The organism is Chryseobacterium lacus (assembly GCF_003336205.1).
GTDB lineage: Bacteria > Bacteroidota > Bacteroidia > Flavobacteriales > Weeksellaceae > Chryseobacterium_A > Chryseobacterium_A lacus.
Genome location: NZ_QPIE01000001.1, coordinates 286,423 through 344,093 on the forward strand (window position 1 = coordinate 286,423; position 57,671 = coordinate 344,093).

The following is a 57,671-nucleotide window of genomic DNA, read 5'->3' on the forward strand; positions in this document are numbered from 1 at the left end:
CGGAGGACATTTTGAAACCATAATGATTTGTGCTCTTTTTGAGTTTCTTCTGCTTTCCCGAAGATCGCCTGCGGGCAAAACAAAATCTTTGAAATACGGATCATTATAATCAGTCATCAGAATATTCAGTCCAGCTCTTATGGCACGATGCTGATACGCGTCATCCAATACCAGAACATCCAGCTCCATATCTTCGATGATTTTTCTGGCACCGGGAACTCTCTCTTCCGAAACTCCGATGACGAAACGGTTTTTGTATCGCTCAAAAAGCTGCATCGCCTCGTCGCCAACTATTTTGTAATGACTGTCATAATTAACAATTCCGTAGCCTTTTGTAACTCTTCCATAACCGCGGGAAAGCACACCAGTGCGATAATTTTTTGAAAGAAAATCGGCCAGATACATTACCATAGGCGATTTTCCACTGCCTCCTACAGAAAGATTTCCGACATTGATAATCGGTGTTCTGAACTTTGTGCTTTTAAAAATTCCAAGATTATAAAAGATATTCCGGAAAGTGGTGATCAAATTATAAACTAAGGAAAACGGGTAGAGATACCATCTTTTCATTACGAATGCAAAAGTAATGATTTTCATGTTTTCTAAAAATTAATCTAAACTGAGTTTTCAACAAAAGCGGACTTTAACTGATGAAATTAAATTATTTTTGCAGCATAAAAATCATAAGGTTTACTGTTTTGCGTTATTTTATTGAATTTTCATACCACGGCAAAAATTATTTTGGCTATCAGATTCAACCCAGGGAAGTATCTGTACAAGAAGAATTGGAAAAAGCACTATCCACAATTTTGAGAGAAAACATCAAAATTACAGGAGCCGGAAGAACCGATACAGGCGTTCATGCCCGGAAAATGTTTGCGCATTTCGATACATCACTTCTGCTTTCTGAAAAATTGCCATCTCAACTCAACAGTTTTTTGCCGCCGGATATTGCCGTCAAAAAAATTTTTAATGTAAAAGCGGATTTACACGCGAGATTTGATGCAACTTACCGAACATATGAGTATTATATTTCTCTGGAAAAAAACCCTTTCACACAGGATTCCGCATGGCAACACTGGAAAAGGAATATTGACATGGATCGAATGAACGAGGCTTGCAAAATACTTTTTGAATATGACGATTTCGAAAGTTTTGCTAAAACCGGTGGCGACAATACAACCCATCTTTGCAAAATATACAAAGCGTATTGGGAAAAAAATGAAGCTGAATTGAAATTCACCATTTCAGCCAATCGGTTTCTCCGGAATATGGTGCGCTCGATAGTGGGAACTATGGTAGAAATTGGAACAGGAAAAACAGAACCTGAGGAACTTAGAAAAATTATAGAAAGTAAAAACAGAAGCAATGCAGGCACTTCAGCTCCCGCACACGGGCTTTTTCTGGCCGATGTAGGTTACGATTTTTGACTTTTACAGAAATTATTTCCCGATCCGCTTCCGTCTAAATTGCTTATTTTTGCGCTACCTTTTTAGATACTCGGCTTTTTATAGCTATTCCCGGTTTTAAAAATGAAAAAACAAAGTACCTGGCAAATCATCAAAAGACTCTTTACGATTGGGATGAAATTCCGTTCGTGGTTCATCATCGCATTGCTGATTTCAGTGGTTTTATCCATCGTTTCCACGTACAGACCCTATCTTACGATGCAAATTGTAGATACCGACATCATTCAACTTCGCGACAAATCGCTGATGATGAAACACATCTACTGGCTCATCGGACTGGTAGTATTAGAGACTTTTTTGAATTTTTTCCTGGTTTGGTTTTCCAATTTTATTTCTCAAAATGTTATTCGAGATATCCGGGAACGGTTGTATCATAAACTCATCTATTTTAAAACTTCTTTTTTTGATAAAACACCAATCGGACAATTGGTAACGCGGGCTGTAGGTGACGTAGAGACCATTGCCACAGTATATACCGACGGTTTCCTGATGGTTTTCGGAGATATTCTCAGGATTTTATTTGTATTGGTCATGATGTATCAAACCAATGAAAACCTTACGTACATTTCCCTGATTATTCTTCCGCTCATGGTATTCAGTACCCGATTTTTTCAAAAACGGCTGAAAAAAGCTTTCGGTGATGAACGAACCTGGACTGCGCATCAGAATTCATTCGTACAGGAACGTTTGACGGGAATGCAGATTATTCAGGTATTTAACCGTGAAGAGCAGGAATTTAAAAAATTTGAGGAAATTAATAAAACTCTGAAGTCGGCATTGCTAAGAACCGTCTTTATTTTCTCGCTGTTTTTTCCGGTAGTAGAACTTATTTCATCGGTTTTCATCGGCTTTATTCTGTTTTATGGCGGTTATATCACCATTAGCGCAGGAGTTGTGATTGCATTTATTCAGTATATTTCAATGTTGATTCGCCCGTTGCGGCAGATTGCTGACCGTTTTAACAATATCCAGCGAGGTATTGTAGGTGCAGAAAGAGTGTTGGGATTAATAGATGAAGATTTTGCGCTTCCAAATAATGGAACAGTAACCAAAAATCATTTCGAAGGGAAAATAGAATTTAAAAACGTCCATTTTTCTTATGATGAAAAACAGGAAGTACTGAAGGGAATTAGTTTTACTGTAAATCCTGGGGAAAACGTAGCGATCGTTGGTGCAACCGGTGCGGGAAAATCAACCATTATCAGCCTGATTACCAGATTATATGACATTAATTCCGGAAAAATTCTGATTGACAATGTTGATCTGAAAGATTATGAACTCTATAACCTTCGGAGCCATATTGGCGTGGTGCTTCAGGATGTATTTTTGTTTCACGGAAGTATTGCTGAAAATCTTGCTTTTGGCGACGATACCATTAGTTTAGACAAAATAAAAAAAGCAGCGGAAGAAATTGAGGTAGATGAATTTATTCAACAACTTCCCGGCGGTTATGATTATGTAGTAAGCGAACGCGGAAGCTCCATTTCACTTGGACAAAGGCAACTCCTCTCCTTTTTACGAGCGTATCTTTCTGATCCTAAGATTCTTATTTTAGATGAAGCCACTTCTTCTGTAGATCTGGAAAGTGAAAAATTAATCCAAAAAGCGACGGAAAAAATCACGAAAGACCGAACGTCCATTATCATTGCGCACCGCCTTTCTACGATCGAGAAGGCAGATAAAATCATTGTGATGGATCAGGGAATTATTGTGGAAGAAGGACCACACACTGAACTTTTGCAAAAAAACGGATATTATGCCGCTTTATACAGCGCACAGTTGAGGACAGCTTCTGCTGAGAATCAGGAACAGTAAAATAACCTCCTGCTTTTACACAAGACTTATTTTATATCGTCGTTAATCTCAAAGTATTGGTTTTGCCGCTGTCTTCTACCGGAGTAGCATTTAAATTAATCACAAAATCACCTTCCTCAACGAAGCCCAAATCTCTGACCATCTGATTCACCTGAATAATGGTTTCATCGGTAGATTTTGTTCCGTCGTAATAATAAGCGTGAACACCCCAAAGCAGGTTGAGCATTGTGGTGACCCTTTTGTTGGAACTGAAGACAATAATGTGGGAATTCGGGCGGTGTGCAGCAATTTGAAACGCAGTATATCCTGAATGGGTTAAAGTGATGATGGCTTCCACATCGGTAGTTTTGGCAATTCTTACCGCAGCAAGACAAATTCTGTTGGTGATGAAGCGGCTGTCAATGCAATTGAATTCTTTCTCGATGGGCGCGTTTTTCTGAACATAGAAACTGGTGCTTTCGATATTCTTCACAATTTTGGCCATATTTCTCACTACTTCTACGGGATATCTTCCGACAGAGGTTTCTCCGGAAAGCATGACTGCATCAGCGCCATCCAGAACGGAATTGGCTACATCATTCACCTCGGCTCGCGTGGGCGTAAGGCTTTTGATCATCGTTTCCATCATTTGTGTGGCAATAATAACCGGCTTGGAATGGTGTCGGGCTTTTTCTACCAAAATTTTCTGAATAGCCGGAACTTCTTCCATAGGAACTTCCACTCCAAGATCGCCTCTGGCCACCATCAGTCCGTCACATTCCATCAATATTTCATCAATATTTTTGACACCTTCAGGTTTTTCAATTTTAGCGATGATGGGTGTTCTCTGTTGATTAGGATGCTTTTCAATCAGTTTTTTGAGATCAATAATATCCTGCGCATGGCGAACAAATGACAAAGCAATCCAATCGATTTCTAGATCAAGCATCAGTTGAACATCCTGAATATCTTTTTCGGTAAGTGCTGGAAGTGAAACATTGGTATTGGGTAAATTAACTCCTTTTTTAGAGCTCAAAGGGCCTCCCTGAATGGTCACTGCTTTTACGGTATCCAATTCGTTGGTTTCTGTGACCTGCAATACCAGCTTTCCGTCGTCAATCAGAATTCTTTCGCCTGCTTTTACGTCTCTGGGAAATTCCGTATACGTCATATATACTTTGGTGGAATCGCCTTCTATTTTCTCATTGGTAAAAGTTAGGATGTCGCCCGGATTCAGATAGGAACCTTCTTCCACTACCCCAACCCGGAGTTTGGGGCCTTGCAGATCGCCCAATATCGCTACCGAAGTTCCCAATTCCTGATTGAGTTGGCGGATCATGTTTACATTCGCATGAACTATCTCGTAATCGGCATGTGAAAAATTGATTCTGAAAATATCAACTCCGGACTTAATGAGCTCTGTCATCATTTCTTTTGATGAAGAAGCCGGGCCCAGGGTTGCTATTATTTTTGTTCTTTTTAAATATTTATTCATAATACTGAAGGATATGATAAAGCTCCTCGTCAGATGTCAAAAGAATTTCCTGAATCTGAAAAGTAAGATTTTCAGGCAGCAAAATTACGGAAAATTCATTTAAGCTGTCTGAGCTGCTGATAATATAATCTGTATCGTGAAAATTATTTAATAAATACTTAACATTCTGTTCCTCAATAAAAAGCTCATTGATTTCTTTTTTCTGAAAACTTTCGGAAGATTTATTGGAAATAAAACGGTAGCAAGTTTGGGTTTCTTTACTATATCCTTCAAAGACTGGAAAGAAATACCGGAAGTAATCGCCTTCTACAATAACATCATTAATCCTTTGAAAAGAAAAAGTATTGATTTTGTTGACATGAAAAAAAAACTCAAAATCTGGCATCTCTTTGGCCATCCTCACCAGAGCTATTGTGACTTCTTCTGTATCCGTATCATCCAGAATGATTCTTTGAATTTCCAATGATATTTTCTTTTTTATTTAAAACATAAAATGCTCTCTGTGCCGCTTTTTCTTCAGCTTTCTTTTTGGAAGTTTCTGTTGCGTTGGCTGTTTTTTCATCGGCAATCCAAACCGTACAGCGAAAGACCGTATTTTTACTTGGACGGGATTCTTCGCAAGTTTCATACTGAATGCTGACTTTATTTTTCTGTGCCCATTCCAAAAGCAACCCTTTGTAACTGACAATTTTATTTTCCAGCTTGGTCATTTCCGAGGGTGTAAGAAGTCGTTCCAACACAATTCTTTCACAAGCACTATAGCCAAGATCGAGATAAACGGCACCTATAAGTGATTCAAAAAGGTTTCCTGAAATATTCTCGCTGAGTGTACAGGTGTTTCCTGTTTGGATGTATTTTGTGATTTTAAGATCGTCGCCGACTTTATTGAGGTTTTTCCGGTTGACAATTTTAGATTTCATCTGAGTCAGATACCCTTCATTAGCTTCCGGATAAGTAGTGAAAAGATGACAGGAAATAATAGAACCCAAAATGGAATCGCCTAAAAACTCCAAACGTTCATAATTATTGAATTCCTGATCTTTCTGAGGAGATTTCAAAGAGAAAGCTTCGCGGTAGAGACTGATATTCTGAATTTCACAACCAATGATTCTACCGATTTCAGAACTCAGATAATAATCCTTCTCCGATAATACTTTTTTTCTTTGTTTCAGGAATTTAGGAAAGTACTTCTGCAACTCCATCGTACTGATTTACAGTTTTTTAAACAGAACACATGCATTATGGCCACCAAAACCAAAGGTGTTGCTCATCGCCACATTTACTTCTTTTTTTACAGCTTCATTAAAGGTAAAATTCAAACGGCTGTCAATATTTTCATCATCTGTAAAATGATTGATCGTAGGCGGCACGATTCCGTGGATAATGGTACCCAGCGCGGCAATGGCTTCTATGACACCAGCTGCGCCTAATAAGTGGCCCGTCATGGATTTTGTGGAATTGATCTGAATATCAAACGCATGTTCTCCCAACAATTTGGAAATGGCATTTGATTCTGCAATATCGCCTAACGGAGTAGAAGTACCGTGCATATTAATATGATCTACCTCGTCGGCAGTAACTTCTGCATCATCCAGACAGTTTTTCATCACCATATACGCACCCAATCCTTCGGGATGAGGAGCGGTCATATGATAAGCATCTGCACTCATACCTCCTCCTTTCAGTTCTGCATAGATGGTAGCACCCCTTTTTTTGGCATGTTCATACTCTTCTAAAATGATACTTCCCGCTCCTTCGCCCAGTACAAAACCATCCCGGTCCTTATCAAAAGGCCTGGAAGCTGTTTGAGGATCATCATTTCGGGTTGAAAGTGCCATCATGGCATTGAATCCTCCTACACCACTTGCTGCAACAGCTGCTTCTGATCCACCACAAACAATGACATCAGCTTTGCCCAGTTGGATGAGCATTTTCGCATCAATAATAGCGTTGGCAGATGAGGCACAGGCAGAAACGGTGGTATAATTGGGTCCGTGAAAGCCGTATTCCATGGAGATATGTCCTGGAGTAATATCAGCAATCATTTTCGGAATAAAAAAAGGATTGAATCTCGGCATTCCTTCTGAAGCAGCAAAACCAAGAACTTCTTGTTCAAAAGTTGCAAGGCCGCCAATTCCGGATCCCCAGATAACGCCTACCCGGTTTTTGTCTACATTGTCTTCCATAATACGGGAGTGGGAAACAGCTTCCTTAGCAGCTACCATTCCCAACTGGGTATTACGGTCCATTTTTTTTGATTCTTTCTTATCAAAATGGTTTAACGGATCGAAACCTTTTACTTCGCAGGCGAATTTTGTTTTAAAATTTGAGGCATCGAAAAGAGTAATAGGAGCGGCTCCGCTCTTGCCTTTCACAAGGTTTTCCCAGTATTCTTTTGTGTTGTTGCCAATAGGCGTTACAGCACCAAACCCGGTAACTACTACTCTTTTCAATTCCATAAATTATTGTTTTCTGTTAAAGAAATATTACTTGTTTACTACTTCTTCGATGTAAGCGATAGCGTGACCTACAGTAGTAATTTTTTCTGCCTGATCATCAGGGATCTGGATGTTGAATTCTTTTTCAAACTCCATAATTAGTTCTACAGTATCCAAAGAATCTGCTCCTAAATCGTTGGTGAAGCTCGCTTCTGGAGTCACTTCTGTTTCTTCAACGTCAAGCTTATCAGCGATGATAGCTTTTACTCTTGATGCAATGTCTGACATAGTAATTTATATTTTTAATTGTTGATAATTGCTGCAAATATATAAAATTCTTTAAGAATTCATGTTTTTTTATTCTGATTTAAGGAAATATTGAGGAGTGTTATTAGTTCCAAAGCCGGATTTTTCACGTTATGAATGAGATAAGAAAGTGAATTTAATTATTCTTCTCTGCGATCGAAAATATTTTGCTTTTCTGTTGTCTTCCTTATAAAAAAAGAAGCCCTCCAAGAAGAGGGCCTCAAACAATTAAAGTTTAAAACTGTTATTCTTTAATGAATTTCCGCTGAGCAGATTGACCATTTTTAGCTTCAATATTGATGATAAAAATACCATTAATTAATCTGCTAACATCAATCTTGTTGCTGAAAATACCTCCAGATTGAACCAACTGGCCAATGGCACTGTAAATGGTATATTTAGAACCATCTTCAACTCTGGTAATATTCAGAACATTTTTCACAGGGTTTGGATAAATTTGAATTTGAGTCAGATCCAGAATATTGGTAGCTAATGGTTTTACAATTCTTACGTTGTAGTCTTCCACTTCTCCAAATTCAAACACGGAACACATTTCTGGCGAGCTGGTTCTGCTCATCGCTACTCTCATCACAACAAATTTATCTAATGTGAGGCTGGCGTAGGCGCTTGCAGGGACACTAAAGGTTCCGGATACATTCGCTTCTGTATTTGGCGGCGTCATCAATATTCTTTCGTCATTGGTAAATAATCCATCTCTGTTAAAATCAATCCAGACAGTTACTGCGGCATTTCGCGGTGTTCCATTCCATGATTTCGTTATAGAAATCTGATTATTATTAGATCCTTGTAGTAAAACGATAGATCTGGTTATATCTCCTACATAAGAAGTATAATTGGATGCACCCGAGTTACTGTTCATTTCTGCATTTCCAAAAGGTTTAACATTAACATTGGAAATATGTTCCGCTGAACTGTCGGTGGAGCCCATTCCACAATAGTTTAATCCTGGAGTAGTGAATACATAAGGATCTGTAAAGATCTGAGTTCCTCCATTACACACATTCGCAATCTGGACTTCATATTGGGTTTCTTCTGTTAATCCGGTGATGATGTAATTATTAACCGACACAGGAGCAGAAGTCCATCCTGCGGAAGATCCTACTTTTCTCCATCTGACAATGTAAGTAGCACCGGGAACTGCATTCCAGTTTACCTGAGCCTGAGTCATGGTAAGATTGGTAATGGATAATCCGACCGGAGCCATTTCACAAGTGGAAAGCGTTGTAAATACTTTCGGGGTTGTATAAATATTATAGGTAATGGAACAAGCAGAAGCTATTCTCACTTCATAATTCGTATACGGCAATAGCCCTGAAATCGTATAAGAGTTTGTATTTACATTGACAACTGTCCATGTGGTTCCACCTACTTCTCTGTACTCTAATGTGTAGGTAAAAGGAATCATCGGATCCCAGGTTACAAGCGCTGAAGATGAAGTAATATTATTAACTGTTAATCCACTTGGCGGGACAGGGTTACATTCTGTGGTAAACTCAATATGCGCATACGTTCCTTCTACTCCCTGACATACTGCAGCAACTTCAACCTCATACAATTGAGATGAAATAAGGTTACTCAAATCAATGGAATTAGTAGTTGCCGGCCACGGTGCAGCAGGAACCGGAATAACAGAAACCCAACCTGTTGTTCCTACAGGACGGTATCTTACTACATAAGAAGCGCCGCCAATATCCTGAGGCCAGGTAATAGTAGCCGTGTTATGCGTAATAGCAGAAGCAACCGGTAATGGTGCTGTATTATTACAAATTACAATCATCACATTATCTACAGCCGCTGGAGGATTAGTTCCTGCGGAAGCATTATTTCTCCATTCAAAAACAACCCGCATAGTTTCTCCAGCAAAACTGCTTACGTCTAATGCCGGATCTTCATATGTCTGCCAGGTATTCTGCAGTTGGAAATTACCGGCAATAGGAATTCTTCCCGGTGCAGCAGCAGTTTGTGTTCCGGCAACCGGCATATAATCAATCGGCACCAGCCATACTCTCATATAATCATTATTGTTTTCTCCATCTGACTTCCAGTCGAATTTAAAAGTAACGGTAGTAGTTCCTGGAGGTATGATAATATCTCTGTACGCCTGTACTACACTTGGTGCAGTGATGGTATACTCATTAGCTGCTCCGTTATTATTGGAGATATAGATCGCATTGGCAGGATTTCCCGTTGCTGAACCGTATGCCCATTTATTTGGCTGCGACCCGTTAATAAAACCAAAATCATTAGGTCCCGTAAAATTCTGAATATACGGAATAGTAGCCGGAATCTGGTCTGTTGTAAAATATCCTCCCGAGACCCAGAAACTCGTATCGCCCGGACCACAATTGGAACGCACCCACCAGTAATAAGTGGTGTTAGGAGTAAGCCCAGTGACGTTGTGTGGCGAACTTGCCGCAGAACCTGTAGGAGCGGTAGTTGGCGTAGGCGGAATATTAGATGGTGATAGATAGTAATGATAACCTTGAGCAGGTGCAGGTACTGCTGCCGTCCATGATAGTGTTGCTGAAGTGGAGGTTATATTTGAAGATGCTAAGTTGGATGGTGGCACTCTACAGGCATTTACCGAAAAATTAATATTATCGATCGCCGCAGGAGGCTGGGTTCCAGTTGTTGCATTATTTCTCCATTCAAAGACCAAACGCATGACACCAGTAGTAGTTGCAAAGCTGAAAACAGGCACGTTAGTATTCAGATAGGTCTGCCAGGTATCTTCCAATTGGAAATTTCCTCCAATTTGAATTTTACCACCCCCCGCTGTCAATGCTGCACCTGGAACAATAGTATGAGAAACCGGCACCATCCATACCTTGAAATAATCCTGTCCGCTCTGTCCTTCAGATTTCCAGTCGAACATCAGTGAGCCAAGGGTAGATCCGGTAGGAATTATAATATCACGGTAAGCATGCGCATAACTTGTGGAAGTAATCGTATAAGCATTGGATACTCCATCGTCATTTGAAATATAAATTGAGTTTGGCGGATTTCCTTCTGCGGCACCGTACGCCCATTTATTTACTTGATTCCCAACAAAAGTAAAATCGTTAGGACCTGTAAAGCTTTGATGATAAGGCACAGGAGCCGGTATCTGTCCGGTAGTAAAACTTGGTCCCGGTATCCAGATGCTTCTGTTTGTTGTGCTACATGCTGCGCGAACCCACCAATAATAAGTTGTATTTGGTGTTAAACCAGACACTGCGGCAGGTGAAGACGGAGAAGTACCTGAAGGAACCGTGGCTGCAGTTGGCGGCACATTGGAAGTTGAAATATAATATTGGAATCCGTTGGCCGGTGCTGGACTTGGTCCGCTCCATGGCAAACTAACAGAGTTCGCAGTAATAGCAGTTGGAGATGAAGTAGTCGGTGCCAAACAAGTATGCACTAAGAAATTAATATTATCAATAGCTGCTGGTGGATCGTTAAAAACCGAAGTATCATTTCTCCACTCAAATACCAAACGGACAATACTTCCTGCAAACGAACTGAGATTGACTGATTGGTTAATATAGGTTTGCCAGTTCGCCTGTTGATTAAAATTAGAACCTATTTGAGTTCTGCCTGTGCCGGAAGTTATCTGGGTGCCTGCAGTTGGTGTAAATGTGGTTGGTACCAACCATACTCTAAAATAATCATAGGTACTTTCTCCTACAGCTTTCCAATCAAACATCAACGTAGCAAGATTAGTTCCTGCAGGGACGGCAATATCTCTATACGCCTGTACAACTGATGTCGTATTGGAATACGTGTTAGTCAATCCATCATTATCCGAGATATAAATAGAGTTGGCCGGATTACCAGCTGCTGATCCATAAGCCCATTTATTGGGTTGTGTTCCGTTTATAAAACCAAAATCGTTAGATCCGGTAAAAGACTGCACATACGGCATAGTAGCAGGAATCTGGCTGGTACTAAAACTGTCACCTTGTATCCAAGCAGTTTTATCTGTTGCTGAACACACAGAACGCACCCACCAGAAATATGTGGTACTGGGCGCTAACGCCAGCACTGCTGAGGTAGCCGTTGTGGCTGTTCCTGCTGTAGTTGGCAATGGAGGTGTATTGGTAGTAGTAAAATAATACTCATAACCCTGGGCCGGAGCAATCGCTGGTGCGTTCCAACTGATTGTCGCAGCAGTAGCAGTTATATTGGTAGGAGTCTGAGGAGTGGGAACAAAACAAGTAGGCGCTTGCAAAACCTGAACTTCATCCAATAAAACATTATCATAAAAATACCCATTACCTGCAACATCTTTGTCAACCGTAAACCTTAATTGAATCGTTGATCCAACATAGGACGCAGCTAAAGGTATTCCTACCGTTCTCCATTCATTTGAGTTGGTACTATTGGCCCATATCTGTACCCATCCACTACCGTCATTCACATGAACTTTCAATTCATTATTATCATAGCTCGGAGGTGTTGTACCTGTTGATGACGAAAGATGATTTTTAAACCATTCAAACTGAACATAAGGTACAGTTAAGCCCGTCAAATTTATTTGGGGAGAAACAAGTTCAACATTGTGAATATTAGCGTAAGGTGAAGAAGCATCTACCCAAGCATATGTTCCTGCTGGTTTGCCATTGTTCGTAGTACCATAATCGGGAGCTCCTGAAAACCTCCATAACGCATAAGTAGATGTAGAAACGGGATTCTGGTTCGTCCAGCATGGAGGCAAAACTCCCGTACTAAAGGACTGTTGAAACGGCACCGTAACAGGAGGGCAAGCTTGTCCTGATACGTGAGCCATGAATCCCATAAATAGCATTAATAAAAATTTCTTCATAATAACTTTTTTTAAGTTGACACTAAAGATTAACGTATTACACCAGTACTGAACGATTTCCTGAATACAATAAGTCCATACTAGATACTTTATCCTACAAATCTAAATAATTTTTATGATTAACTGAATAATAATGAATAAAAAATTAAAGTATTCAACAATGATTAGGAAATGGATAAAAAAAATCCTCTGATCAAATCAAAGGATTTCAATAGTGTGTAACATTAAAAATTTATTTCTTTACAAACTTGAGTGATTTAATAAACTCACCCTTCATATAGGCTCGTACATAATAAACTCCCGCTGGTAATTCACTTACTTCTATTTTTGTAGTTTCATCTTTTCTCAGAGATTTTTTCACTAAACGTCCTTCGGAATTAAAAATATGAAGTTCATCGATCTTCACCTGTCCTGAAACTGAAATATATTGTGTAGTAGGATTCGGAAAAACAATCACGCTGTTCATCATCTCCACATCGCTTACCGACAAAACAGTACAGGCATTACTATTGAGTAAACTTGCCCTTGGCCCCATAAGCGCATTTCGAGTAATTGTTTTTTGATTATTGGTAAACATGGCCATTGCTCTGTCATCTACATAATCCATATAATTCATGAACATGGCTCCATGTGCAGTGGGAGTACACATATAAGTATTATTCGGATACGTGGGTGCCCCGTAATAAGGATTAAACGTTGCTGGAGTATCGGCACAATAATCAGTATTTGCCGGACTTCCACAGGTAGAGTTATCATCGCCCCAGATATGATCCAGTCCAAAATAATGGCCAATCTCATGGGTAGCTGTTCTTCCCTTATTATAAGGATATTGTGCTGTACCTGTGGTTCCGAAACAAAAATATCCAATGGCTAAACCGTCAAATGGATATCCTGCAGCACCGGGCTGATATGCCCAACCCAAAAGGCCTCCCGTAACATTTCCCACCCAGATATTCAGATAACGCGTTGGATCCCAAGCGGCAAGTCCTGAAGCAGTGTAATAATTATTATTGAAGTTGAAACTAGCGGCTACAGATTTCCTTTGTACCCCTGTGGTCGGGTTCCCATTAGGATCTACCGTTGCCAAACAAAAAACCAGTTCCATATCGGATGCAAATGATTGGAAATAAGGAGGAACTGCTGTGGAGAAATCAGTATTTAATTTTCGGAAATCAGCATTCAGGACCGCCAATTGTGAATCAATCTGAGCCTGTGAAATATTCATCGTTGTATTGGAATACAAAACATGTACAACTACTGGAATGGTAACAACCGTTTTCTTGGCCTGGAATTGATGCTCTGTATTCAAAAAGTTCCTGAGATCCTGACGCTTAGCCTTTTCTGTGGGGTTTGCATTATAAAATTCTTCCATTTTTTGCGGAGTTACACATACTCTCTGCGCCGCTACCGACACCACTAAGGTAGAAAACAAACCAATTAATATTTTCTTCATAAATTTTTTTTCAAAGATAAATTTTTCTTCTTTCAGTTTATAATATTCTTCGATTTTTAAGCCTATCATATTTTTAAAATAAAATATCACAAAGAAACACATTTGAAAAAAATAGCTATTCCTGTCTAAATTCATCCCTTTTATACTTACTTTTATAGCTTGATAAATGAAGAAAACATGAGAAAGCTATTTGTAACACTACTGCTTTTTGGGCTGGCATTCAGTTCCTGTAATTCTCAAAAAAATGAAAAAAACGCCCAGCAGTATTCTAAAAACACACCTGCAATTGTGAAAATTGAACTATCGGAGCGTACCAGAGGACACTCACGATCCATTTCCGTCACTCCAGAGATGACGAAAATAACAGTCAATCGTCAGGAAAATAACAGCCGTCAGGATAAAGAATTATGGGACAAAATAACAGCCGAAACCCAAAAAATTGACGTGAAAAACATTGCGAGTTTCCCTGCGCCTTCGGAAAAGCGCCGTGTGGATGCTGCCTTAGCGTCATGGATTGTCATCACCACCAAAAATGAAACGTATTCATCAGTTTCGTTTGATTCCGGAAACCCTCCTTTAGAACTGAAAGCATTGTATAAAATACTGTCCGCCCAATTCAGTTCAAACGAAAAGGAATAACATTACATTCAAAAATCACTGATCAAAAAAGCCGCTCCACAATCGTGAAACGGCTTTTATCTTAAAGATTAATTCTTATTTTTTAATAAACTTCACACTTCCATTGAAGTCTTTATCCGCAATGGTAATAATATAATTACCTACAGTAAGCCTGGAAACATTCACTTTATTATCTTTCACTGTGCCGGTATCCACGATCTGGCCTATGGCATTATGAATCTGATAAACCGCTTTATCGGACACTTTGGTAATATTCAAAATATCAGAAACAGGGTTCGGATAAACTCTGAAATCATCTTTTCCAACTTCCTGTGTGGACAAACCTGTGGTAACCATCACAGTATAATCTTCTACTTCTCCATAAGCACCTAGTGCCGAAGTCATACAAGGATAAAGCTGATAAGTGGCACCCGCCTGACCGTAAAAAGAAATCACTCTCATTCGGTAAGGGATATTCTCTACAGCAATTGTAGGAACAGAGAATGTTACCGAGGCAACCCCTGTACTGGATGGGCTATTCATAATAACTTCCTCAGGAATATCTCCGAAAGTACCATTAGCATTATAATCAATATAAGCCTGCACTGCATTCGGATAAGGTGTTCCGCCCAGCCATCCTTTGGTTACAGCTAAGGTGTATTGCTGGCCAGCTCCTTTCACAAGATTAATTTGTAATGCAGGATCATTAGTGTAATTAGAATAGGTACTGGCACCAGAACTGTTATTAACGTTAGCCAATGTTACATTTGCAATATGATCATCTGTTGCATTTGCTGAAGAAGCACTACAGTATACAAGAGTTTTAAACGTCTTTGGCGTTGAGTATGCTCCTGTAACTCCGGAGCAAATGGCTGCAACTTCAACTTCATACATGGTATTATTGGTCAGTGCAGATAAAGTAACCGGTGAATTACTAAAAGAGCCTGTTTGCCAAGCTGTTTGTCCCACCACCCTGTATCGCACAATATACGTAGCACCTAACATTGGATTCCAAGAAACCGTTGCTTCAGAACCTGTAACACCTGAAATCATCACGTTCTGAGGAGCAGAACCATCACAGTTAGAATAGGTCACAACGTTCACGGATTGCACAGCATAGAACACATTATTAATTGCTGAAATTCTTAATTTAATAGTTTGCCCATTTAGAGACGCTGGGAAAGATAATGCCTCTGAACCATCATTTGGAGTAGATGCCGCCAAAACTGTCCAGGTAGCACCATTATCCGTCGTATAATCTATTTTCACATTGGCAACATTGTAAGGAGCCACATTGGTTCCTACCACATCCCATGAAATCACCGTCGGCGCATTGGTGTTTGCATTTTGGGTGTTTATTTTAAAGGGGCCGTTATTTCCAACATTAATAATCTGCTCCGCACTGTTAGTCTGCTGTTGTGCGGGATTAGGATGATTGTCTCTTACCGTAACAACAAAATTAAGAGTTCTGGCTACATTGGATACCGTTTCCCAATTCGCTTGAGAAGTTAAGTTTCCATTCAGCACTTCACTCAGTCTCGGGAAATACCTTGTAGGAGATGTGGAAGGCAAAACAGATCTGAAAATAGGTTTTGTGGTACTGGTTGGATCAACATTCGTGGATGGAGATGTGGCGCTGTTAAACTGTTCCCATGTATAGGTTAACGGATTATTTTCCGGATCTGTAGCTACAGCCGTCAGCGCAAACGCAGTCCCTTTAGGAATCGTGTAGGTAGGCAATGCTTGAATACTTGGAGGATTGTTTGCTATCGGTGTTTCTACATCGCAAGCTTTGGCATTCAGATTCTGCTGAACCTGTATGATACTTGCCACGTGAAAATATGCATCTGCATGGTTCTGTACATTCGAAGTAGTAATTCCGGCATAACTCATAATGGTTGAACCAGAACCTGGCTCCATATTAGTACCCGTACCTTCCAAATTCATGGAAAAAGTGTGGGTTGCTCCCAACTGATGTCCCATTTCGTGGGCAACATAATCAATATCAAATGCATCTCCTTGAGGCACAGTACTGCTGGTAAAAGCCGAACCTTTAGCTGTAGAATTGGCATTTGCAGGATTAACACAAATACATCCAATACATCCTGCATTCCCGTTTCCTCCAGATTGCCCGAATAAATGTCCAATGTCATAATTTGCATTACCTACCACGTTGGTCAGGGTTTGCTGCAGCTGTACATTCCAGTTATTTTGGCTGGTATAAGGATCCGTACCGGGATTCAAATAAATGATCGCAGGGAAATTCTGCAGATTAAGATGCAATGCGAAATCTTTTTCAAAAATCCCGTTCACGCGTGTTAACGTAGCATTGATTGCAGATAAAGCACCTGCAACGGTTCCGCCATGATACTGCGTATATTCTCCTGTAACGGATACCGCCAGCCTCAGCGTTCTGTATTTTTTATCGGAGCTTTTTGCAAAATCGGTCGGATTATGAGAAAAAGTACTTCCATTCTGATATAAAGCATTCATTTGAGCCTGAGCAGCTGAACCTTCTTCGGTAGAACACACGAAGCTGCCTTTTTCCGGATCTATCGTTTTGTAATGCACTCCATAAACAGTTTTATCAGCGTTCATCGGAGAAATAAATTCATACTTGCCGTTTTTGATAATCATCGACTGAAAATCTACCGGGGAAGTGCTGAATCTGATATATTTGGAAGGATCATCCAACCCCACTCCTACATAAGATCCTAAATCATACTGAACCGCAAGTTCTTTGTCAACAACAGGGAAACTGTATACGGTGAAACGCTCCACTTTGCCGTCCATTGTAGGTATAGAAACCTGTACGCCTATCGATCCTCTGCCCATTTCGGGAGCATTTTGAAGTTGCGATTTCAGCGTATTCATGTCTAATGTGTAAAATTGCCGTACATTAGAGTCTTCGATTTTAGTTTTTTCTCTGTGATTGGTTTTTGTCCATTGTGCATTGGTAAGTCCAAAACTTAATGCCATAAACAAAAATGCAAACCTTTTTTTCATTTTTTTATTTTAATGGGTAATTTTGCAAATATATATAAATTTACAGAATGGAATAAATTTGATGATGTTTATATTTTTGATTTAATTTTGCTCCATAATTATTAAAGTTTCTATTCTATGTATATAAAATCTTTTTTTCTTGCGTTTTTTACGCTGCTGCTGTTGCATTGTAATGCACAAAAAAATAATGATTCATCAAATGCAATAACTGAAAAATCATCGGATCGCCCTTTTCAAAAAATAGAACTGGAAGAAATGACCCGCGGATCGAGAAGGATGATTGTGATAACACCAAACTTTAAAGAGGTTGAAATTAACCGGAAAATTACCACTCTTAAAACAACGGAAACGGAATGGAAAAACCTTCAAAAGTTAATTACCCAACTGAATCCGGATAAAATAGAATCCTTTACTCCTCCCACCAACAAAAGGTTTTATGACGGAGCGATGGCTGCAACTATAAGGGTAAACATTGATGGTACAGTTTATTCTTCACAAACTTTCGATGCCGGAAATCCTCCCGAACAACTGGCCACTTTATATCGCAAATTGGTTTCGTCTTTTAAAGAATAAGTTAGAAATGATACGCCAGATTCCACATAAATCCGAAGTTGAATTTCCCTGAGCTCTGCCCAAAACCCGGAACCACCATAGGCTGGATATCCTCCTGCTTCGTAGAGAATATCAGGTATTTCGGCTGCACATTCACATCGATGTAGAAATTGCTGGAAAAAAGTTGTACCCTTCCACCAATTACCGCTTCTGCCCAATACGAAGATTGCGAAGACGATGGAAAAGATTCAAATGAACTGCTGCCGCCAAATCCACGGATCGGAACCGCACGATATTCCTGATGATAAAAAGAGGCCGCCAATTTAGCACCGGCATAGAAACCATTTTGCGCATGTTCAGGATCTCTCATCAGCATATAAAACCCGCCTATTTTCACAAAAGGGCCATTTACCTCCGCATCATATCCGTTTTTCTGATAAATATTCTTCTCAAATCCTGCATCTGCAACAGCGTGCAGTCTTTCTTTCAACCTAGTGGAAACAAATCCCTGATACACCTTTCTTTCCGAAAAAAAGGAAATTCCGGCATTCAGCACATCAATGCCAACCATGAAATTAGGATCGTATCGCCATTTTTCTTTCTGCTGTGTTTCATTTTCCTGCGAAAAGCCCAATGCAAAAAGAAAGCTAAAAAAGAAGAAAAAGATGCGTTTTGTTCTCATTTATAATTTCATTTTGAGCATTTTCAATCCCCGGAACGGGGCCAACAGTTATGATTTCCGAAGAAACATTTTCATACAGTTTTCTGATACCACACGCTGGCGACACATATTCTGTTTTATCGTTATATTTTACTCGGATCTGAGATTTAATCCCTTGTTGCGACGTACTGATATAAAGGTCTGTAAAACCATGATCATCTACCCGCAACGGGACAAAAACCGAGTCCGTTGCCGTTCTTCTTTCAATCACCGGAACCACTCCGTTACCATAATCTACACTTACGAAAAGAGAATCCATTGTTTTGGGTTTTCCGGTAGTATAGGTTTTAAATTTAATCTTCATTCGAGGCGTCCCTTCACCTCCGGCACAAATATCATCATCCGTACTGCAGGAAAACAGAAAAAGAAAAACAGCAAAAAACAGAACGGCGGTTCTCATCTTTTTAATTATCAGGATCCAAAGCTTTTTCCAGCCTGTACACGAGATCTTCATAATGGTATGTCGTAATTGCATTATCGGCCGGCATAGATTTCAATTCATTTTGCAGGGTGTTCAAAGTACCACGAACTACTGCCTTAACATCCGAATTATCGGAGATGCTTACCGATCTGAAAAAACGGGAAGAAGCTGCTGCGGTTGGCTTCGCATTCAATAAATCTATCATAGAACCAACATAGTTCCGCTGAAGATTTCTTCTGAAAAGATCAGGTTCAGCAGTGAACATCATCTGTTTCAAATCACTCATATATTCAATAACAGGATAGGCATTTGGGTCTGCCGTGGAAGAGAGATACATCATCTGCACGACGGACGGACTCAGAATTCGGTTCAAGACACTGTTCTGAAGTCTTTCCACCACCTCAACAGATGACTTTCCTGTCTTCTCAAAAATTTCATTCCTCAAAAGCCATTCCGGGGTTTGAAAAATATTTTCGTTCAGAAACTGCAATGCTTCTTTCTGTTCAGACTTTGGAACCACTTCGTACACCGCGCCTTCCTGTTCAATATTCTTAGGCGTTTCTGTCTGTCCGCCGATATATTTTGAAACATGGCCTAGATATCTCCCGAACTGTCCTGTAACCTGATCATACATTAAGGAAAGGTTTTCGTAATCTTCGTTGGGCTTGGCAGTCCATTTCTTCAGATTATCCATAATTCTGTCTAGGTTTTTGATTCCATATCTTCCAGCGATCATCGGGTTATCGCCCACCTGTTCGCTTTGCAGGCGCGGATCAAACTGATTGCTTTCGGTACCGAAATGCAACCTTGGATCTTTCAGTTTATTGATCACCCATTTATTTAGGTGCGCTTTTTCCTTTTCAGGTGAAGAGTATTGATAGAATCTTCTGTATCCCCATTCTATTGCCCAATCATCATAATCTCCAACTCTGGGCATAATTCCCTTATCTCCTACTTTATCTTCCGGCTGTGCAACGTAATTAAATCTCGCATAATCCATAATAGAAGGCGTGTGTCCGTTCTTTTCCAGCCATTTTCTGTCTCTGAGTTTCTCTACAGGAACAGCGTTGCTGGCGATGAAATTATGTCTCAACCCTAAAGTATGTCCCACTTCATGAGCGGAAACAAAACGAATAAGTTCGCCCATCAGTTTTTCATCGAAATCTAACCTTTGTGCTCTTGGATCATTAGGAGATGCCTGAACGAAATACCAGTTTCTAAGCAGCATCATCACATTGTGATACCAATTAATGTGGCTTTCCAGAATTTCTCCGGTTCGCGGATCGGAAATGGACGGTCCCGAAGCATTGGGAACATCGGATGGTTTATAAACAATAGCCGAATATCTCGCATCTTCCAGGCTCCATTCCGGTTCATCCTTCGCGTTGGGAATTTTAGCATAAATGGCATTTTTAAATCCGGCCTTCTCAAAAGCTTTCTGCCAATCATTGACACCCTGCATCAGATAAGGAACCCATTTCTTAGGTGTGGCAGGATCAATATAGAAAACAATCGGTTTCGCAGGTTCTACCAGTTCGCCTCTTTTATATTTTTCCAAATCCTGAGGTTTCGGTTCCAAGCGCCATCTTTTAATTAAAGAAACTCTTTTCACGCCCTGAGGATCGAGATCAAAATCCGTATAGCTTACGGTAAAATAGCCCACTCTCGGGTCATAATATCGTGGCTGCATTTTATTTTCCGGCAAAAGCACCAGCGAGGAATTGATTTCCACTGTATAATTTCCACTTACTTCCGGCTTTTCCGTTCCGGGAGGAAAAGTCATGTTGCCTAAGGTTCGTGCGAAGGTTTTGGTAGTATTGAGCTCAATATTGGTTGAAAACGACCGGATGAAATTCACATAAGATTTGTCCTTTTGGAAGGCTCCGACTTTATATCTTTTCTTCACCGTCGGGGAAAAGGAAACCAGTTCATTATCGGCATTGATTAAATCTGTAATATCTACAACGGAAGATTTCTTGTCCTTTCCGAAAGCTTTGATATCGAATGCATGAATAATTGCGTGGGTATTGTTCCGCATCACCGAATTGTACATCTGCGAAGTAGAATCGCTGGCGTAATCTGCATAGGAAACGGAGCGGATAAAGATCTTATCGTTCGGGCCTTTTTCAAAGGAAATAAGGTTTTGTCCTATCTGGTCGCCGGCGTAACCTGTTGTTCCGGATCTCATGCCTGCCGCAGCTTTGGTAAGGCGGCTCACCAGAAGAAATTCTTTTCTCAGAACGGTATCGGGAATTTCAAAATAATACTTATCTTCTACTTTATGTACCGTGATGATGCCCTCGTCCGTAGTTGCTTTCTCAGTGATGACTTCCTTATACGGTTTTATCTTCTCTGGTTTTTTATCTTTTGCCGCAGCGGCAGATTTCTTTACGGCAGCGGTATCGGTTTTGGCCTTTAAGGTATCTTTTTCCTGCGCCGGCGCAAAGGTTACCAAAGAGAATAAAGACAATAAAAGTATTCGTTTGAAATTCATTATATCATTTTTTTGCTAAAGATAAACAATCTGTATTATTTCCTCAAAAGAAGTGCAATGTTCTCCACATGATGGGTTTGCGGGAACATATCCACAGGAAGGATTTTCACCACGTCGTAATGCTCTTTCATCAAAGCAATATCCCTTGCCTGCGTAGCGGAGTTACAACTTACATACACGATTCTTTCCGGGGCGAGTTTTAATATTTGTTCCACCACCTTCTGATGCATGCCATCTCGTGGCGGATCTGTGATCAGCACATCTGCTTTCGGGTGCTGGCTGAGGAATTCCTCTGTGAAAACCTCTTTCATATCGCCACAGTAGAAGGTGCAATTGTCCAGGCCGTTCAGCAGGGCATGCTCTTCCGCGGCATTGATGGCTTCCTGAACCGACTCGATGCCGATGACCTGTTTGGCATTCCGTGCGACATATTGAGCGATGGTGCCGGTTCCGGTGTAGAGATCGTACACGACTTCATGACCTTTTAAATCGGCAAATTCCAAAGTTTTCCTGTAGAGTTCCAACGCCTGGGCATAGTTGGTTTGGAAAAAAGATTTCGGGCCTATTTTAAATTTGAGCCCATCCATTTCTTCCATCAGATAGCCTTCGCCGAAATAGGTCTGCACTTCCAGATCATAAATTGAGTCGTTCCCCTTTGGATTAATGGCGAAAAGCAATGTTCTGATCTGAGGAAAATTTTCCAAAAGAAAGGCAAAAAGTTTCTCACGGTTCTCCTTTTCTTCGCGAAACAACTGGAAAAGCACCATCCATTCGCCCTTTGAATTTTGACGTAACATCATGGTTCGCAGGAAACCTTCCTGGTTTCTTACATCGAAAAAATCGAGGTTATTCTCCACAGCGTACTGCTTCACGGCAAGGCGAAGCGCGTTGGAAGGATCTTCCTGAAGGTGGCATTCTTTCAAATCCAATATCTTGCTCCACATCCCGGGAATATGGAATCCCAGGGCATTCTTATCATGAATTTCAGCATCGGAATTCACCTCATCCAAAGTGAGCCAGCGTGCATCGGAAAAAGAAAACTCCATTTTGTTGCGGTAGTAATATTGTTTTTCTGCACCTAAGATGGGCTGGGTCTCAAACTGATCCACCCCTCCGATTCTCAGGATATTGTTCACCACCTCATCCTGCTTGAACTCCAGCTGTTTTTCATAGCTCAGGTTTTGCCATTTGCACCCGCCGCACACGCCGAAGTGTATGCATCTTGGCAGCACGCGAAACGGCGAAGCTTCCACAAGGTCGGCTATTTCTGCTTCAAAGTATTTGGATTTGGATTTCTTCACCCTTGCGTTCACCACATCTCCCGGAACTGCGCCGGATACAAGGACGGTTTTGCCTTCTTCCGTTCTGCCTACGGCCACGCCTTTCGCCCCTGCTGAGACGAGCGTGATGTTCTCGAGAATCTGGTTTTTCCTTTTGTTTTTTGCCATGCTGCAAAAGTACGATTTTGAAATAAAAATCATACTGCACCCTCAAAGTTTAGGGAGTTATAGCACACCCAGCAAAAGGCGATGAAATCCGGGGTTAGCAGGCCCACTTTAAAACGTCCTGACGTTTTGCTGAAAACGTCCTGATCTTTTTATTAAAACGTCCTGACGTTTTGCAGACAACACCCGTATCTTTTTATCAACTCGTAGGAATGAGTGGGAATATTGGGTTTGATAAATATCAGAAAAGACATGATACGCTCTTGAAGTTTGTTGAATAAAAAAAACCCTGTTTATTAAAACAAGGTTTAAAATATATTGATGTAATATTATTTCTTTTCAGTTGCATCCGGGGTTTCCTGCGGCGGAGGCGGCATCAGAAGATCGTTCTGTAGTGTGGCTTCGGGGGCTACCTGAGGTGCTTTGAGCCCGGAAAGTTGATCCATCACTTGTACAAATTCCGGCTCTCCCATGTTGTAAAAGAATTTACTGGCTATTTTCCCGTCTTTATCCAACACCATGAAACTTGGCGCCAGTTTGAATCCGTATACGCCATACTGCTCAGCAAATTTGGAATTCAGGCCGCCGTCTGCATAAACATTGGTGCCCGGAATGCCTTTCAGCAAGGCTGCGCTGGTTTTCCCGAACTGTTCTTTGGTATCATCGAAGTTCACAAAAACAAAATTTACCTTTTGCTTGTAGAAATCAACCACCTCTTTCAGGACAGGAACGGTAGATTCGGCGATGTAAGGCGACCAGGATGCGTAGAACATCATGACGGTTGGTTTGCCTTTGCTTTCAGAGATGTTATAGGCTTTTCCGTCCTGTTTTACGAGCGTAGCTTCGGGAGCTACTTCGCCTCTCTTCAATCCTGAAAGAACAAAATGAATCTTTTTAAGGTCTTTTTTTATCGTAGCATCTTTGATTTCGGCATCGATAATTTTAGCAATTTTATCGTTGTTTTCTTTGGATTGATCAGGACTGATGTCAGACTGAGCCATGACGAATGCCAATAAATAATCCTTTGCTGTTTGAGATAAATCTTTTCTTTGTTTCATGAAATCGCTGAACACCTGCGAGGTAAGAACGTCTATTTTCCCCTGCGTATTGGCATTAGCATACTTCTTATAATCTTCCGTGAGTTTACTTAGAAGGTAGTTTCTGTACAGCGGATGCTCTTTTATCAGCTGTTCTTTATTCTCCTGAAGTTTCTCTTCATAGTCTTTTAAAGCTTTAGGCAACGCAAAAGAAGGATTGGCAGCCATCTGCTTTTGATACATTTCGTACTGGGGAATAAGCGACATGATGCCGGTGCGGATATCGTTTTTTTTCCATGTTACCACTTCGCTGTCGGCTTTGGTTTTTTCAGCAACCTGATCAATATTCTTTTCCAGATCAGTTTGAATTTTCTGAAGATCCTTTAGAAACGCATTACCTTCCTTCGCGATACTGGCCTGCATATCCAGCTTTTGGGAATAGTCGGACATGTATTTTTGAGTTTCTGCCAAGAAATCGTTGTTGGCTTTAGCATCTCCTGTAACCGTGTATTGTGCGGGGAAAGACTCACTGGCTCCTGAAATTTCAAGAGTCTGACCTTTTTTCAGATAAATCAGGTTCTGTTTTCCGGCGTAGGAAATGACGTACATTCCGTTTTTCGGAGCATCAAATTTTCCGTTGAAATTCCCGTCTTTATCCACTCCGGTATTCATCAGCGGCAGTGTGGCAACCCCTGAAGCTTCCACGAGTTCAATACGCTCCAACGGAGAACCGCCGGTCACTTTTCCTTTGATCTCTACGGTTTTGGAACATGATATGGCAACGAGGGCCATCATCAGCAATACAAAATATTTTTTCATTATTCTATTTTAGAAACTGGGCAAAAATAAGATATTGAACGGTTTAAAAGAAATTAATCTACGATTTTTATAAGATAATGTGACAAGATCGCTGCTTCTCATTATAAAACCCCGACCTACTTTGATTTCTTCTCTGATTCTTGCTGATCTTTAACAAAAATCGCTCTCCGTTCTGGAAAGCGATTGTTATACTAAGATTGAGAGATTTCTATCCTCTATCCAGATGAGCAGTCATATACTCACGGTTCATTCTGGCGATGACTTCAAGGGAAATTCCTTTCGGGCATTCCACTTCGCAGGCACCGGTATTGGAACAGTTCCCGAAACCTTCTTCATCCATGGCTTTCACCATGTTCAGAACTCTTCGTTTCGCTTCTACTTTCCCTTGCGGAAGCAGCGCAAACTGAGAAACCTTCGCTCCTACAAATAACGCAGCAGAACCATTTTTACAGGTTGCAACACACGCTCCACAAGCGATACACGCCGCTGCATCCATGGCTTTGTCCGCATCATCTTTCGGCACAGGAATCGCGTTGGCATCCAAAGTATTTCCTGAAGTATTTACGGAAACAAAACCTCCGGCCGCCATGATTCTGTCGAACGCGGAACGGTCCACCACTAAATCCTTAATGACCGGAAAAGCCACACTTCTCCAAGGCTCAATGGTAATAGTTTCGCCATCTTTAAACATTCTCATGTGAAGCTGGCACGTTGTAATTCCTGTATCGGGGCCATGCGGACGGCCATTGATATAAAGGGAACACATTCCGCAGATTCCTTCACGACAATCATGATCGAAAGCGATCGGCTCTTTTCCGTCGTTGATGAGGGTTTCGTTTAAAATATCAAGCATTTCAAGGAAAGAAGAATCCGTAGAAACATCAGAAATCTTATAAACCTCAAATTGCCCTTTTGTTTTATTATTTTTCTGTCTCCAAATTTTCAGAGTCAGATTAAGTCCTTTTTTTGCACTCATTTTCTTTACTGTTTTGGAGATTATTTATAACTTCTTTGTTTCACTTCGATGTTTTCATAGATCAACGGTTCCTTGTGCATTACTTCTGCATTGATGTTGTCACCCTGATATTCCCACACCGCAGCGTACATATAGTTGGCATCATCTCTTTCTGCCTCACCTTCTTCTGTCGCATGATCCCATCTGAAATGTCCTCCACAGGATTCGTTTCTTTCCAGAGCGTCTTTTGCCATCAGTTGTCCCAGTTCAAGGAAATCGGCTACACGAAATGCTTTTTCGAGTTCCATGTTCATTTCATTGGCTTCGCCGGGAACTCTTACGTCTTTCCAGAATTCATTTCTTACTTCTTCAATCTCCTTGATTGCTTCTCTGAGGCCTTCCGGAGTTCTTCCCATTCCAACCTTGTTCCACATGATGTGGCCCAGTTTCTTATGGAAATAATCTACAGAATGTTTACCGTTATTATTTAAGAAGAAATTAACTTTATCTCTTATTTCTTTTTCAGCCTTTTCAAAAGCTTCAGAATCTGTAGGAATGGTTCCTGTTCTGATATCCGCTGAAAGATAATCAGCAATTGTATAAGGAAGCACGAAATAACCGTCTGCAAGTCCCTGCATCAAAGCAGAAGCACCCAGTCTGTTCGCACCGTGGTCGGAGAAATTCGCTTCACCAATCACGAAACATCCCGGAATTGTGGACTGTAAGTTATAATCAACCCAAATACCGCCCATCGTATAGTGAACTGCAGGATAGATCTTCATCGGCGTCACATAAGGATTGTCTGCGGTAATTTTTTCGTACATCACGAAAAGGTTTCCGTATTTTTCTTCAACCCATGCCTTTCCTAAATCATAAATCTGCTGCTGCGACGGATTGTGAATATTCTTTTCAATAGCGGCTTCTTTCCCTTTTTTCAGGATTTCAGTAGAGAAATCGAGGAAAACGCCTTCTTTGGTATCGTTATTTTCGATTCCGTATCCGGCATCGCATCTTTCTTTTGCAGCTCTGGAAGCTACGTCACGCGGAACCAGGTTTCCAAATGCAGGATATCTTCTTTCCAGATAATAATCTCGGTCTTCTTCTTTAATATTCTCGGGACGCAGCCTTCCTTCGCGAATGGCAACAGCATCTTCTATTTTCTTGGGAACCCAAATTCTTCCGGAATTTCTTAAGGATTCCGACATTAAAGTCAGTTTAGACTGCTGAGTTCCGTGAACGGGAATACAAGTCGGGTGAATTTGCACAAAGCAAGGATTGGCAAAGTATGCTCCTTTTTTGTGAATTTTCCATGCTGCAGAAACATTAGAACCCATCGCATTGGTGGAAAGGAAATAAACATTTCCATAACCCCCGGAAGCGATAACCACGGCATGCGCAGAATGTCTTTCAATTTCGCCGGTTACCAAGTTTCTGGCGATAATACCTCTGGCTTTGCCGTCGACAATAACCAGATCCAGCATTTCATGGCGGTTGTACATTTTAATTCTTCCTTTACCAATCTGTCGGCTCATTGCTGAATAGGCACCCAATAACAATTGTTGCCCGGTCTGACCTTTCGCATAGAAAGTTCTTTTTACCTGAACCCCGCCGAATGAACGGTTATCAAGTTGTCCGCCATATTCTCTACCGAACGGAACGCCCTGTGCCACACATTGGTCGATAATATTGGCAGAAACTTCAGCCAAACGATAAACGTTCGCTTCTCTTGCGCGATAGTCGCCTCCTTTTATGGTATCGTAGAATAATCTGTACGTCGAATCTCCATCGCCCTGATAGTTTTTAGCAGCATTAATACCGCCTTGCGCAGCGATAGAGTGTGCTCTTCTTGGGGAGTCCTGATAACAGAATGCTTTCACATTATATCCCTGCTCTGCCAATGTAGCAGCTGCAGAACCTCCTGCTAAACCTGTTCCTACAACAATAATATCAATCTTATCACGGTTGTTAGGTGCTACCAGATTCATATGGTTTTTATGATTGGTCCACTTTTCGGCTAAAGGGCCGTGCGGAATTTTTGGATCTAACTTGCTCATATTAATAAGGATATTATTGAGTTACAAAATGATAAACTGCGATGAAAATGAAACCAGCAGGAATAAGGATAGAATACCAATTCCCGAAAGCTTTAACCATCGGCATATATTTAGGATGTCTAGCTCCCAAAGACTGGAATGAAGACTGAAATCCGTGTGCGAGGTGCAGTCCCAACAGGATAAAAGAAATAATGTATGCACCAACGCGGAAAGGATCGGCAAACTTGGCATGAAGATCATCCCAAAATCTGTTTTGCTCCGCTGGAAGACTTTCCACATATTTATAATTCATCTCGTGTACCCAGAAATCATACATGTGAAGCCCCAAAAAAGCCAAGATCACCGCACCGGTAATCAGCATGTTTCTTGACATCCAGGTAGAGTTGGCCGCTCCATTATGAATTGCGTATTTCACAGGTCTTGCTTTGTTATTTCTGTATTCCAGAACTAATCCCATGATGAAATGAAAAAAAACGGCGAACACCAGCACCGGCTGCATCAGGAACTGGATCATAGGATTGTATCCCATAAAATAAGATGCATTATTATATGCTGTTTCTCCAAAAACGGAAAGCATATTCACTGCAAGATGCATCACAAGAAATATCAGCAAAAAAATTGCCGATAATGCCATTGCGTATTTTCTACCAACGGTAGAAGTCATTAAACCTGCCATATAAATTGATTGTTTGAATTGTTACAAAGTTAGAAAAATGTTAAAGGGATGAAAGTGAGATTTATCAGAATTGATTAGTTTGTAATCTTTCTAAATAATTTTCTCCAGATTTTCAACGGTTTATTACTTTTTTTCGTGTACTGATAAGTGCAGCTCATCCAGCTGTTCATCAGCAATATGGCTTGGTGCATCAATCATCACATCTCTTCCGGAGTTGTTTTTTGGGAATGCAATATAATCGCGGATCACTTCATTGCCATCTAAAATAGCGACCAATCTGTCGAAACCAAAAGCCAATCCTGCGTGTGGCGGAGCACCGTATTTAAAGGCATTCATCAGGAATCCGAATTGTGCTTCGGCTTCTTCCTGAGTAAATCCGAGCAACTGGAACATTTTGCTTTGTAAGTTTTTATCATAAATTCTTACAGAACCGCCGCCGATTTCATTTCCGTTCAATACTAAATCGTATGCATTTGCTCTCGCTTTTCCGGGATCAGTTTCCAACCAATGAATATCGTCGGGCTTTGGCGAAGTGAAAGGATGGTGCATTGCGTGGTAACGTCCTGTTTCCTCGTCCCATTCCAAAAGCGGGAAATCTGTTACCCAAAGCGGGGAAAATTCGTTTCCTTTTCTTAATCCGAGTTGATTGCCGAGTTCCATTCTCAATGCAGAAAGCTGGGTTCGTACTTTGTTGGCTTCACCACTCATGAGGAGCATCAAATCGCCTTCTTTCGCACCAAACTTTTCGGTAATTTTCTTTAATGAATCTTCATCATAAAATTTATTGACAGATGAAGCGATGACACCATCGTTCTGGAATTTAATCCAAATCATTCCTGAAGCGCCTATTTGCGGGCGTTTCACCCAATCGATCAGTGCGTCGATCTGCTTTCTTGTATATTCAGCACAGCCTTCTACATTGATTCCGACTACTAATTCGGCATCGTCAAATATTTTAAAATCTTTTCCCTTTACCAGTTCGTTCAGTTCCACGAATTCCATTCCGAAACGGATGTCCGGTTTATCATTTCCGTACCGTTTCATGGCTTCATCGTAAGTCATTCTTGGGAATTTTCCGGTTTCTTTTCCTGAAATTTCATGGATTAATGAAGCCGTCATTCCTTCAAAAATCTCAAGAACATCTTCCTGCTCTACAAACGCCATTTCACAATCGATCTGGGTGAATTCAGGTTGTCTGTCCGCACGCAAATCCTCGTCCCGGAAACATTTTACAATCTGGAAATAGCGATCGATACCACCAATCATCAGCAATTGTTTGAATGTTTGTGGTGATTGTGGAAGCGCATAAAACTGTCCGGGATTCATACGGCTTGGCACCACAAAATCTCTTGCACCTTCAGGAGTAGATTTGATCAAAACCGGGGTTTCAACCTCGATAAACCCTTTGTCGGAAAGATAGTTTCTCACTTTCTGCGCCATTTTGTGACGGAAAATTAGTTTGTCTTTCACCGGATTTCTGCGAATATCAAGATAGCGATATTTCATTCGTTGCTCTTCGCCACCGTCGGTTTCATCTTCAATGGTGAAAGGCGGAAGTTCAGAAGCATTTAGAAGAGTTAGTTTTGCTACAAGAATTTCAATTTCTCCGGTCGGAATTTTCGGGTTTTTGGACGTTCTTTCAATCACTTTTCCGCTGATTTGAATCACAAATTCACGTCCCAGTTTTTTTGCCTGTTCTAGAAGTTCGGCGGAAGAACGGTCTTCATCGAACACCAATTGTGTAATTCCGTAGCGGTCGCGCAAATCGATCCATATCATAAAACCTTTGTCGCGGATGGTTTGTACCCAGCCTGAAAGCGTTACTTCTTCATTAAGATTTTTTAGCGACAACTCGCCATTGGTGTGCGTTCTGAACATTATATTGAATTGAAAATTTCTGTGGGCAAAGATAGGGGTTTTTGGTTTTAGTAAGTTTATGATTAATTGAATCGTAGAAAATAAATTAAATACAAAACTGCAAAAGGTATTAGAAAAAACATTCAAGCATGTAAGTATTCAGCAGTAGAAACGAAAGTCATATAAAAAAAGCAGGTTTACGGAAAATCCAATACGTACAACTAAGGATTTGGCTCAAAACAAAACGGCAAATATTTGAAATCAGAAATAATAGAAGTTCATCTTAAAAACTTTTCATAAATTTGTTAGGAATCAAAAAAATATTATTTATGGGAAAAGGCGATAAAAAAACAAAACGCGGCAAGATCATTTCGGGAAGTTACGGTGTCACCAGACCGAGAAGAAGAACTTCTGCAAGGGAAGTTCCTGTAAAAGTTTTGGACGAAGATGAAAAGAAAGCTCCGAAAGCCAAAGTGAGGAAACAGGTAGGCGAGCAAACCGAACCTACGGAAAACGCTGAAGTGAGCAAGAAAACCAAAGCAACAAAAGCAGAATCCCCGGAAGAAAAACCAAAAGCAACAAGAAAGAAAAAAACCGAAGAATAACCTTCGGTTCTAATGATTGAAATCCTTCGAAACATTGAATTTTGAGGGATTTTTTAATTTTATTTTCCGCCAAACAAAGAACCCAGCAAACCACCGAGCCCGCCTTGCTGCTGATTTCCGCCACCTAAAACCTGGCCCAGAATATCGTTCAAGGGATTGGAAGGTTCTGCCTGTGCATCTTTTTGTGCACCGCCCAAAATTCCGCCCAGTAAATCTCCCAAACCGCCGGAATTAACATCTTTGCTCTTTTTCTCTTTCCCGATGTATCCCATAATCAGCGGAGCCAACATCGCTAGAATGGGACCAACTTTGCTCATAGAAATTCCTGTATTTTCAGAAAGTGAATTTTCAACTTGTGATTTTTGTCCGCCAAAAATATGATCAAGAATAGAAGCGCCTTCTTCCTGTCTGTCTTCCACTTTCGTTGGATCATTTAGGATAGAGCCATCGTGATCTTTTTCCAGCGCATTATTTAAAGCTTCCGCTTCATTGCTGTCTTCAGACTTTTTTCTTAAATAAGAAATAATCAGCGGTGCAGCTACTGCCATCAGCGCGATAATTTGATTCTTAGAAACACCAAATTTATTTTCTGCCTTTTCGGCGACTTGTGTTCCTGCATTTCCCGTAAGTAAATCCATTAGATTCATAATATAATTTATTTTCCGACGGAAGGATCAAAAAATATTCCGAAACTCTTTTTTAATTTTTAAAGACCGGAACATTGGAACAAGCTTCCCCGAACATCAGCGATTTCACTATGGGTTTCAGTTTTTCCACAAGTTCTACATACGCATTTTCGGGGATACTTTCGTCGCTGCAGCCTTTCACAAGGACTCTTTTTCCTTCGAGTTCAGAAAAGTCATACGTTTGCAAAGCCTCATGCATCAAAATAATCTCGAGATCTTTCTGCATTCCGAAAACCATTTTTTTTGCATGTCCTGTCAGTTTTGCCGTAAGTAGAAAATACGCCCAAAGCGGAACAATCGCATCGGCAGAGTTGTAAATATGAACATAACTTCCCGTATAATCTTCGGGTAAAACGGCGGCCACTTTTTCCCTGAAATCTTTTTCCTTTAAAATCATTCCTTCCCAAAGAAAATCTTTTAGATCAATACCTTTCCTTTCCCCTTTTGGGATGAGTGAGGAAAGGTCAAAATTCACCAATCCACTTTGTGCTACTTTATTTTTTATTTCGAAACTTTCGGACATTTTATTTTTATCTTTGAAGCAAAATTAAGGTAAAAAAATCATTTGGCTTTTCCAACTCAACGGATTCCACTTTTAAAAACACAAACTCAATTGAAGTACTACATCATCGCCGGCGAAGCATCTGGAGATTTACACGGAAGCAATCTGATAAAAGCTTTGAAACATAAGGATTCCAAGGCGGAATTCCGTTTTTGGGGTGGCGATTTGATGGCGGAAAATGCAGGAAACGAACCTGTAAAACATTACCGGGATCTTGCGTTTATGGGTTTTCTGGAAGTTGCGAAAAATCTGAAAACCATTCTGGGAAATATCAAGTTTTGCAAACAAGATCTTAAAAAGTATCAACCTGATGTTCTGATTCTGATCGATTATCCTGGTTTTAATCTCAGAATTGCAAAGTACGCAAAATCACTGGGAATCAGAGTTGTATATTACATTTCGCCACAACTTTGGGCATGGAAAGAAGGTCGTGTGAAAACCATCAAAAAATATGTGGACGACCTACTTGTAATCCTGCCTTTTGAAAAAGATTTTTATAAAAAACATGGAGTGGAAGCTCATTTTGTGGGACATCCGTTATTGGATGCCATTTCAGATCTGCCCGAGATTGACCTTCAGAAATTCAAATCCGAACACCATCTTAACGAAAAGGAAATCATCGCACTTTTGCCTGGTTCACGGGAACAGGAAGTAGAAAAAATGCTGAAACTCATGCTTTCAGTTCGCCCTCATTTTCCGGAATATCAATTTGTGATCGCAGGTGCGCCCAGTTTACCGAAAGATTTCTACGAGAAATATGTGGATGAAAACGTCCATTTTGTTTCCAATAAAACCTATGATTTGCTTCGGTGTTCGAAAGCTGCACTTGTGACTTCGGGAACGGCAACTTTGGAAACGGCTTTGCTGAACGTGCCGGAAGTCGTATGCTATCGCGGAAGTAAAATTTCCTACGCCATTGCGAAACGACTGGTAAAGCATATTAAATATATTTCACTGGTTAATTTGATCATGGATCGGGAAACGGTAAAGGAACTGATACAGGATGAACTGACTACCAAAAATTTAGCGACAGAACTCCGTCTTATCCTGAATGAAAACAGAAATAAAATTCTAAGCGACTATGAGCAGTTGCTGAAAAAGCTGGGCGGAAAAGGAGCCAGCGCGAACGCTGCAAAGATTATTGTGAATCCCTAATTTTAATTTTGTAAGTAACTGAGGTTTATTATCTTTGAGTAAATTACTACATTGAGAAAGCAACCTCACGCTATTTTCTGTTTTTGCTTTATTCTCGGAATTCTGATTCGGGAATATTTTCCATTCTTATTCAATTTTATCCCTGTTTTTCTCTTTGTATTGAGCGTTACAATGATTTCGTATTTTTCAAAATCTTTAGAAATTGTAAAACTGAGAAAGATTTTTACAGGCTTTTCTTTCCTACTGCTCGGAGTGGTGATTCATCAACTCAACACGAGACAACAGCAAATTCCGAAAGTTGATCAGAAAGAAACGATCATTTTTAAATTGGAAAAAAAGCTGAATTCCAACGAGAGAAACCGTCGCTATGAAATCGTTGCCAAAACTCAAAATGAAGAATTTAAAAGCATTTTATCTGTTCCGAAAACGGATCCAGAATTGGACTTCAAAAATTATTATCAGGCGCAAGCCTACATCAACCAGGTAGAGCCGCCAAAAAATGATTATCAGTTTAACTATGCGAAATATCTGCAGCGAAAGAACATTTATTTCCAAAGTTATCTTCCAAATGGGTATAAAAGCCAAGAAAGGAATGACCTGAACTGGCCTGAAAAAGTAAAGCAAAAACGAACAGAGATTTTACAAAAGATTGACAATAGCAACATGTCGCCAAAAAGTCGCGAATTTCTGAAAGGAATTATTCTGGCAGACCGGACTGAAATGGACAAAGAAACGGTTTCAAATTTTTCCAGAACCGGATTAGCCCATATTCTGGCTATTTCGGGTTCACATATTGTGGTGATTTACATGATTTTGTTCTGGATTTTCGGACAAATTTATTCTGCCAGATTCCGGAAGGCAGCCATCATAACGAGCCTTTTATTCATCTGGCTTTTCGCAATTTTTATAGATTATGGAAATCCAGTAATCCGTTCCTGCATCATGCTTACGATTTATTACGTGTATGTTCTGCTACAACGAAAGCCGGATCTGCTACATGCGATGGCGCTCGCAGCGTTCCTCATTCTGATCGTGGATTCGCAACAGATTTTTGATGTCGGTTTTCAACTCAGCTTCATTGCAGTTTTGGGAATTTACTGGCTCAATTTGCCGATCCTGAACCGCTTCCCGAAATACAGGAATAAGGCGCAACTTTATATGTACAGCATCGGTTCGATTACTTTGGCAGCGCAATTTGCTACCTTGCCTTTGGTGCTTTTTTATTTTCATCAGTTCTCGCTTATTTCATTTGTTGCCAATCTTGTGATTATTCCGATTGCTGAAATCATCATTATTTACAGTATGTTTCTCGCTCCTATGGCCGGAATGGGAATAAAGTTCAGTTGGATTTTTGAATTATATGATTTTCTGGTGTCGAATGTTTTGGTACTTATTCGATGGTTTGCTGGTTTTGAAAGCGTTTTCAGCAAAAACATACCCTTTTCTCTGGCTGAAGTTGCGGTTTCCATTGTTGCCCTCTATTATCTCCGCTTTTTAATTCTGAAAGTGGAATGGAAAAGCATTCTCCGTTTTGCCTCGGCTTTCGGAGTTCTTCTGGTGTTGCATTTCGGATTGAACCAATATTACAGCACGAAGGACGAGGTCATAGTTCATCATCATTTTAAAGAAAAATATATTTCTGTAAAAGAAAACAAACAGGTAACGTTCTGGCTTCCTGAACATTCAGATTTGGAGAAAATAGAAAAATATGTGATTGATCCTTATTTAACTTCCCGAAGAACAAGGAAATATACGGTGAAAAAACTTCCGCCTAACCAAACTTCATTTCGGTATGGCGGAAAAACATATTATTTGGATGTAAAACAATAAAAAAGCATTCCTGAATTGGGAATGCTGATGTTTATTTTAAACTTCGTCGTCTGAATCAATTGTGAACTGACGGGATTTGAAGTCTTTTTCATGTCGTTCAGAAATGACATCTTCTCCTTTTTCATTGATGATGAAATCTGTACTTTCCATGAACATTTCCTGAAAAGCCTTGAAGTCTTCTTTGTAAAGATAGATTTTATGCTTCTCAAATGTTGCATCTCCGTTTTCCGAATAGTTCTTTTTACTTTCGGTAATCGTAAGGTAATAATCTCCTGCTTTTGTCTCGCGCACGTCAAAGAAATAAGTTCTTCTGCCTGCTTTTAACACCTTGGTGAAAATTTCGTTTTCGTGGCGTTCCTTGTAATCACTCATTGTACGATAATTTTTGAAATCTTGAAAACAAATATAAAAGAATTCCGCCAATTGCAAAATTTTTTTTAGGAATTTGTAATCAAATCTTTATATTGATAAAAAATCTCTAATACTACTCGTGAAAAATCACTGCTATTTAGGTGAGATTCAATATTTTATCCGCTTTTTTAGCAGTACTTTCCCGATGCGTGATGATGATGGAAGTACAGTTCCGGAGATCGTTTTCAATATTATTCAGGATATTTTCCTCCGTTTCCGTATCCAAAGCAGAAAGCGAATCATCAAAAATTAAAATCTGTGGCTGCCGAATCAGTGCTCTCGCAATGCAAAGCCGCTGCTTCTGTCCGCCGGAAAGCATCACACCACGCTCTCCTACCATGGTTTGATATTGCTCTTTGAATTTTACAATATTTTTATGAACATCCGCCTTTTTAGCATACTTTATAATTTCCTGCTCAGTAGGATGATCCATAGGAAAACCGATATTATTAGCAATCGTGTCAGAGAAAAGATAACTTTCCTGAGGAATATAACCGATCGCCTGTCTGTAATTCTCCAGGTTATGTTCTTCCAAATCTTTTCCGTCAATCAGAATAACGCCTTCTGTCGGTTGTATCATTCTGCACAAAAGCAAAGCAATCGTAGACTTTCCGCTGCCAGTTTTTCCCATAATGGCGAGACTTTCACCAGCTTTCACTTTGAAACTTAGATTTTTAACAGCCTTAATTCCGGTGTTGGGATAAACATAACTCACGTTCCGGAATTCAATTTCGCCGCGAATCGGATAGACGGAATGATTGGTATTTATGATTTCAGGAACCTGCTCCAGAAATTCATTAATTCGAGACATGGAAGCTTCAGCACGCTGATTGACGGATGTAACCCAACCTACCATAGAAAAAGGCCATATCAGAATATTGATGTACATGAAAAAATCTGCAATTTTCCCGACAGATATTTCATTGGCCAGATATTTTTGTCCGCCAATCCAAAGAATTGCAACATTTAATATTCCGATAACAAATAAAATAATCGTGAAGAAATACGCTTCGGTTTTAGCAAGATCCAGTGCTTTTTCCTGATAATCTTTTACTTTTATTCCGTAATTTTTCTCGATATATTTTTCTTTTGCAAAAAACTTCACCACCCGAATTCCCGAAAAACTATCCTGAACAAAAGTAGAAATCGCAGATTGGCTTTTCTGCATTATTTTCGATTTTGCATTGATGATGGAACTTACTTTATAAATTACAAAAGACAAAATCGGAAGTGGAATAAGCGTCCATAAAGTCATCTCCGCATCTGTATTCACCATGTAAATACTGGTGACAATCAATAAAACAACGAGATTGACAACATACATTACGCCCGGCCCGAGATACATTCTTACGGCCACTACATCTTCACTCAGCCTGTTCATCAGATCTCCTATCGTCGTGCTTTTGTATTGCGAGAGAGTCATTTCCTGATAATGGCGATAGATTTTATTTTTCAATTCATATTCTATCTTTCTGGACGTTACAATAATCGTCTGCCGCATCATAAACGTAAAAAAACCTGTGAGCAGCGAAGATCCGACAATAATTCCCACGTAAATAAGCACTTGCTGATTAAACCCAAAAGTATCATTATTGGCGATCTCATCCACCGATTTCCCTACAAACTGAACCTTGAAAATATTGAAGAAATTGCTGGCAACGATGAACAGAAAACCCCAAAACAACAGAATTCTGTGTTTCCAGAAATAGGGATTGAGGGTTTTCAGCGCTTTCATCTTGGAAAAAAATTTATGCAAAAATACGGTTTTGAAAATAGATAGCGTAGCTACTGCCTGCGGTTTTGCGGGACTCTTTTCCAAAAAAATACTATCTTTGCACCCATAAAAGTTCTTTGAAATGTTAGGAAGAAGACAGATTCGTGAAAAAGTGGTGAAAACCCTTTATTCTTATTACCAAAACCCTCTAAAATATGATATTCTGGAAAAAAATATGCTGACGGAAATTGATAAAATTTACCATCTTTATATTTACCAACTCAATTTTATGGTGGCTTTAAAGGAATTGGCAGAAAAGCAGATCGAAATTGGAAAAAACAAATATTTGAAAACCGATGCGGAACTGAATCCTAATCAGAAATTCATCAGCAACCAAGTTTTAAAGAAAATTGAGGAAAACAGAGAAAGGATTTCCTTCACATCGAAACATAAAGAACTTCAGTGGGAAATGCACGATGATCTTTTGGTGAAAACTTTTCAGCGGATTATATCCGGGAAACGTTACAAGGATTTTATGCAGGAAGACAACCTCTCCTACGAAGAAGATCAGAAATTCATCGGCAAACTTTTCCTAAGATACATTGCTGAAAATGAGGACTTTCATGAGCATATCGAAGAAAAAGAACTGAGCTGGTCTGATGATTTTCATATTTCCAATTCCATGGTTCAGAAAACCATCGGCTACTTCAAGGAACACGAAGAATCTCATACGCTGATCCGAATGATCAAGGATCGTGAAGATGAAGAATTTGCCAGAAAACTCCTTCGGGAAACGCATCACAACTGGGAAGAGAACGAGGAAAAGCTGGAAAAAAGACTGGAAAACTGGGATTTGGAAAGGATTTCTTTGATGGATAAAATTATCCTCATTACTGGTATTACTGAAATCGATCGTTTTCCACTAACGCCTTCAAGAGTTATTATTAATGAATACATTGAAGTTTCAAAAGTGTATGCGAACGAAAAATCCAATATTTTTGTGAACGGAATTTTAGATAAATATACCAAAGAGTTAAATAGAATTTAAATTATGAAAAAATCAATCATTATGCTTTCTTTTGGAATGATGGCGGCTGCTTTCAATTCCTGCGGAAAAAACGAAAAGCCTGACGTTTTAATAGAAGAAAACACCACGGAAACAGCCCTCACCGAAATGCCGGCAGAAATGGCTACTGCAAATCCACAGGACGAAATGCTGAAAAAAGCACAGTCTCATCCTTTGACCAATCTCGTACTATCCGAAAATCACTTTGATTTCAAAGAAGTGAAGAAAGGAGAAAGTGTAGAACATATCTACGAAGTAACCAATACCGGAGAAAATCCATTGATCATTTCTGAAGTAAAACCGGGCTGCGGATGTACGGCACCGAACTTTACCAAAACGCCGATTCTTCCCGGTCAAAAAGGACAGATTACGCTGAAATTTGACTCAGCGAGTTTTGACGGGCCACAAAATAAACAGGCAGAAGTGTATGCTAACGTAGAAAATGCACCGATCATTCTATCGTTCTCCGCCAATGTAATCAATTAAAATAATTTATAATGATCACTATATTTTTACAAGCTCCGGCTGGCGACGGCGGAGGAATGACCATGATGCTGATGATGGCATTAATGTTTGTAGGTTTTTATTTCCTGATGATTCGTCCTCAAATGAGAAAACAAAAGCAGGAGAAAAACTTTCAGGCAGAACTGAAAATCGGACAAAGAATAGTAACTACCTCTGGTATGCACGGAAGAGTTGCCCAAATAATGGAAGATGGAATTGTTATTGAAACACTTTCTGGAAAACTAAAATTTGAGAAATCTGCTATTTCGAGAGATTACACCCAAGGAAGATTTCCTGCTAATGCTCCGGATGATAAGAAATAAATCTAAAAAAATTACAACCAAAAAACGCACTGAAAATCAGTGCGTTTTTATTTTTTTGGGTGGATGAGGGGTCTCGAACCCCCGACCTTCGGAACCACAATCCGACGCTCTAACCAACTGAGCTACAACCACCGTTTTGTGGGTGCAAATATAATATTTTTGTCTGAATTAAAAAACTAAACTATCGAAATTTTTGAAGGCAAGTATTCTTTCGGTTGTAAAACCTTCAGCGTAAACACATCCTGACAATCTTCCCAAATCCTGGGCTCTATAGGTAAGGCTTTCCAGGAAATCTTTTGTAGCAATCGGGGTCATGGGTTCTTTGGAATCAGGATCATAAAACTGGGTTTTATATGCCAAACACGCTTCCAGTTTTTGATCCATGAAATTGGAAATATCTACCACAAAATCGGGTTCGATATTTCTCCACTGGATATAATGGAAAATATGCTTTGGCCGCCATGCTTCCTGTTCCTGCCCGTCTAATTCGGTTTCAATTTTTATCAATCCGGAAAGAAAACAAGCATCTGAAATCAATTTAGCTGCTTTTGCATGATCGGGATGCCGGTCTTCAATAGCATTCGCCAATACCATTTCGGGACGGTATTTTCGGATTATTTTTACAATTTTCAATTGGGATTCCTCTGAATTAATCAGAAATCCATCTTTTAATCCCAAATTTTCACGAGCTGAAATTTTCAAAATTCGGGATGCTTCTTCCGCTTCTTGTTTTCGGGTTTCATCTGTTCCCCTTGTTCCCAATTCACCACGGGTTAAATCTAAAACAGCGACTTTTTTCCCTTCAGAAATCATTTTAGCAATGGTTCCCCCGCATCCCAATTCCACATCATCAGGATGAGCTCCTATAGCGAGAATATCAATTTTCATATTTCAAATTTACAATAATAAAAAATCCCGGCATTATTACCGGGAATATTTGAGTTACTATATCAGATTAGCTGTCTGAGTTCAGCTGTTTGTTCAGTTCAATTGCATCCTGATAATCCGGTTTCAGTTGTACTGCTTTCGCAGCATATTCCTTCGCTTTCGCAGGATTTTTTTCCAGGTTATAAAAGGCAACCGCATAATATGCATAGGAAAGAGTTTCCTTTTGCTGCTCTTGTTCTTCAGGTTTTTGTGCAAGAACAGTATTTATAAATTTCTGGTATGAAGTTTCAGCCATCTCAGGATTGGAAAGTTGCTGATATGCAGATCCTTTCGCATAATAAGAATACGCCCAAGTGGGTGATATAGCAATCATTTTATCCCAAGTCAAGATGGCTGCGTCCCAGTTCTGTACTTCTTGATATGCTGCTCCTAATTTTACAATTGCATCTACATCATTCGGATTGGCCGCGATTTGCTTTTTCAAAGCTTCAATCGCAGGACTAGTCGGTCCTGCATTCGCAGCTGCAACGTTGGCACCTCCGCCTTTAATTTTAATTATTTCTGCATCCCAATCTAATGTTTGATCTTTTGCATTTTTTGCAATGGTAATTTTCTGTTCAGCTTCTTGCATCATAGCAGATTTTTTCGCTTCATCTTTTTCATCTTTCGCCAAACCAGCGATAATCAATCCTTCCAAACCTCTGTCTGCCGGGTAAATTCTCGCTTTATCAGTCACTGTTGTGATGAATGTATTAAGATCTGCCTGAGCTTGGGTGTAATTTTTATCGGCATAATCCAGATATGCTCTCAGTTTGTACTTAATAGGATCCTGAACTACAGGAAAAACTTTGTTTAACGTAGCTCTGGCGTTTGCATAATTCTGATTTGTGAAATAAAGTTTTGCGATCTCCAGTTGAGTATCAGGATCTTCATCTGCGTATTTAGCATAGTTTTCCAAGGCTTTTGTAGCGTTCGCCGCTTGCTGGAATCTGATTTCATAGTTCGCTAAAGCTTTGTACGCTGGAGCATACGTTGGATCTGCTGCGATGGCTTTTGTAATTTCCTGTCTGGCTTTTTGCCACTGCTGAGCCTGCATCCATAATGTTCCCATTCTGGTATAAACAGATGCTTTATTAGCAGCAACAGGCAAAGCTTTATCGTAAGCCGTCATAGCATCACCCGCCACCTGAGGACTGTTCGTCAATTTCAACCGAAATGCATCTCCCAAAGTGTAGTAATAATGTGCAGGAACGCCTTTTCGGGATTTCTCTATGGCTTTATCAAGAAACTGTACTGCCAAATCAGCATCATTATTTTTTTCAAAAAGTGTCAAAGCTTGTCCTGCTCTGAAAAGAACTTCCGGATCTCTCTCTCTGGAATCTTTTACAATTTTCTGGATTTCTGCAATGGCTGCAGCTTTATTTCCTTTTCCTAATTTTATAGTAGCCAAACCGATTTTATTCAGATAATCCTTGCTGTCGGCAGCCAATCCTTTTCTGAAATATTCTTCCGCTTTTGTAAAATCAGGTTCAGTTTGGGTGAGGTATGTATTTCCTAAATAAAAATAGTTTTCGGCGGAGGCAGATTTGCTGATCATTTCCTCAAAATTCTTTTTTGCTTGAGCATATTTATGACTGTCGATACTGGTAATTCCTTCCTGTAAAGACTGGGCAAAAGTAAAATTAGCAAAAAATCCGACTGCAACTCCAAGTACTACTTTTTTAGATATGTTCATTACATTTTTCATTTTAAATCTTATATTTTTTCATTATTTGTCTAATAGTACACAATATTTATTCCAAATTTATATCGATGGGGATAATTAATACATTTTAACCTCCCGTTGATAGAGATTATATTTCTGCAAACCTTCCTTCTGAACAATCATTTGTCCGATATGAGTACAGGAAAATCTGATAAATCCGTTAGCCATATTAAAATTGGCTTCACTGGTAAGAAAATAAAGGGTTCTGGTAAACGGGTAAGACATATTGGCAAGATTCAGAATTTCCGGCGATATTGATTTTCCCTTGACTGTTACAGGCAAGATTTTCACTTTATTTCTCAATTCTTCTGCTTCTTTGGAATAGGGCCTGCTGAAGCTATTCAGTGCGACCACGCCAATTTTACCTGGATATTTCTCCAGATTTTGGATAACATTCTCATTACCGCTTAAAATAGAAAACTTCAGATCTGATGGTTTTTTATTGATTTTCTGTGCCACGAAATTCAAATTACTAGAATTGGTACCGTCGAAAATCAGTTTTTTTTCTTCAGAATGTAACGCATCAATAATTTCATCCATAGAAATACTCTGAAGTGGAGAATCCTTAGGAACTACAAAAACCACTGCATCTGCTGCAAACCTGTCTGGCCTGTATTCCAGATCCATCACTCTTTCGTATTCTTTTATTTCTTCTCCATTCAAATCTCTGGACATGACGATAATTTTCGCTTTTCTCTGCAAAAGATCCATAAAAGCATGGTCTTCTTTTTTAGTTTCAACGTTTATTTTCGTATCAGGATAGGTCATCATATATCCATCAGCAAGTGCCTGTGTTACACTTTCAAAAGACGCATCTGTTAGAATAGTAAGATTTCCTTTATGATACTCTTCAATAGGCAGACTTTTTTTGCACGATAATGCGGCCATCAAAATAAGAAAGCCAAAAACTTTAATTCTCATTTCTGAATTGCTTTATTCTTTTTGCACCGCGAAAGATCCTGAACGATCCATAGAGAATCATCAGTGTTCCCAACATATAGGCAATGGTAGCTTCCAAAGGAACAAAGAACCAAAGTTTAAGAATGATAAAAAACCCAAGGAGAATATAAAAAAATCCTGCTAAGATCGAAAGCCAATTGAACATCATACGATTACAAAAATAAGAAAAATTAAAAAAAAGAGAAGCGTTTGCTTCTCTTTGATTTCATTACAACTAAAGTGCCATTTATTCGAAATTCATCGTAATCGGGAATCTGAACCTTGCTCTAACGGTTTGTCCGTTTACCTTAGCAGGTGTCCATTTATTTCTGATGGACTTCACCGTACGGATCGCTTCGGCATTCATGTCTCTGTTTGGGCCATTGGCTTTAATATCAGTAAGACTTCCATCGCGTTCTACTACGAACGTCACCTCAGTTTTTACTGACCCTTCACCTTCCATAACAGAGCCGTCAAAATTACTAACAAACCTGTTTCTAAATGAGTTGATACCTCCAGGAAAAGCAGCGCCTTGCTCTACATCATCATAAATTTTATTGACATCCACTTTTGGCGCTTCAATCGTTGCAGCCTTAGTTCCTGTAGAAGGCGGCGGCGGCGGAGGTGTGTAGGTAGGCGTTTTCACTCCTTCCTGAGCTACAACTCCGGTGGTAGTTTCCAACTGTTGAGAAATTGGTGGCGGCGGTGTTTCTACCACAGGTGCTTTTTTAGGTTCCGGAACTACATTCTGAATAATCTCAATTTGTTCCTCTTCTACCGGAGGTGGAGGTGGAGGTGGCGGAAGATCTTCTTCCGGCTGTTCAATAATGGTTTCTTCCGGCAAAATTTCAATCAGATTGGCCTCAACTTCCGTTTTTTCCTTGGCAGTCATTTGTTGGATCTGCATGATCACAAACGGTGTGATTGCAACTACACAAAACAAAACTGTACCCAGGATAAACGATCTTGTAAGAATTTTCCGGTAGGAACTTCTCAGATCATAAGCACCATAGCTCTTATTTCTGTTTTCGAATACAATTTCATCCAAGCTCAGATTTTCATTGTATGTATTTTCGTTTGCCATTTTACTTTTAAATTTTAACTGTCAACTTACTGACCGGAGGTAGCAGCAGGTGCTGCCGCAACTCCTATTTTTCTATCATAGATTTCCTGTTCCCAAGGCCGGATTTCGGTAATACCGTAACGCTCGTTCTTGGTGATGGCCATCTCATCCAACATATCAACAAAGTTCTTGTACAAAGCTTCATCTGTAGGTTTAATAATTACAGTGAATTTTTCCTTATCCTCTGCTCTGGCTTTCGCTTGCTGAACTACTGCTCTGATTCCTTCTCTATCGAAAGTGGTCTCGGTAAAGTTTTGGTCATTCAGAGAAGTTTGATCCTGCTGATGGTAAAAAACCCGGTTATCTTTTCCGATAATAATTGAAATTGAATTACTTAATTTAATTTCAGTATCGGGAGCTTTTTGATCATCTTTCGGTTTTGCAGGCAATCCCAGGTCCATCACATTTGGTTTGTTGAAAGTGGTAACCAACATAAAAAATGTAATCAAAAGAAAGGCCAAATCCACCATGGGAGTAAGGTCCACATGAGGAGGCTGCTTTTTGGAGCGAACCTTTTTACCTTTTCCACTATTATCATTAACTTGTATATCTGCCATTTTCTTATTAGTTAGTAGGACCTACTTCCTGATTTGTAATTAACCAAAATTTAAGGAAATCAATATCTCTTAATCCTTCAAAAAGGCCTTTCACCCTGTTGTATTTGGTATCTGTATCTCCTTTTATCGCCATTTTGTAATCGGGATTTACTGCCAAACTTTGCTCTACCCAGTCGATTAACTCTTTGCTGTTTTCATCCATAGGAACACCAGGAGCTTTAAAATTTTCCTGGTCCTCTTCTGAAAGATTTAAAAAGCCTTTCAGCTGATTCATCGGCACTCCTATCGCAGTCACTCTTGTGAATGCTGCTTTTTCCTCATCGGAGAAGGTGGTTCCGTATTTCTTTGCCATATTGTCTAAAAGCTGCATTCTTTCAGTTCCATTTTCTACGGGCGTGAAATAGAATCTTCCGTCTGTTGTGCTCAAGATCGTCATCAGACTTCCATCCGGAAGCAACTTTTCAGAAATTGAAGATGGCGTCGTAATATTCTCCACATCCGGTTTTGCAAACTGGGCGGTGAGGATAAAGAACGTGAGCAACAGGAAGGACACGTCGGTCATCGCTGTCATATCTACACGTATATTATGTCGTTTAGGTTTAACTCTCGCCATTATCTTAATATTATTATTTTAACTACTAATTTTTACGGGCTTTCATCCAAGATGAATGGCCCTCACCTATTAATGGTGTTCTGCAAAGGATTGCTGAATAGACATTGCAATCTCATCAATTTTGAAGGTCATGCTGTCGATCTTAGAGGTAAAATAATTATAAAAGATAATCGCAACTGCTGAAGTACCAATACCTAAAGCGGTATTAATTAATGCTTCAGAAATACCGATTGAAAGTGCTGCAGAGTCTGGAGTACCTCCGCCGGAACCCAAAGCGTTAAATGCTTTAATCATCCCAATTACTGTACCTAAAAGTGCTACAAGCGTTGCTACGGTACCAAGAGTAGAGAGAATCATCATATTTTTCTCAAGCATTGGCATTTCCAAAGTGGTAGCCTCTTCAATCGCCTTGTTAAGGGCTGCCATTTTTTGTTCTTTATTCATGGTGGTATCATGAGCCAGAGCTTTGTAAGACACCAATCCTTCTTTAATTACATTTCCTACTGTACCTCTTTGTCTGTCGCATTCTTCGATGGCTTCATCAATTTTGTTTTCATTAAGAAGTCTTCTGATTGACAAAACGAACTGATCCAAGTTTCCTTGTCCCTGAGCTCTGTTAAGCATAAGAGCACGCTCAATAGAGAAAACGATTACAATTATCATAAAGGTAATCAAGATCGGTACGATTGGGCCTCCCATATAAATAATACCCATAAATCCGTCCGGATGCAATTCTTTCGTCTCCACACCCGAGAATCCTACAGACATTCCGGTAAGTCTTGGGTCATCCTTAAAGTTGGAAGGATTTCCTAACACAAAGTAATAAATTAAATACCCAATAGCGAGAAGAATAGGCAATATTAATGTAGGATTTAACCCACCTGCTTTTCTTGCAACAACTTGTTCGTCGTTTGAAACATTCATTTCCATATTAAACTAAATTATAATTATTATTTTAAATTTTCGCGCCGTAAAATAACCACAAATATTTCTTACCCACAAGATTTCTATTGCATTTTTCTCAACATGAACAAGTGTTAATATTGGAAAATCCGCAAATAATGTTGGATTTTTTACGTGATACTTTCAATTCCGGCCAAAATGCTATAAACTCGAGAAAAAAGAATTATTTTTTTACGAATTCATCAATTGTGTTTTCCTTTTTTTTGGAACTAAACGACAATATTAATGATTTTTTTCGGAACAATTATCACTTTCTTTGGCAAATTTCCAACCAACTGTTTAACGGTTTTTTCATCCTGCAACACCCTTTCTTCAATTTTCTTGACATCTAAATCCGCAGGAAGTGTTATTTTAAACTTCATTTTTCCGTTAAAACTTACAGGATATTCAAACTCATCCTCCAAAATGTATGCCTCAATAAAAGAAGGGAATTCCGCAAACTCTATCGAAGTTTTGTGTCCCAATATCATCCAAAGCTCTTCACAAATATGTGGCGCATAAGGTGAAATGACTACAGCTAACGGTTCCAGAATTTTTCTTTTGTTACATTTCAGCTTCTGCAGTTCATTCACCGAAATCATAAATGATGAAACGGAAGTATTGAATGAAAAATTGTCCAGATCGTAAATAACTTTCTTGATTAAAGTATGCAGAACCTTGTATTCCTGCTTTGTAGGTTCTTCCTCAGAAATGGAAACCACATCTCCATCATAATATAAATTATAAAACTTCTTCAGGAAACCGTAAACACCGGAAAGTCCTTGTGTATTCCAGGGTTTACTCTGTTCCAGCGGACCGAGAAACATTTCGTAAAGACGCAGACAATCGGCACCGTATTCATCACAAATATCATCAGGATTTACGACATTGTATTTGGATTTAGACATTTTTTCTACTTCCCGTCCAACAATATATTTTCCGTCTTCCAGAATAAATTCCGCATCAGCAAACTCTGGCCTCCATTTTTTAAAAGCTTCCGTATCCAGTTCATCAGTTGCTCCTTTTAATAAGGAAACATCAACGTGGATTTTTTGAACATCATATTCCTGAACGAGATTTTTGGAAACAAATTTATTCGTACCATTCATTCTATAAACAAACGCACTCATCCCCAAGATCATTCCCTGATTGATCAGTTTTTTAAAAGGCTCTTCCTGAGAAATAAAACCTCTGTCTTTCAAAAACATATTCCAAAAACGGGAATACAACAAATGTCCTGTAGCGTGCTCGCTTCCTCCAATGTACAAATCAACCTGTCCCCAATAATCCGAAAGTTTTTTATCAGTAAAAACCTCATCATTATTCGGATCCATATATCTCAGGAAATACCATGAACTCCCGGCCCAACCAGGCATTGTAGATAATTCCAAAGGAAAAACATGTTCACTTTCCTTGTCCAAAGCAGAAGGTGCTGCAACAATTTTTTCATTTCGTTCATCCCAATACCATTCTTTGGCGTTTCCTAATGGCGGATCGCCGTCCTCGGTAGGAAGGTATTTTTCAACTTCCGGCAATTCTAAAGGCAAGGCTGAAACTGGCAATGTATATGGCATTCCGTCTTTATAATAGACCGGAACAGGTTCGCCCCAATACCGCTGTCTGGAGAAAATGGCATCGCGCTGGCGGTAATTGGTCGTTCCGTGACCAAGATCTCGGTCTTCAATTTCCGCAATAATTTTATTTTTAGCTTCTGTATAATTCAGTCCGTTCAGAAAATCAGAATTCACACAGACAGAATCTTTAGAATCGTAGGATTCTTCCTGGACATCCACCTCATTTTTGATTACATTCACGATTTCCAATCCGAATTTTTTCGCAAAACGATGATCGCGTTCATCATGCGCGGGAACTGCCATCACTGCACCGGTTCCGTAACCCATCAAGACATAATCGGAAATATAAACCGGCATTTTTTTCTTTGTAAAAGGATTCAAAGCGTAACTTCCTGTGAAGGCTCCGGAAACGTTTTTCACATCAGACATTCTGTCGCGTTCGGTTTTTTTGGAGGTTTCTTCAATATAATTTTGCACTTCGATTTTCTGCTCCGCTGTCGTGAGCTTTTCTACCAAAGGATTTTCGGGAGCGAGAACCATGAAGGTAGCACCAAAAATAGTATCGGGACGCGTAGTAAAAACTTCTATAATTTCTTCACTTTCTGTTGCAAACTTGACCGCTGCTCCCTGGGATTTACCGATCCAGTATTCCTGTGCGTCTTTCAGCGGTTGCGGCCAGTCAATATGTTGTAATCCTTGAAGTAATCTTTCAGAATAAGCCGTAATTCTCATGCTCCACTGCATCATTTTCTTTTGGAATACCGGAAAACCGCCGCGTTCAGATTTGCCGTCTTTCACTTCATCATTAGCAAGAACGGTTCCTAAAGCCGGACACCAGTTCACAGTAGTTTCAGCACGAAATGCCATGCGATAATTCAGAAGAATATCTTCTTTATCCATTTCCGAAGCGGCATTCCACTCTTCTGCAGTGAAACTGAGGTGTTCAGTTTGCTGTGCATTTAAATTTTCTGTTCCGTACGATTCAAAATGTCTGACCAGAGATGAAATGGGTTCCGCCTTATCAGTAGATTTATTGTACCACGAATGAAAAAGTTCGATAAAAATCCATTGGGTCCATTTATAATACGATGGATCCGAAGTTCTCAATTCGCGACTCCAATCGAAAGAAAAACCGATTCTGCGAAGTTGTTCTTCATATCTTGTAATATTCTGCTCGGTAGTTACGGCAGGATGCTGTCCTGTCTGAATTGCATATTGCTCTGCAGGAAGCCCGAAAGAATCATAACCTATCGGATGAAGCACATTAAAACCGTGATATCTTTTATATCTAGCATAAATATCTGAAGCAATATAACCCAACGGATGGCCTACGTGAAGCCCTGCTCCGGATGGATAGGGGAACATATCCAAAACGTAAAATTTCGGTTTGGAAGTATCATTGGAAGCGTTATAGGTTTGATTTTCTTTCCAATACTGTTGCCATTTTTTTTCTATCTGCTGGTGATCGTAAAACATGTTATCCGATTTTCAATAATCAGCAAATTTAAGGTTTTGAAATGACAATTTTAAGGAAAAACCACCAATGTATTTTAACAAAAAAGGTTGTCTCACTGCTGAAACAACCTGTCTAATTTTGATTTAACAATTTACTTGATAAACCCTTTATTCCTCAATAACGGTTTAATATCCGGGTCTTTTCCGGTATAGTCTTTAAACGCCTGATTCAAATCCTGGGAATTCCCTACTGAAAGAATATATTCCCGGAAACGGTCTCCGTTTGCACGTGTCATTCCGCCGTTTTTGACAATATAATCCCAGGCTGATGCATTCAAAACATCACTCCACATATAAGCATAGTAACCTGCTGAATAGCCACCACCCCAAATATGGGCAAAATAAGGAGAATGATATCTTGGCGGAACTTCTGAAAGTGTAAATCCGGTTTTCTTCAAAACTTCTTTTTCAAATTCCAGAGTAGGTTTCAGTTGGCTTTCATCCGTAATTGAATGCCAAGACATATCCAGCATTGCTGCAGAAACCAATTCAGTGGTTGAATATCCTTGATTGAATGAATCCGCATTTTTTATTTTATCAACAAGATCCTGTGGCATCGGTTTTCCGGTCTCATAATGAAGTGCATAATTTTTGAGAACTGAAGGTTCTAATGCGAAAAATTCATTGATTTGCGACGGAAACTCTACAAAATCGCGCGGTGTATTGGTTCCCGAAAGCGAAACATATTTTTGATTGGCAAACAATCCGTGCAAAGTATGACCGAATTCATGAAACATAGTCGTCACATCATCATAAGAAATAAGAGAAGGCTTTCCAGCTGCCGGTTTCTGATAATTAAAAACATTGGTAATCACTGGCTTTTGACCTAATAAGTGAGATTGATCCACGTAATTATTCATCCAGGCTCCTCCACTTTTGTTGCTTCTTGTGTAGAAATCTAAATAATAAATGGCCATAGAAGTTCCATCTTTATCGAAAATTTCATACGTAATTACATCGGGATGGTAGACCGGAAGATCTGTTCTTTTCTTGAAAGTGATTCCAAAGAATTTTTCTGCAGCATAGAAAACTCCTTTTTCCAAAACAGTATTAACTTCAAAATAAGGTTTTATTTGATTTTCGTCCAAATCATACTTTGCTTTCCGCACCTGTTCTGCGTAGAAATTCCAATCCCACGGAGCGAGTTCAAAACCTCCCTTTTGTTTATCAATGAGCGATTGAATTTCGTTTCTTTCCCGTTTTGCGGTTTCTACAGCTGGCTGAGCAAGTCGCATGAGAAGCTCTCTCGCTTTCTCGGGCTTTTGCGCCATCTGATCTTGCAGTTTCCATTCAGCAAAAGATTTTTTCCCTAACAACTGTGCTTTTTTCAGGCGTAATTTTGCTTGTTGTTCCAAAACCTTTCTTGTATCATTAGCATCGCCTTTTTCGGCACGTGTCCAAGAAGCATGGAAGAGTTTTTCTCTCGTATTTCTGTTTTTCAGATTTTGCAAAAGAGGCTGCTGCGTTGTATTTTGCAAAGCCAAAAGATATTTTCCGGAATGTCCTGCTGTTTTTGCATTCGCTGCAGCTGAAGCAATTTCATCAGCCGAAAGCCCTTCCAATTCTTTTACATCGGAAATCAGCACCCCCCCCTCTTTCCGGGCTTCCAGAAGCTTATTGCTGAATTGCGTGGAAAGGCTTGCCAGTTCTTCGTTTACTTTTTTCAGCTGTTCTTTTTTATCTGCGGAAAGATTGGCACCAGCGATTTCAAATTTCTGAAGATAGTATTCTGCAAGCCTTCGGTCTTCTCCGGTGAGAGACTGAATATCAATAGCTTTCACCCGCTGATATAATTGGTCGTTCAAATAAATTTCATCCTGTTGGGCAGCGAATTTAGGCGCAAATTCCACTTGCAATTTCTGAAGTTCAGGATTTGTATTGGCACTTGTAAAATTAAAGAAAACACTTTGTGCTCTTTTTAGTACTTCACCACTGTTTTCTAAAGCAAGAATGGTGTTATCAAAAGTAGGAGCTGCTTTATTACCTGTAATTTCAGAGAGTTCAAAAAGTTGTTGTTGCAATCCGTATTCAAAAGCCGGCCGAAAATGCTCGTCTTTTATTTTGTCAAATTCCGGAGCCTGATATTGCAGGGAGCTTTTTTTCATAAAAGGGTTCGATGCCAAGGTAGCATTGACCACAGGCTTGGAAGCGGCTGAATTTGTCTTCATAGTATTACATCCAGTATTGAGAAGTAAAGTGGAAATTAAAAATAAACTTAAAACATTTTTTTTCATGTGAAAATATTTATATTCAGGTTGAAAGGTACGAATTTTTAGAATGGCGAAAGCGCCTCAGCGACTAATTTAAGGCTTTCCGGAAAATACTTTAACCTAACTTTAACGCACTCGCGGAATCTAAATCCTTGGCTGAAGAGAATTTCTGTTTATTTTTGCGAATCTATGCGTAGTGTTGTAATATTGTTTACCTGTTTGCTGATGTCAAATCTGAATGCTCAGGTGTTTTCTGGTGAAATTCTTCTTCGCGACCGATCGTCTTATTATCTGAATCAGGTGTATGTTACGAATCTGAATGAACAACGCACCGTTCTTACCAATTTCAACGGAAATTTCAGCATCGACGCCAAACCTGGAGATGTAGTGCGTTTTACGTCTATTGTTACAGATCGGAAAGATGTGGTGATTACGGAAAAAATGCTTCAAACTTCCTTGAATATTGTAGAACTGAAAATTGCTTATTACGAAATACAGGAAGTAGTGATTAACAAATTCAAACCTTCCGGAAATTTAAAGAAAGATGTTCTGTCACTGAAAACAGGTGAAAAGGAAATGAAACTGAAAACCATTATTGGATTGCCCGAACCAAAAGGCGATGGCACACCTCAACAAGCGCCGGTTTTATCATTGGCGGATGGTGGACTTTCTTTTAGTATCGACACTATTTACGATTTGATCAGCGGTGATCATAAAAAGAAACAACGCCTGCAAAACTATGAAAAGATGAATGCTGCCATAAACAATATTAAACAATATTATGGCGAAGAATATTTTTTAAAACTTAAAATTCCGAAGCAATTTATAGATAATTTCCTCCAGTTTGTGTACAGTTCCGATGACCTGAGACCTCTGATAGCATCCGGAAATTATGAAGCAGTTGCCATTTATATTGAACGTTATCTTCCAATTTATCAGCGAAGGCTCCAAAACTCAAAACTGATGGAAACTGTAACGGAATGATAACATTTCCCGAAAAATCCCGTTATTTCTAATAATTTTTAAACTATAGAGAATGTACAAATTCCTTTTTTTCATATTCGCGCTGTTTGCGTTTACGATTGTTCCGGCACAGCAGAAAATGAAAAACTACAATAATATTATAAAAAGCCACAACATTTATGAACTGGATGCATTTCTGCGCGATGCGCATCCTGATGATCCGCGGAGATCTGTTTTGAAACCCCGGCTCATGGATCTTTTGGCCGATTATATTAAAAAAGCACATCCGGACGATCAGCGCGTTGCAGATATGCAGGGAAAACTCGCTATGCTGAAAAGACGGCCTTCTACCAAAATATCTTTTGACGAGATGAATGAAATCATCCGTCAGAAACAAATCCGTTACTACCAGGAACAGCTTGCCAAAGCCCAACGTGAATTGGCCAATCCTACACCGAGAACCATCGTTAAAAAAACAACCGTTCCCACACCTGAGCGTGAAACTACACCTAAAAGAAGTTCTATATTTACTAAGAAATCTTCATCTTCCACTTCTTCAGCCACTGAAATCAAATCTGTAACAAACAAGTCCTCTTCAGTTGCAGTGAATTACGAAAATCCTGAGCAAGCCGAATTTGAAATGCTGATGAATCCTTCCGCCGAAGAACATAAAAATAAAACGGTAAAAGTTTTAAATTCACTTTTTGACAATGACCCAACCAGCAAAGACACCACCGTTCTGATTGAAAATCTGTCTGATTGCGATATGATTATGCGGATAGAAGGAACAGGTTACACCAAATACAGGCTCGCTGTTCCCGCTAAAGGCCAGAATACTATTGTCATTTTGAAGGGCCAGTATCTGTTCTCAAGTTTGGTATGTGGCGCACAGTATGCTTCACAGAAAACTGTAAGTAAAGCAATTATGGTGTCTCTTGGAAATCCTCCAAAATAATTTGTAGCTTTCTTTTTCACCAGTTACATTGGGTTTCATTACCTTTGCACGCATTAATTTTACCAATGGGGAAGAAAAATAAACAGGCGAGATTTGCTGAAAACAAACTCCTTACGAATGTGATGCAGCCTACTCGCGAAGAAGCCATCAGCGGTTATCACCTGAAAGGGAAATGGCGGTCAGAAATTTTTAAAAATGAAAATCCTGTTATTCTGGAATTAGGTTGCGGAAAAGGGGAATATTCGGTGGGATTGGCGCAGGCTTTTCCTAAGAAAAATTTTATAGGAATCGATATTAAAGGAGCCAGATTCTGGTTTGGAGCGAAAGAAGCAGATGAAAAAAACCTTAAAAATGTTTGTTTTCTAAGAACACAAATTGAACTGATTGATCATTTTTTTGATACTGACGAAGTAGATGAAATTTGGATTACTTTTCCGGATCCGCAAATAAAATACAGGCGTACCAAACACCGGATGACCCATCCCGATTTTCTGGATCGATATAAAAAAGTCCTGAAACCCGACGGAATTATTCATTTAAAAACAGATTCAGAATTTCTTCACGGATATACACTTGGGCTCTTGCAAGGATTGGGACATGAAATCATCTCTGCGCATCACGATATTTATGGTGCTCCGGAATATGATCCCGAAACCCCTTTGCTGAGAGAAATTAAAACCTATTATGAAGAACTTTTTTCATCAAAAGGAAAAACCATTACCTATATCAAGTTTCGAATAAAAAGGTAATTCAACACCTTAAACGAAAAATAAGAATCCCGCTAAGACTATTCAAAGCGGGATTTTTTATGGATGAAAAGGAAGATATTAAGTAAGGCTTACTCTTACAAATCCTACCACTTTCAAATCGTCATTGATTGATTTTACGTAATCTGCGACAGAAATATTTCCGTCTTTGATGAACGCCTGGTGCACCAATGTGTTATCTTTATAAAAACGCTGCATTTTCCCTTTCAGGATGTTTTCGATAATATTTGCAGGCTTTCCTTCTTTAGTTAAAAGTTCTCTTTCGATATCCAATTCTTTATTGATTGTTTCTTCAGAAACTTTCGTTTCATCCAAAGCCATCGGGTTCATAGCTGCAACCTGCATCGATACAGATTTTGCAACTTCTTCAGCACCGGAAACATCAGCAGACAGTGAAGTAATGGCTGCAATTCTATTTCCTGCATGAATATATGCTCCCAAATAAGGACCTTCAATAGTTTCAAAAGAACCAACTTCGATTTTCTCTCCGATAACGCCGGTTTGTTCGGTCAGTTTATCCGCAACAGTGATTCCTTTATAATCAGAAGCCAGAAATTCTTCTTTTGTTTTTCCCAAAGCCAGTTCAGCCAGATCGTGAGCTAATTTCACGAAATCTTCATTTTTCGCAACAAAATCAGTCTCACAATTCAGTGCAATAATGACACCTCTTGTTTTGTCATTATTTACTTTTGCAATTACAGCACCTTCTGTAGATTCTCTGTCAGCTCTGTTCGCAGCAACTTTCTGTCCTTTTTTTCTAAGGATTTCTATTGCTTTGTCAAAATCTCCTTCCGCTTCAGTTAGCGCTTTTTTGCAGTCCATCATTCCTGCTCCTGTTGTGTTTCTTAGTTTCGCTACATCTGCAGCAACTGGTGTGTACATATTATCTGATTTTTTTATTAAAAATTTCGTTAGATTGAGTTGGTTTTTTAGCCATGCAAAGATAATAATTATTATGCAAACTAAAATATAGTTTTCAGCGTTATGGTAAAGTGTTATTATTTTTTTAATGTAGCTCAATTATTGATATGAAAAAGATATTTATGTTGGCTTTTTTCTTTTGTCTGATTATAGTATTAGGGCAAAAAAAGAAGTCTGCAGCCAAACTTCCGGCTGAAAAACTTACTGCGCAACAAGCTCAAATGAGCAATAACCCTCAGGTTATTGCCGCTTTTATAAAAGCCAATCCAAATGATCCTAACATGAGATCATTACGAATAAAACTCATAGAACTCGTGACTCCGGCAAAAGATCTGGAAGCCAAACCGAAAGTAGAACGGTTATCAAAAAGCAAACTTCGGAAAGAAGTGAGAAATGACCCGAAAGGTGGACAGCAAACTGCAAAAGTGCTGAATCATCTTTTCAATGATTCACCCAATAAAAAAGAAGCGTATGTTCAGATTGTGAATAAATCGAAGTGTAATCTGGTGGTAAAATTCAGTGGTAAAAATAATTATTACAACCTGAATGTTCCTGCGAACAATGATAATTTCATCATGATCAACAAAGGACAATATGTAGTAACCACCGGTATTTGCGATGCTAAATACTCGTCATCGAAAAATATCACAAAAGATATTGCGATTACCCTGGCGAATTAAAATATTCAACAATAAAAAAGCGAAGAATCTTGTGAATTCTTCGCTTTTTTTATCGATACAAGTTACTTATTCCTATAAAATTTTATCCTTTAAATTGTCCCATCGAAATGAATTTTTCCTGGCGCTGTTGCTCCAGTTCTTTCCCGGAAAATTTGGAAAAACCTTTGATATTCTGAATGATGGATTGCTTCAGGTGATCATAAGCTACTTTCGGTTCGTAATGCGCACCACCAAGCGGCTCTTCAATAATTCCATCGATAAATTTATGTTCCAGTGCATCTTTCGGAGTCAGTTTCAGTGCGTTGGCTGCATCTTCTTTATGATTCCAATTTCTCCATAAAATAGAAGAGCAACTTTCCGGGGCAATAACAGTGTACCAAGTATTTTCCAGCATATAAACTTTGTTCCCGACACCGATTCCCAAAGCGCCTCCACTCGCGCCTTCGCCGATGATATAACAGAAAATCGGGGTTTTCAGCATCGTCATTTCAAAAATATTTCTGGCAATCGCTTCGCCCTGGCCTCTTTCTTCAGCTTCCAAACCAGGGTAAGCTCCTGGAGTATCAATTAAAGTAACCACAGGGATTTTAAATTTCTCTGCAAGTTTCATCAGTCTCAGTGCCTTTCTGTATCCTTCAGGATTGCTCATTCCGAATCTTCTGTGCTGTCTTTCTTTGGTAGTTCTTCCTTTTTGAGTTCCAATCAGCATCACTCTATGGCCGTCTATCGTGGCAAGTCCGCCAATCATTGCAGGATCGTCAGCAAAATTACGATCGCCGTGAAGCTCCAGAAAACTGTCTTTATCTACAATGCCGTTTATAAAGTCTAAAGTATAAGGACGATTCGGATGTCTGGAGAGCTGAACGCGCTGCCATGGCGTCAGATTTCCATAAATTTCTTTCTTTTTTTCAATTATCTTATCTTCGATTTGAGAACAGGCAAGCTTTACATCTACACCGGCGTCTTCGCCTACTAGCGAACAGGTTTGATACTGCTCCATTAATTCTTCAATCGGTTTTTCAAATTCTAAATATTCCATTCTGCTGAGAAATTATTGTTCAAATTTACTAAAAATTGAAGAATTCTATTGAATATTGTTTATCGCATTCTGAATGCGGACTATAGTTTCTTCGGAACCAAGGATTTCCATAATATCAGGAACATCCGGACCTTTCAGTTCACCCACCAAAGCTAAACGCAGCGGCATCATGATTTTTCCCATTCCCAGAGATTTATTTTGAGCGAAATCCTGAATGTATTGTTTCAATACTTCGCGGTTGAAAGTGACAGATTGCAGTTCTGAAGCAAATTCTTTCATATTTTCGACAGCATCTTTGTTCCAGGCTTTTGCAACTGCTTTTTCATCATAAGATGCAGGGCTTTGGAAAAAGAATTTTCCGTCTTCATAAATATCTCTTGCGAACGTTGCCCTTTCTTTCATCAAAGCAATAATCTTCAAAATATTTTCTTTGGAAAGCGCAGAATCTTTAACCTGATCAATACTCATCAACATTTCCAAAACTTCTTCGTCTGTTTTTTTCTGAAGATACTGATGATTGAACCATTCGGCTTTTTCTTTGCTAAAACGTGCTCCTGCCTTGTGAAGTTTGTGTAAATCGAATTCCTGAGTCATTTCCTGGAGGCTCAAAATTTCTTTATCATCTGCCGGCGACCAGCCTAAAAGTGCCAGAAAATTCACAAAAGCTTCCGGAAGATAGCCTTGTTCGCGATATCCCGGATAAGTTTCACCTGAGGTTTTATCATGAAAATCCAGCGGGAACACCGGGAAACCGAATTTGGCACCGTCTCTTTTGCTGAGTTTTCCTTTTCCTTCAGGCTTTAAAATAAGTGATAAATGAGCAAACTCGGGAGCTTGCCATCCCATCGCTTCATATAACAGGACATGTAATCCCAAGGAAGGAAGCCACTCTTCGCCGCGAATAACGTGGCTGATTTTCATTTCGTAAT

Annotated in this window: 48 protein-coding genes, 1 tRNA gene and 1 pseudogene (2 of these 50 only partly in view); 14 read left to right on the top strand and 36 right to left on the bottom strand. The window is 39.6% G+C overall.

All coding sequences use genetic code 11. The annotated features are described in order from the left end of the window. On the bottom strand, nt 1–570 hold the 5' portion of the coding sequence (gene lpxK / locus DQ356_RS01415) for a tetraacyldisaccharide 4'-kinase (protein WP_114302813.1). The gene continues 456 nt to the left of window position 1, outside the view; the window shows 570 of its 1,026 coding nt (coding positions 1–570); its start codon is at nt 568–570; its stop codon lies off the left edge, out of view. An 80-nt stretch (nt 571–650) separates the two neighbouring features. On the opposite strand from lpxK, the gene truA reads away from it, so the two are divergent. Next, nucleotides 651–1,430, top strand: a complete 780-nt coding sequence (gene truA, locus DQ356_RS01420) for a tRNA pseudouridine(38-40) synthase TruA (RefSeq protein WP_114302668.1) — start codon at nt 651–653, stop codon at nt 1,428–1,430. Nucleotides 1,431–1,532: 102 nt separating this feature from the next. After that, complete coding sequence (locus tag DQ356_RS01425) at nt 1,533–3,284, top strand: ABC transporter ATP-binding protein (RefSeq protein ID WP_114302669.1); 1,752 nt, start codon at nt 1,533–1,535, stop codon at nt 3,282–3,284. A 31-nt stretch (nt 3,285–3,315) separates the two neighbouring features. On the opposite strand, the gene pyk is transcribed toward DQ356_RS01425, so the two are convergent. From pyk to DQ356_RS01460, 7 genes are all read right to left on the bottom strand, one after another. Continuing rightward, a complete protein-coding gene (gene pyk, locus DQ356_RS01430; RefSeq protein WP_114302670.1) occupies nt 3,316–4,758 on the bottom strand; it encodes a pyruvate kinase in 1,443 nt (480 codons plus the stop codon). Continuing rightward, entirely contained in the window at nt 4,751–5,221 is a 471-nt protein-coding gene (locus tag DQ356_RS01435; protein ID WP_114302671.1) for an IPExxxVDY family protein, read from the bottom strand. The genes pyk and DQ356_RS01435 overlap by 8 nt, the downstream gene beginning before the upstream one ends. Beyond that, nucleotides 5,193–5,960, bottom strand: a complete 768-nt coding sequence (gene rnc / locus DQ356_RS01440; RefSeq protein ID WP_114302672.1) for a ribonuclease III — start codon at nt 5,958–5,960, stop codon at nt 5,193–5,195. The genes DQ356_RS01435 and rnc overlap by 29 nt, the downstream gene beginning before the upstream one ends. Before the next feature lie 9 nt (nt 5,961–5,969). After that, on the bottom strand, nt 5,970–7,217 hold the full coding sequence (fabF, locus tag DQ356_RS01445) for a beta-ketoacyl-ACP synthase II (protein WP_114302673.1): 1,248 nt from the start codon (nt 7,215–7,217) through the stop codon (nt 5,970–5,972). Between the two features lie 27 nt (nt 7,218–7,244). Further along, nucleotides 7,245–7,484 carry an acyl carrier protein gene (locus DQ356_RS01450; RefSeq protein WP_002976354.1) on the bottom strand — a complete coding sequence of 80 codons (240 nt, stop codon included), beginning with the start codon at nt 7,482–7,484 and terminating at the stop codon, nt 7,245–7,247. A 262-nt stretch (nt 7,485–7,746) separates the two neighbouring features. After that, nucleotides 7,747–12,327, bottom strand: coding sequence for a fibronectin type III domain-containing protein (locus DQ356_RS01455; protein ID WP_114302674.1), 4,581 nt, complete (start codon nt 12,325–12,327; stop codon nt 7,747–7,749). A gap of 232 nt (nt 12,328–12,559) precedes the next feature. Beyond that, on the bottom strand, nt 12,560–13,780 hold the full coding sequence (locus DQ356_RS01460; RefSeq protein ID WP_166413033.1) for a M43 family zinc metalloprotease: 1,221 nt from the start codon (nt 13,778–13,780) through the stop codon (nt 12,560–12,562). A 177-nt stretch (nt 13,781–13,957) separates the two neighbouring features. On the opposite strand from DQ356_RS01460, the gene DQ356_RS01465 reads away from it, so the two are divergent. Further along, the gene (locus tag DQ356_RS01465) at nt 13,958–14,419 is read left to right on the top strand and encodes a hypothetical protein (protein WP_114302676.1); all 462 of its coding nucleotides are present in this window, start codon (nt 13,958–13,960) and stop codon (nt 14,417–14,419) included. Nucleotides 14,420–14,494: 75 nt separating this feature from the next. Here DQ356_RS01465 and DQ356_RS01470 read toward each other — a convergent pair whose 3' ends face one another. After that, nucleotides 14,495–17,404: a reprolysin-like metallopeptidase gene (locus DQ356_RS01470; protein ID WP_114302677.1), complete on the bottom strand. Its 2,910-nt coding sequence runs from the start codon at nt 17,402–17,404 to the stop codon at nt 14,495–14,497. A 255-nt stretch (nt 17,405–17,659) separates the two neighbouring features. On the opposite strand from DQ356_RS01470, the gene DQ356_RS01475 reads away from it, so the two are divergent. Then, nucleotides 17,660–17,977, top strand: a complete 318-nt coding sequence (locus DQ356_RS01475; protein WP_126723217.1) for a hypothetical protein — start codon at nt 17,660–17,662, stop codon at nt 17,975–17,977. Between the two features lies 1 nt (nt 17,978). Here the strand turns inward: DQ356_RS01475 and DQ356_RS01480 are convergent, their stop codons facing one another. The 9 genes from DQ356_RS01480 to aspS form a co-directional block, all read right to left on the bottom strand. Then, nucleotides 17,979–18,638 carry a DUF6048 family protein gene (locus DQ356_RS01480; protein WP_114302679.1) on the bottom strand — a complete coding sequence of 220 codons (660 nt, stop codon included), beginning with the start codon at nt 18,636–18,638 and terminating at the stop codon, nt 17,979–17,981. Then, nucleotides 18,604–19,077 carry a DUF6452 family protein gene (locus DQ356_RS01485; RefSeq protein WP_114302680.1) on the bottom strand — a complete coding sequence of 158 codons (474 nt, stop codon included), beginning with the start codon at nt 19,075–19,077 and terminating at the stop codon, nt 18,604–18,606. The genes DQ356_RS01480 and DQ356_RS01485 overlap by 35 nt, the downstream gene beginning before the upstream one ends. 4 nt (nt 19,078–19,081) lie before the next feature. Further along, nucleotides 19,082–21,592 carry a zinc-dependent metalloprotease gene (locus DQ356_RS01490; protein WP_114302681.1) on the bottom strand — a complete coding sequence of 837 codons (2,511 nt, stop codon included), beginning with the start codon at nt 21,590–21,592 and terminating at the stop codon, nt 19,082–19,084. Between the two features lie 35 nt (nt 21,593–21,627). Further along, a complete protein-coding gene (gene rlmD / locus DQ356_RS01495; protein WP_114302682.1) occupies nt 21,628–23,040 on the bottom strand; it encodes a 23S rRNA (uracil(1939)-C(5))-methyltransferase RlmD in 1,413 nt (470 codons plus the stop codon). A 326-nt stretch (nt 23,041–23,366) separates the two neighbouring features. Further along, complete coding sequence (locus DQ356_RS01500) at nt 23,367–24,893, bottom strand: TlpA family protein disulfide reductase (RefSeq protein WP_114302683.1); 1,527 nt, start codon at nt 24,891–24,893, stop codon at nt 23,367–23,369. Nucleotides 24,894–25,101: 208 nt separating this feature from the next. After that, nucleotides 25,102–25,869, bottom strand: a complete 768-nt coding sequence (locus DQ356_RS01505; protein ID WP_114302684.1) for a succinate dehydrogenase/fumarate reductase iron-sulfur subunit — start codon at nt 25,867–25,869, stop codon at nt 25,102–25,104. Between the two features lie 20 nt (nt 25,870–25,889). Further along, a complete protein-coding gene (locus DQ356_RS01510) occupies nt 25,890–27,902 on the bottom strand; it encodes a fumarate reductase/succinate dehydrogenase flavoprotein subunit (protein ID WP_114302685.1) in 2,013 nt (670 codons plus the stop codon). Nucleotides 27,903–27,915: 13 nt separating this feature from the next. Then, nucleotides 27,916–28,578 (bottom strand): succinate dehydrogenase cytochrome b subunit, encoded by a 663-nt coding sequence (locus tag DQ356_RS01515; RefSeq protein ID WP_114302686.1) that lies wholly within the window; start codon nt 28,576–28,578, stop codon nt 27,916–27,918. Nucleotides 28,579–28,701: 123 nt separating this feature from the next. Beyond that, nucleotides 28,702–30,456 (bottom strand): aspartate--tRNA ligase, encoded by a 1,755-nt coding sequence (gene aspS, locus DQ356_RS01520; RefSeq protein WP_114302687.1) that lies wholly within the window; start codon nt 30,454–30,456, stop codon nt 28,702–28,704. A gap of 308 nt (nt 30,457–30,764) precedes the next feature. On the opposite strand from aspS, the pseudogene DQ356_RS11300 reads away from it, so the two are divergent. Continuing rightward, nucleotides 30,765–30,840, top strand: a pseudogene (locus DQ356_RS11300) (30S ribosomal protein THX); the annotation flags it as partial. Between the two features lie 259 nt (nt 30,841–31,099). On the opposite strand, the gene DQ356_RS01530 reads toward DQ356_RS11300, so the two are convergent. Beyond that, nucleotides 31,100–31,687 (bottom strand): DUF937 domain-containing protein, encoded by a 588-nt coding sequence (locus DQ356_RS01530; RefSeq protein WP_114302689.1) that lies wholly within the window; start codon nt 31,685–31,687, stop codon nt 31,100–31,102. 52 nt (nt 31,688–31,739) lie between these two features. Beyond that, complete coding sequence (locus DQ356_RS01535) at nt 31,740–32,249, bottom strand: DUF2480 family protein (protein ID WP_114302690.1); 510 nt, start codon at nt 32,247–32,249, stop codon at nt 31,740–31,742. Between the two features lie 90 nt (nt 32,250–32,339). Between DQ356_RS01535 and lpxB the strand changes: the two genes are divergently transcribed. Together lpxB and DQ356_RS01545 are read left to right on the top strand one after the other, a co-directional pair. After that, nucleotides 32,340–33,443: a lipid-A-disaccharide synthase gene (gene lpxB, locus DQ356_RS01540; protein WP_114302814.1), complete on the top strand. Its 1,104-nt coding sequence runs from the start codon at nt 32,340–32,342 to the stop codon at nt 33,441–33,443. Between the two features lie 51 nt (nt 33,444–33,494). Then, the gene (locus tag DQ356_RS01545; protein WP_114302691.1) at nt 33,495–35,273 is read left to right on the top strand and encodes a ComEC/Rec2 family competence protein; all 1,779 of its coding nucleotides are present in this window, start codon (nt 33,495–33,497) and stop codon (nt 35,271–35,273) included. Between the two features lie 36 nt (nt 35,274–35,309). Here DQ356_RS01545 and DQ356_RS01550 read toward each other — a convergent pair whose 3' ends face one another. Together DQ356_RS01550 and DQ356_RS01555 are read right to left on the bottom strand one after the other, a co-directional pair. Further along, nucleotides 35,310–35,645 carry a DUF3276 family protein gene (locus DQ356_RS01550; protein ID WP_114302815.1) on the bottom strand — a complete coding sequence of 112 codons (336 nt, stop codon included), beginning with the start codon at nt 35,643–35,645 and terminating at the stop codon, nt 35,310–35,312. 136 nt (nt 35,646–35,781) lie between these two features. Beyond that, nucleotides 35,782–37,419, bottom strand: coding sequence for an ABC transporter ATP-binding protein (locus tag DQ356_RS01555; RefSeq protein ID WP_114302816.1), 1,638 nt, complete (start codon nt 37,417–37,419; stop codon nt 35,782–35,784). A gap of 121 nt (nt 37,420–37,540) precedes the next feature. Here DQ356_RS01555 and nusB point away from each other — a divergent pair, with 121 nt between their 5' ends. From nusB to yajC, 3 genes are read left to right on the top strand one after another with little or no spacing between them, the layout of a single operon-like run. After that, nucleotides 37,541–38,446 carry a transcription antitermination factor NusB gene (nusB, locus tag DQ356_RS01560; RefSeq protein ID WP_114302692.1) on the top strand — a complete coding sequence of 302 codons (906 nt, stop codon included), beginning with the start codon at nt 37,541–37,543 and terminating at the stop codon, nt 38,444–38,446. Continuing rightward, complete coding sequence (locus tag DQ356_RS01565; protein ID WP_394337234.1) at nt 38,447–38,950, top strand: DUF1573 domain-containing protein; 504 nt, start codon at nt 38,447–38,449, stop codon at nt 38,948–38,950. Nucleotides 38,951–38,961: 11 nt separating this feature from the next. Beyond that, a complete protein-coding gene (gene yajC, locus DQ356_RS01570) occupies nt 38,962–39,291 on the top strand; it encodes a preprotein translocase subunit YajC (protein WP_114302694.1) in 330 nt (109 codons plus the stop codon). A gap of 58 nt (nt 39,292–39,349) precedes the next feature. Here the strand turns inward: yajC and DQ356_RS01575 are convergent. The 11 genes from DQ356_RS01575 to DQ356_RS01625 form a co-directional block, all read right to left on the bottom strand. Beyond that, nucleotides 39,350–39,423, bottom strand: a tRNA-His gene (locus DQ356_RS01575). A 36-nt stretch (nt 39,424–39,459) separates the two neighbouring features. Continuing rightward, complete coding sequence (bshB1, locus tag DQ356_RS01580) at nt 39,460–40,179, bottom strand: bacillithiol biosynthesis deacetylase BshB1 (RefSeq protein ID WP_114302695.1); 720 nt, start codon at nt 40,177–40,179, stop codon at nt 39,460–39,462. 67 nt (nt 40,180–40,246) lie between these two features. Next, nucleotides 40,247–41,926, bottom strand: coding sequence for a tetratricopeptide repeat protein (locus DQ356_RS01585; RefSeq protein ID WP_114302696.1), 1,680 nt, complete (start codon nt 41,924–41,926; stop codon nt 40,247–40,249). A 75-nt stretch (nt 41,927–42,001) separates the two neighbouring features. Next, nucleotides 42,002–42,865 (bottom strand): PstS family phosphate ABC transporter substrate-binding protein, encoded by an 864-nt coding sequence (locus tag DQ356_RS01590; protein WP_114302697.1) that lies wholly within the window; start codon nt 42,863–42,865, stop codon nt 42,002–42,004. After that, nucleotides 42,855–43,052, bottom strand: a complete 198-nt coding sequence (locus DQ356_RS01595; RefSeq protein WP_228420591.1) for a C4-dicarboxylate ABC transporter — start codon at nt 43,050–43,052, stop codon at nt 42,855–42,857. Before DQ356_RS01595 ends, DQ356_RS01590 begins: the two co-directional genes overlap by 11 nt. Nucleotides 43,053–43,130: 78 nt before the next feature. Next, entirely contained in the window at nt 43,131–43,967 is an 837-nt protein-coding gene (locus DQ356_RS01600; protein WP_114302699.1) for an energy transducer TonB, read from the bottom strand. Between the two features lie 26 nt (nt 43,968–43,993). Then, entirely contained in the window at nt 43,994–44,563 is a 570-nt protein-coding gene (locus DQ356_RS01605) for an ExbD/TolR family protein (RefSeq protein WP_114302700.1), read from the bottom strand. Nucleotides 44,564–44,570: 7 nt separating this feature from the next. After that, the gene (locus tag DQ356_RS01610; RefSeq protein ID WP_114302701.1) at nt 44,571–45,176 is read right to left on the bottom strand and encodes an ExbD/TolR family protein; all 606 of its coding nucleotides are present in this window, start codon (nt 45,174–45,176) and stop codon (nt 44,571–44,573) included. Nucleotides 45,177–45,245: 69 nt separating this feature from the next. After that, the gene (locus DQ356_RS01615) at nt 45,246–46,106 is read right to left on the bottom strand and encodes a MotA/TolQ/ExbB proton channel family protein (RefSeq protein ID WP_114302702.1); all 861 of its coding nucleotides are present in this window, start codon (nt 46,104–46,106) and stop codon (nt 45,246–45,248) included. Nucleotides 46,107–46,348: 242 nt separating this feature from the next. Further along, nucleotides 46,349–49,168, bottom strand: coding sequence for a leucine--tRNA ligase (gene leuS, locus DQ356_RS01620; protein ID WP_114302703.1), 2,820 nt, complete (start codon nt 49,166–49,168; stop codon nt 46,349–46,351). A gap of 131 nt (nt 49,169–49,299) precedes the next feature. Then, nucleotides 49,300–51,375 (bottom strand): M3 family metallopeptidase, encoded by a 2,076-nt coding sequence (locus tag DQ356_RS01625; protein ID WP_394337231.1) that lies wholly within the window; start codon nt 51,373–51,375, stop codon nt 49,300–49,302. A gap of 267 nt (nt 51,376–51,642) precedes the next feature. Between DQ356_RS01625 and DQ356_RS01630 the strand changes: the two genes are divergently transcribed. The 3 genes from DQ356_RS01630 (at nt 51,643) to trmB (ending at nt 54,084) form a co-directional block, all read left to right on the top strand. Continuing rightward, nucleotides 51,643–52,401: a hypothetical protein gene (locus DQ356_RS01630; RefSeq protein ID WP_114302817.1), complete on the top strand. Its 759-nt coding sequence runs from the start codon at nt 51,643–51,645 to the stop codon at nt 52,399–52,401. Between the two features lie 52 nt (nt 52,402–52,453). Next, nucleotides 52,454–53,335: a DUF6759 domain-containing protein gene (locus DQ356_RS01635; protein WP_114302705.1), complete on the top strand. Its 882-nt coding sequence runs from the start codon at nt 52,454–52,456 to the stop codon at nt 53,333–53,335. Nucleotides 53,336–53,400: 65 nt separating this feature from the next. Then, nucleotides 53,401–54,084 (top strand): tRNA (guanosine(46)-N7)-methyltransferase TrmB, encoded by a 684-nt coding sequence (trmB, locus tag DQ356_RS01640; RefSeq protein ID WP_114302706.1) that lies wholly within the window; start codon nt 53,401–53,403, stop codon nt 54,082–54,084. 78 nt (nt 54,085–54,162) lie between these two features. Here the strand turns inward: trmB and tsf are convergent, their stop codons facing one another. Continuing rightward, a complete protein-coding gene (gene tsf, locus DQ356_RS01645; RefSeq protein ID WP_114302707.1) occupies nt 54,163–54,984 on the bottom strand; it encodes a translation elongation factor Ts in 822 nt (273 codons plus the stop codon). Nucleotides 54,985–55,130: 146 nt separating this feature from the next. On the opposite strand from tsf, the gene DQ356_RS01650 reads away from it, so the two are divergent. Continuing rightward, nucleotides 55,131–55,703, top strand: coding sequence for a DUF6759 domain-containing protein (locus DQ356_RS01650; RefSeq protein WP_114302708.1), 573 nt, complete (start codon nt 55,131–55,133; stop codon nt 55,701–55,703). 82 nt (nt 55,704–55,785) lie between these two features. On the opposite strand, the gene DQ356_RS01655 is transcribed toward DQ356_RS01650, so the two are convergent. Both DQ356_RS01655 and gltX read right to left on the bottom strand, forming a co-directional pair. After that, a complete protein-coding gene (locus DQ356_RS01655; protein WP_114302709.1) occupies nt 55,786–56,742 on the bottom strand; it encodes an acetyl-CoA carboxylase carboxyltransferase subunit alpha in 957 nt (318 codons plus the stop codon). A 45-nt stretch (nt 56,743–56,787) separates the two neighbouring features. Further along, a protein-coding gene (gene gltX / locus DQ356_RS01660) for a glutamate--tRNA ligase (protein ID WP_114302710.1) crosses the window boundary here: on the bottom strand, nt 56,788–57,671 show its 3' portion. Its footprint extends 628 nt past the window's final position; the window shows 884 of its 1,512 coding nt (coding positions 629–1,512); the start codon falls outside the window, past its right edge — the gene reads right to left on this strand; it ends in the stop codon at nt 56,788–56,790.

Bases quoted from the DNA above. Each gene is read 5' to 3' on its own strand.
- DQ356_RS01425 (WP_114302669.1), top strand. From the start codon at position 1,533: ATGAAAAAACAAAGTACCTGGCAAATCATCAAAAGACTCTTTACGATT.
- DQ356_RS01610 (WP_114302701.1), bottom strand. From the start codon at position 45,176: ATGGCGAGAGTTAAACCTAAACGACATAATATACGTGTAGATATGACA.
- truA (WP_114302668.1), top strand. From the start codon at position 651: ATGAAATTAAATTATTTTTGCAGCATAAAAATCATAAGGTTTACTGTT.
- DQ356_RS01625 (WP_394337231.1), bottom strand. From the start codon at position 51,375: ATGAAGACAAATTCAGCCGCTTCCAAGCCTGTGGTCAATGCTACCTTG.
- DQ356_RS01600 (WP_114302699.1), bottom strand. From the start codon at position 43,967: ATGGCAAACGAAAATACATACAATGAAAATCTGAGCTTGGATGAAATT.
- leuS (WP_114302703.1), bottom strand. From the start codon at position 49,168: ATGTTTTACGATCACCAGCAGATAGAAAAAAAATGGCAACAGTATTGG.
- pyk (WP_114302670.1), bottom strand. From the start codon at position 4,758: ATGAATAAATATTTAAAAAGAACAAAAATAATAGCAACCCTGGGCCCG.
- DQ356_RS01490 (WP_114302681.1), bottom strand. From the start codon at position 21,592: ATGAATTTCAAACGAATACTTTTATTGTCTTTATTCTCTTTGGTAACC.
- DQ356_RS01585 (WP_114302696.1), bottom strand. From the start codon at position 41,926: ATGAAAAATGTAATGAACATATCTAAAAAAGTAGTACTTGGAGTTGCA.
- DQ356_RS01455 (WP_114302674.1), bottom strand. From the start codon at position 12,327: ATGAAGAAATTTTTATTAATGCTATTTATGGGATTCATGGCTCACGTA.
- DQ356_RS01485 (WP_114302680.1), bottom strand. From the start codon at position 19,077: ATGAGAACCGCCGTTCTGTTTTTTGCTGTTTTTCTTTTTCTGTTTTCC.
- DQ356_RS01470 (WP_114302677.1), bottom strand. From the start codon at position 17,404: ATGAAAAAAAGGTTTGCATTTTTGTTTATGGCATTAAGTTTTGGACTT.
- bshB1 (WP_114302695.1), bottom strand. From the start codon at position 40,179: ATGAAAATTGATATTCTCGCTATAGGAGCTCATCCTGATGATGTGGAA.
- DQ356_RS01615 (WP_114302702.1), bottom strand. From the start codon at position 46,106: ATGGAAATGAATGTTTCAAACGACGAACAAGTTGTTGCAAGAAAAGCA.
- fabF (WP_114302673.1), bottom strand. From the start codon at position 7,217: ATGGAATTGAAAAGAGTAGTAGTTACCGGGTTTGGTGCTGTAACGCCT.
- DQ356_RS01480 (WP_114302679.1), bottom strand. From the start codon at position 18,638: ATGAGAACAAAACGCATCTTTTTCTTCTTTTTTAGCTTTCTTTTTGCA.
- DQ356_RS01550 (WP_114302815.1), bottom strand. From the start codon at position 35,645: ATGAGTGATTACAAGGAACGCCACGAAAACGAAATTTTCACCAAGGTG.
- trmB (WP_114302706.1), top strand. From the start codon at position 53,401: ATGGGGAAGAAAAATAAACAGGCGAGATTTGCTGAAAACAAACTCCTT.
- DQ356_RS01655 (WP_114302709.1), bottom strand. From the start codon at position 56,742: ATGGAATATTTAGAATTTGAAAAACCGATTGAAGAATTAATGGAGCAG.
- rnc (WP_114302672.1), bottom strand. From the start codon at position 5,960: ATGGAGTTGCAGAAGTACTTTCCTAAATTCCTGAAACAAAGAAAAAAA.
- DQ356_RS01530 (WP_114302689.1), bottom strand. From the start codon at position 31,687: ATGAATCTAATGGATTTACTTACGGGAAATGCAGGAACACAAGTCGCC.
- DQ356_RS01630 (WP_114302817.1), top strand. From the start codon at position 51,643: ATGTCAAATCTGAATGCTCAGGTGTTTTCTGGTGAAATTCTTCTTCGC.
- nusB (WP_114302692.1), top strand. From the start codon at position 37,541: ATGTTAGGAAGAAGACAGATTCGTGAAAAAGTGGTGAAAACCCTTTAT.
- DQ356_RS01650 (WP_114302708.1), top strand. From the start codon at position 55,131: ATGAAAAAGATATTTATGTTGGCTTTTTTCTTTTGTCTGATTATAGTA.
- DQ356_RS01590 (WP_114302697.1), bottom strand. From the start codon at position 42,865: ATGAGAATTAAAGTTTTTGGCTTTCTTATTTTGATGGCCGCATTATCG.
- DQ356_RS01505 (WP_114302684.1), bottom strand. From the start codon at position 25,869: ATGAGTGCAAAAAAAGGACTTAATCTGACTCTGAAAATTTGGAGACAG.
- DQ356_RS01460 (WP_166413033.1), bottom strand. From the start codon at position 13,780: ATGAAGAAAATATTAATTGGTTTGTTTTCTACCTTAGTGGTGTCGGTA.
- DQ356_RS01515 (WP_114302686.1), bottom strand. From the start codon at position 28,578: ATGGCAGGTTTAATGACTTCTACCGTTGGTAGAAAATACGCAATGGCA.
- DQ356_RS01465 (WP_114302676.1), top strand. From the start codon at position 13,958: ATGAGAAAGCTATTTGTAACACTACTGCTTTTTGGGCTGGCATTCAGT.
- DQ356_RS01605 (WP_114302700.1), bottom strand. From the start codon at position 44,563: ATGGCAGATATACAAGTTAATGATAATAGTGGAAAAGGTAAAAAGGTT.
- DQ356_RS01635 (WP_114302705.1), top strand. From the start codon at position 52,454: ATGTACAAATTCCTTTTTTTCATATTCGCGCTGTTTGCGTTTACGATT.
- DQ356_RS01555 (WP_114302816.1), bottom strand. From the start codon at position 37,419: ATGAAAGCGCTGAAAACCCTCAATCCCTATTTCTGGAAACACAGAATT.
- DQ356_RS01450 (WP_002976354.1), bottom strand. From the start codon at position 7,484: ATGTCAGACATTGCATCAAGAGTAAAAGCTATCATCGCTGATAAGCTT.
- tsf (WP_114302707.1), bottom strand. From the start codon at position 54,984: ATGTACACACCAGTTGCTGCAGATGTAGCGAAACTAAGAAACACAACA.
- rlmD (WP_114302682.1), bottom strand. From the start codon at position 23,040: ATGGCAAAAAACAAAAGGAAAAACCAGATTCTCGAGAACATCACGCTC.
- DQ356_RS01595 (WP_228420591.1), bottom strand. From the start codon at position 43,052: ATGATGTTCAATTGGCTTTCGATCTTAGCAGGATTTTTTTATATTCTC.
- aspS (WP_114302687.1), bottom strand. From the start codon at position 30,456: ATGTTCAGAACGCACACCAATGGCGAGTTGTCGCTAAAAAATCTTAAT.
- DQ356_RS01535 (WP_114302690.1), bottom strand. From the start codon at position 32,249: ATGTCCGAAAGTTTCGAAATAAAAAATAAAGTAGCACAAAGTGGATTG.
- DQ356_RS01475 (WP_126723217.1), top strand. From the start codon at position 17,660: ATGACCCGCGGATCGAGAAGGATGATTGTGATAACACCAAACTTTAAA.
- yajC (WP_114302694.1), top strand. From the start codon at position 38,962: ATGATCACTATATTTTTACAAGCTCCGGCTGGCGACGGCGGAGGAATG.
- DQ356_RS01510 (WP_114302685.1), bottom strand. From the start codon at position 27,902: ATGAGCAAGTTAGATCCAAAAATTCCGCACGGCCCTTTAGCCGAAAAG.
- DQ356_RS01500 (WP_114302683.1), bottom strand. From the start codon at position 24,893: ATGAAAAAATATTTTGTATTGCTGATGATGGCCCTCGTTGCCATATCA.